Annotated in this window: 38 protein-coding genes and 1 pseudogene; 19 read left to right on the forward strand and 20 right to left on the reverse strand. The window is 69.8% G+C overall.

Annotated features, from left to right (window positions below; genetic code table 11):
- Positions 1–180 precede the first annotated feature (180 nt).
- The 4 genes from ABZ656_RS26035 to ABZ656_RS26050 form a co-directional block, all read right to left on the reverse strand.
- Entirely contained in the window at positions 181–1002 is an 822-nt protein-coding gene (locus tag ABZ656_RS26035; protein WP_101406799.1) for a carbohydrate ABC transporter permease, read from the reverse strand.
- Positions 999–1976, reverse strand: a complete 978-nt coding sequence (locus ABZ656_RS26040) for a sugar ABC transporter permease (protein ID WP_360270827.1) — start codon at positions 1974–1976, stop codon at positions 999–1001. Before ABZ656_RS26040 ends, ABZ656_RS26035 begins: the two co-directional genes overlap by 4 nt.
- A gap of 83 nt (positions 1977–2059) precedes the next feature.
- Positions 2060–3310 (reverse strand): extracellular solute-binding protein, encoded by a 1251-nt coding sequence (locus ABZ656_RS26045; protein WP_360270829.1) that lies wholly within the window; start codon positions 3308–3310, stop codon positions 2060–2062.
- Positions 3311–3412: 102 nt separating this feature from the next.
- Positions 3413–5434 (reverse strand): beta-L-arabinofuranosidase domain-containing protein, encoded by a 2022-nt coding sequence (locus ABZ656_RS26050; RefSeq protein WP_101406796.1) that lies wholly within the window; start codon positions 5432–5434, stop codon positions 3413–3415.
- Positions 5435–5684: 250 nt separating this feature from the next.
- Between ABZ656_RS26050 and ABZ656_RS26055 the strand changes: the two genes are divergently transcribed.
- Positions 5685–6704 (forward strand): LacI family DNA-binding transcriptional regulator, encoded by a 1020-nt coding sequence (locus ABZ656_RS26055; RefSeq protein ID WP_101408355.1) that lies wholly within the window; start codon positions 5685–5687, stop codon positions 6702–6704.
- Positions 6705–7012: 308 nt separating this feature from the next.
- Here ABZ656_RS26055 and ABZ656_RS26060 read toward each other — a convergent pair whose 3' ends face one another.
- From ABZ656_RS26060 to ABZ656_RS26070, 3 genes are all read right to left on the reverse strand, one after another.
- Entirely contained in the window at positions 7013–7603 is a 591-nt protein-coding gene (locus ABZ656_RS26060; protein ID WP_360270832.1) for a histidine phosphatase family protein, read from the reverse strand.
- Complete coding sequence (locus ABZ656_RS26065; RefSeq protein ID WP_101406794.1) at positions 7600–8592, reverse strand: hypothetical protein; 993 nt, start codon at positions 8590–8592, stop codon at positions 7600–7602. Before ABZ656_RS26065 ends, ABZ656_RS26060 begins: the two co-directional genes overlap by 4 nt.
- A gap of 201 nt (positions 8593–8793) precedes the next feature.
- On the reverse strand, positions 8794–9213 hold the full coding sequence (locus ABZ656_RS26070) for an arsenate reductase ArsC (protein WP_101406793.1): 420 nt from the start codon (positions 9211–9213) through the stop codon (positions 8794–8796).
- Positions 9214–9333: 120 nt separating this feature from the next.
- Between ABZ656_RS26070 and ABZ656_RS26075 the strand changes: the two genes are divergently transcribed.
- Positions 9334–9648 (forward strand): metalloregulator ArsR/SmtB family transcription factor, encoded by a 315-nt coding sequence (locus ABZ656_RS26075; RefSeq protein ID WP_101406792.1) that lies wholly within the window; start codon positions 9334–9336, stop codon positions 9646–9648.
- Positions 9649–9699: 51 nt separating this feature from the next.
- Here ABZ656_RS26075 and sbnA read toward each other — a convergent pair whose 3' ends face one another.
- On the reverse strand, positions 9700–10686 hold the full coding sequence (gene sbnA, locus ABZ656_RS26080; protein ID WP_360270835.1) for a 2,3-diaminopropionate biosynthesis protein SbnA: 987 nt from the start codon (positions 10684–10686) through the stop codon (positions 9700–9702).
- A gap of 465 nt (positions 10687–11151) precedes the next feature.
- On the opposite strand from sbnA, the gene ABZ656_RS26085 reads away from it, so the two are divergent.
- The 4 genes and pseudogenes from ABZ656_RS26085 (at position 11152) to sbnB (ending at position 18442) form a co-directional block, all read left to right on the forward strand.
- Complete coding sequence (locus ABZ656_RS26085) at positions 11152–13797, forward strand: Pls/PosA family non-ribosomal peptide synthetase (RefSeq protein ID WP_360270837.1); 2646 nt, start codon at positions 11152–11154, stop codon at positions 13795–13797.
- 36 nt (positions 13798–13833) lie between these two features.
- Positions 13834–16302 (forward strand): annotated as a pseudogene (locus tag ABZ656_RS26090) (amino acid adenylation domain-containing protein); the annotation flags it as partial.
- 68 nt (positions 16303–16370) lie between these two features.
- Complete coding sequence (locus ABZ656_RS26095) at positions 16371–17375, forward strand: TauD/TfdA family dioxygenase (protein ID WP_360270839.1); 1005 nt, start codon at positions 16371–16373, stop codon at positions 17373–17375.
- On the forward strand, positions 17372–18442 hold the full coding sequence (gene sbnB / locus ABZ656_RS26100) for a 2,3-diaminopropionate biosynthesis protein SbnB (protein ID WP_360270841.1): 1071 nt from the start codon (positions 17372–17374) through the stop codon (positions 18440–18442). The genes ABZ656_RS26095 and sbnB overlap by 4 nt, the downstream gene beginning before the upstream one ends.
- A 63-nt stretch (positions 18443–18505) precedes the next feature.
- Here the strand turns inward: sbnB and ABZ656_RS26105 are convergent, their stop codons facing one another.
- Positions 18506–18931 (reverse strand): ATP-binding protein, encoded by a 426-nt coding sequence (locus tag ABZ656_RS26105; RefSeq protein WP_101406789.1) that lies wholly within the window; start codon positions 18929–18931, stop codon positions 18506–18508.
- Positions 18932–19129: 198 nt separating this feature from the next.
- Here ABZ656_RS26105 and ABZ656_RS26110 point away from each other — a divergent pair, with 198 nt between their 5' ends.
- Positions 19130–19894, forward strand: a complete 765-nt coding sequence (locus ABZ656_RS26110; RefSeq protein ID WP_101406788.1) for an IclR family transcriptional regulator — start codon at positions 19130–19132, stop codon at positions 19892–19894.
- Between the two features lie 42 nt (positions 19895–19936).
- Positions 19937–21451: a glycerol kinase GlpK gene (gene glpK / locus ABZ656_RS26115; protein WP_360270843.1), complete on the forward strand. Its 1515-nt coding sequence runs from the start codon at positions 19937–19939 to the stop codon at positions 21449–21451.
- Positions 21452–21578: 127 nt separating this feature from the next.
- Here the strand turns inward: glpK and ABZ656_RS26120 are convergent, their stop codons facing one another.
- The 4 genes from ABZ656_RS26120 to ABZ656_RS26135 all read right to left on the reverse strand — a co-directional run bounded on the left by ABZ656_RS26120 (position 21579) and on the right by ABZ656_RS26135 (position 27030).
- A complete protein-coding gene (locus ABZ656_RS26120; protein ID WP_360270873.1) occupies positions 21579–23654 on the reverse strand; it encodes a DUF1996 domain-containing protein in 2076 nt (691 codons plus the stop codon).
- A 177-nt stretch (positions 23655–23831) separates the two neighbouring features.
- On the reverse strand, positions 23832–25115 hold the full coding sequence (locus tag ABZ656_RS26125; RefSeq protein WP_360270845.1) for a sugar ABC transporter permease: 1284 nt from the start codon (positions 25113–25115) through the stop codon (positions 23832–23834).
- A 5-nt stretch (positions 25116–25120) separates the two neighbouring features.
- Complete coding sequence (locus ABZ656_RS26130; protein ID WP_101406784.1) at positions 25121–25903, reverse strand: ATP-binding cassette domain-containing protein; 783 nt, start codon at positions 25901–25903, stop codon at positions 25121–25123.
- Positions 25904–25941: 38 nt separating this feature from the next.
- A complete protein-coding gene (locus ABZ656_RS26135; protein ID WP_360270847.1) occupies positions 25942–27030 on the reverse strand; it encodes a substrate-binding domain-containing protein in 1089 nt (362 codons plus the stop codon).
- A 371-nt stretch (positions 27031–27401) separates the two neighbouring features.
- Between ABZ656_RS26135 and ABZ656_RS26140 the strand changes: the two genes are divergently transcribed.
- Together ABZ656_RS26140 and ABZ656_RS26145 are read left to right on the forward strand one after the other, a co-directional pair.
- Entirely contained in the window at positions 27402–29936 is a 2535-nt protein-coding gene (locus tag ABZ656_RS26140) for a SpoIIE family protein phosphatase (protein WP_360270849.1), read from the forward strand.
- Entirely contained in the window at positions 29933–31027 is a 1095-nt protein-coding gene (locus ABZ656_RS26145) for a substrate-binding domain-containing protein (RefSeq protein ID WP_360270851.1), read from the forward strand. The genes ABZ656_RS26140 and ABZ656_RS26145 overlap by 4 nt, the downstream gene beginning before the upstream one ends.
- A gap of 7 nt (positions 31028–31034) precedes the next feature.
- Here the strand turns inward: ABZ656_RS26145 and ABZ656_RS26150 are convergent, their stop codons facing one another.
- Positions 31035–31811, reverse strand: coding sequence for a polysaccharide deacetylase family protein (locus ABZ656_RS26150; RefSeq protein WP_360270853.1), 777 nt, complete (start codon positions 31809–31811; stop codon positions 31035–31037).
- 346 nt (positions 31812–32157) lie between these two features.
- Between ABZ656_RS26150 and ABZ656_RS26155 the strand changes: the two genes are divergently transcribed.
- Complete coding sequence (locus ABZ656_RS26155; RefSeq protein WP_360270855.1) at positions 32158–32688, forward strand: GNAT family N-acetyltransferase; 531 nt, start codon at positions 32158–32160, stop codon at positions 32686–32688.
- A 5-nt stretch (positions 32689–32693) separates the two neighbouring features.
- Here ABZ656_RS26155 and ABZ656_RS26160 read toward each other — a convergent pair whose 3' ends face one another.
- Both ABZ656_RS26160 and ABZ656_RS26165 read right to left on the reverse strand, forming a co-directional pair.
- The gene (locus ABZ656_RS26160; RefSeq protein ID WP_360270857.1) at positions 32694–34472 is read right to left on the reverse strand and encodes an MFS transporter; all 1779 of its coding nucleotides are present in this window, start codon (positions 34470–34472) and stop codon (positions 32694–32696) included.
- Complete coding sequence (locus ABZ656_RS26165; protein WP_101406777.1) at positions 34469–34936, reverse strand: MarR family transcriptional regulator; 468 nt, start codon at positions 34934–34936, stop codon at positions 34469–34471. The genes ABZ656_RS26160 and ABZ656_RS26165 overlap by 4 nt, the downstream gene beginning before the upstream one ends.
- 175 nt (positions 34937–35111) lie before the next feature.
- Here ABZ656_RS26165 and ABZ656_RS26170 point away from each other — a divergent pair, with 175 nt between their 5' ends.
- From ABZ656_RS26170 to ABZ656_RS26180, 3 genes are all read left to right on the forward strand, one after another.
- Positions 35112–36668, forward strand: coding sequence for a hypothetical protein (locus ABZ656_RS26170; RefSeq protein ID WP_360270859.1), 1557 nt, complete (start codon positions 35112–35114; stop codon positions 36666–36668).
- Between the two features lie 97 nt (positions 36669–36765).
- The gene (locus ABZ656_RS26175) at positions 36766–37623 is read left to right on the forward strand and encodes a class I SAM-dependent methyltransferase (RefSeq protein ID WP_101406776.1); all 858 of its coding nucleotides are present in this window, start codon (positions 36766–36768) and stop codon (positions 37621–37623) included.
- Positions 37620–38438, forward strand: a complete 819-nt coding sequence (locus ABZ656_RS26180; protein WP_360270875.1) for a class I SAM-dependent methyltransferase — start codon at positions 37620–37622, stop codon at positions 38436–38438. The genes ABZ656_RS26175 and ABZ656_RS26180 overlap by 4 nt, the downstream gene beginning before the upstream one ends.
- Positions 38439–38480: 42 nt before the next feature.
- Here ABZ656_RS26180 and ABZ656_RS26185 read toward each other — a convergent pair whose 3' ends face one another.
- Positions 38481–38912, reverse strand: a complete 432-nt coding sequence (locus ABZ656_RS26185; protein ID WP_360270861.1) for a hypothetical protein — start codon at positions 38910–38912, stop codon at positions 38481–38483.
- A gap of 95 nt (positions 38913–39007) precedes the next feature.
- On the reverse strand, positions 39008–39184 hold the full coding sequence (locus ABZ656_RS26190) for a hypothetical protein (protein ID WP_360270863.1): 177 nt from the start codon (positions 39182–39184) through the stop codon (positions 39008–39010).
- A 205-nt stretch (positions 39185–39389) separates the two neighbouring features.
- Here ABZ656_RS26190 and ABZ656_RS26195 point away from each other — a divergent pair, with 205 nt between their 5' ends.
- The 3 genes from ABZ656_RS26195 (at position 39390) to ABZ656_RS26205 (ending at position 42742) form a co-directional block, all read left to right on the forward strand.
- Positions 39390–40715, forward strand: coding sequence for a hypothetical protein (locus ABZ656_RS26195; protein WP_129592369.1), 1326 nt, complete (start codon positions 39390–39392; stop codon positions 40713–40715).
- 309 nt (positions 40716–41024) lie between these two features.
- Entirely contained in the window at positions 41025–41738 is a 714-nt protein-coding gene (locus tag ABZ656_RS26200) for a DUF3472 domain-containing protein (RefSeq protein ID WP_360270865.1), read from the forward strand.
- A gap of 230 nt (positions 41739–41968) precedes the next feature.
- Positions 41969–42742, forward strand: coding sequence for an aminoglycoside phosphotransferase family protein (locus ABZ656_RS26205; protein WP_360270877.1), 774 nt, complete (start codon positions 41969–41971; stop codon positions 42740–42742).
- A gap of 70 nt (positions 42743–42812) precedes the next feature.
- On the opposite strand, the gene ABZ656_RS26210 is transcribed toward ABZ656_RS26205, so the two are convergent.
- Positions 42813–43349 (reverse strand): sugar phosphate isomerase/epimerase, encoded by a 537-nt coding sequence (locus ABZ656_RS26210; RefSeq protein ID WP_360270879.1) that lies wholly within the window; start codon positions 43347–43349, stop codon positions 42813–42815.
- Positions 43350–43363: 14 nt separating this feature from the next.
- Between ABZ656_RS26210 and ABZ656_RS26215 the strand changes: the two genes are divergently transcribed.
- The gene (locus ABZ656_RS26215; protein ID WP_360270867.1) at positions 43364–43846 is read left to right on the forward strand and encodes a substrate-binding domain-containing protein; all 483 of its coding nucleotides are present in this window, start codon (positions 43364–43366) and stop codon (positions 43844–43846) included.
- A 118-nt stretch (positions 43847–43964) separates the two neighbouring features.
- Here ABZ656_RS26215 and ABZ656_RS26220 read toward each other — a convergent pair whose 3' ends face one another.
- Positions 43965–44663, reverse strand: coding sequence for a response regulator transcription factor (locus ABZ656_RS26220; RefSeq protein WP_360270869.1), 699 nt, complete (start codon positions 44661–44663; stop codon positions 43965–43967).
- A gap of 213 nt (positions 44664–44876) precedes the next feature.
- Here ABZ656_RS26220 and argG point away from each other — a divergent pair, with 213 nt between their 5' ends.
- Positions 44877–46325 (forward strand): argininosuccinate synthase, encoded by a 1449-nt coding sequence (argG, locus tag ABZ656_RS26225; RefSeq protein ID WP_360270871.1) that lies wholly within the window; start codon positions 44877–44879, stop codon positions 46323–46325.
- The last annotated feature ends 123 nt before the right edge of the window (positions 46326–46448 follow it).

The raw sequence follows: 46448 nt of genomic DNA on the forward strand, positions 1-46448 counted from the left end.
TCGTAGGAGGACCCGTAGGTGGCCAGATCGGTCGGGAAGTCACCGCTCCTGCCGTCGCCAGGACTGCGGCGGCCGTGCGGTCGAACGGCCTTCTGGGCGTGCGTGGTCGAGATCTCGGAACAGGCATGGGTGGCGGCTCTCCTGACAGATGAGGAGGTGGATGGGTGACTGACGTCCCGGTCAGTCCTTGACCGCGCCCGCGGTGACCCCGGCGGCCACGTACCGCTGCGCGAGGACGAGCAGGACGGCGGCGGGTACGGACGCGACGACCGCGGTGGCCATGATCGCGTTCCATTCCTGGTTGTTGTTGCCGATGTAGTGGTAGATGCCGAGGGTGATCGGGCGAAGATCGCCGCCGCCGTCGAGGGTGTTGGCGAAGACGAAGTCGGACCAGGCCCACAGGAAGCTGAACAGCGAGACGGTGACCACGGCGTTGCGGCTCACCGGCAGGACGACGGACCAGAAGGTGCGCCAGGTACCCGCGCCGTCGATGCGGGCGGCGGCGGTGAGCTCGTCGGGGATGCCCGACATGAACGCCGTGAAGATCATGACGCCGAAGGGCACGGCGATGGTGGAGTCCGCGATGATCAGGCCCCACCAGGAGTTCAGCAGGCCGAGGTTGAGGAAGATCCCGTAGAACCCCATCGCCATGACGATGCCGGGGATCATCTGGGCGACGAGAAGGGCGAGGCCCATGATGCCGCCGCCGCGGGGACGGAGCTTCGCCAGTGAGTAGCCGGCCGGTGCGGCGAGGACGAGGGTGGCGGCGACCGTGCCGAGGCCGATGAGCAGACTGGTGCCGAGGTAGGGCATCTGGTCGTGCAGCACGGCCCGGTAGCCCTCGAACGTGGGGTGCAGCGGGAGCAGGTCGGGCGGGGACTTGCGCATGTCCTGCTGCGGGGTGAGGGACACGTTCAGCATCCAGTACACCGGGAACAGCATGAGCGCGGTCAGCAGGAGTCCGACAGCGGTGTAACGGCGCGAGCTCGTACGTGACTTCACGCTTCCTGCCTCCTCTGGACGCGGATGTAGAGCAGGCCGAAGACGAGGGCGATGAGGATGAGGATGTTGCCGACGGCGGCACCGGGGCCGAAGTGCGGGAGCAGGGTGCCGAACGCGAGTTGGTACGACCAGGTCGCCAGCGTCGACGAGGAGTCGCCGGGACCTCCCTTGGTCATGATCCAGATCAGGTCGAACACCTTGAGCGTGTAGACCAGTCCGAGCAGCAGCGTGATCGCGGAGACCGGCCGCAGCAGGGGAAAGGTGATGCGCCGGAACTGCTGCCAGCCGCTCGCCCCGTCCAGTGAGGCGGCCTCGTACAGTTCCCCGGGGATGTTCTGCAGACCGCTGTAGAGGATGACGAGGTTGAACGGGATACCGATCCAGACGTTGGCGATGACGACCGAGGCGAGCGCCCAGTGCGGCGAGGTCAGCCAGCCGACGGGCGAGGCGCCGACGAGGTGCAGGGCGTAATTGACCACGCCCGACTCGCTGTTCAGCATCCAGGACCAGGTCGACGCCGACACGATCAGCGGCAGCAGCCACGGGATGAGGAACAGCGCCCGCAAGGTGGTGGAGAGACGGAAGTGCCGGTTGAAGAAGACCGCGAGCGCCAGCCCGGCCGCGTACTGGAGCGCGATCGACACGAAGGTGAACACCATCGTGTTGCGCAGTGCGGGCCCGAAGGTCGGGTCGTTCAGCACCTGGGAGAAGTTGTCCCAGCCCGAGAACGGCGCGTCGCCCGCCACGAACGAGCGGACCGTGTAGTCACGCAGGCTCAGATCGAGGTTGCGGTAGAGCGGATAGAGATAGAAGGCGGCGAGGTAGGCGACGAGCGGGGCGAGAAAACCCAGCGCGGTCAGCCGGTCCCTGCCGCGCCGACGGCGTGGCGGCACGTCACGCCGGTCGGCGCCGCCCGCCGCTCCCGGCGCGGCCGGGGACCGCTGGGGACGGCGGTCGACTCGGGCGATGGTCATGCGAACTCCTGGATGCGGGTGGCGGTGTCCGGGACGCGGCCTGCGGTGCCGCGCGCTGTCAGCCCTCGTGCCGGCCGGCCGCGTCAGCCCTTGCTCTTGCCGGCCGCCGTCTGCGCGGCGTCGAGAGCGGCCTCGGGGCTCTTGCCGCCGGACAGGGCCGCCTGTACGGCGGTCCACATCGGCTGCGAGATGGTGGGGTACTTCGTGCCCAGACCGTCGCTGGTACGGCCACGCGCGGCGGCCACGGCCTCCACCCACGGCTTGAGCTTCGGGTTCGCCTTGACCTGCTGGGCCTGGACCGCCGCGGTGGGCGCCACGTACGTCAGGGCGGTGTCGCTGGCCAGCAGGCTCTCCGAGCTGGTCAGACAGGCGACGATCTTCTTGCTGATGTCGTAGCGCGCGGTGTCCTGCTGCACGGGCACGGTGACGAACTCGCCGCCGGTCGGCACCGGCGCCGAACCTCCGTTCTGTCCGGGGATGCTGACGACCCCGTACGGGAATCCGGCCTTCTCCGCGTTGGCGAGCTGCCAGGTGCCGTTCTCGCCGAAGGCGTAGTCGCCGGTGGCGAACTCCTGCCAGCTGGTGGTCTGGGTGTTGTTCAGGACGTCCTTGGGCGCGAGACCCTCGTCGACCCACTGCTTCCACAGCGACAGCGCGGCCACGCTCTTCGGTGAGTCGAGGTGGGTGAGGTCACCGCCCGCGCCCCAGAACCACGGCAGGAACTGGAAGCTGCCCTCCTCCGTGCCGATCGCCGAGAAGGTGATGCCCTTCTTCCCGGCCGACTTGACCTTCTTCAGGGCGGCCGTCAGCGATGCCCAGTCCTTGATGGAGGCGGGGTCGACGTGGGCGGCGGTCAGGACCTTCTTGTTGTAGTAGAGGGCCAGCGTGTTGGCGCCGATCGGTACGCCGTAGGAGGCGCCGCCGATGGTGCCCGCGCCGATGATGTTCTTCTGGATCGCGGACGTGTCCAGACCGAGGTCGCTCGTCTTGTTGAGGATCCCCGCCTCGACCAGTGTGGAGACGACCGGGTTGTCCACGAGCATCACGTCGGGCGCGTTGCCCTGCTGGGCGGCCAGCAGCGCCTTGTTGCCCAGGTCGGTGGTGTCGTAGCCGGTGCGCTTGATCTTGACGCCCGCCGAGGTGCCGCACTGGGCGACGCGCTTGCCCCAGTCCGAGGAGGCGTCGAACTGCGGGTACGGGTCCCAGAAGGTGTACGTCGCCGACTTGCCGGTGGAGTCGGAGGAACCCGAACCGCCGCCCCCGCAGGCCGTGACGGAGGCGAGGGTGCCGACGGCGACACAGGCGGCGAGGAGAGTTCTGCGGGTGTTTCGCATTGCGGTGACCTCGTTGTCATGAGTGGTCGTGCGGGGTGACGGGGTGACGGGGTGATGGAGTGTGCGCCGGTGCCGGGTGGAGGCTGTGGACGTCGGCGGGTGTCAGGAGGTGGGAAGCCAGACGCGCATGCTGCCGTCCTGCCGGTTGGCCCAGGCGTAGTAGGGGATCGCGGTGAGCTCGACGGCCTCGCCCGAGGGCACGGCGGCGGGGTCGGCGTCGGCGGACCGGTAGGGCCACCAGCCGGTGTCCGGGACCGAGCGGCGATGGCCCGTTGCGACGACGGTGGCGACACCGCCGAGCAGATCCGGACGTGGCTTCACGGCGAGCGGCCGCGCGGTGTCGATGACGACGTCGTCCAGACCGCCCCCGGGGTGGTCCACCTGCTCCAGGCAGTACACGAGCGGGCCCCGCTCGATCGCCACACAGCCGCGGACCGCGTCCACCCGGGGGTCGGCCGCGGTGAGGCGGGGCTCCAGGCCGAGTTCGAGGACGACCCGGTCGCCCGGTGCCCAGGTGCGCTCCAGGCGCAGCCAGCCGTCGGTGACGGGCGCGTCGGTCCGGTCGTACGTCCGGTCGCCGCACCGCACGCGGTACTCCTGGCACCACTGCGGGATGCGCAGGGACAGCGTCCAGGGCCGCTCCCGCGGGGTTTCCTCGACGGTCAGGGACACCGCGCCGTGCCAGGGGTAGTCGGTCTCGGCGGCCACGGTGACGGGCGTGCCGCCGAGGTCACCGCGGTAGCGGCCGGTGACGTACTGGTGGATCTGCAGGCCCTGCCCCTCGGCGTCGGTCGAGGAGAGGTAGTGCTCGAGTCCGGCCAGCAGCCGCATCACGTTCGGAGGGCAGCAGGCGCAGCGGAACCAGCGGGTACGGCGGGCCGACTGGTCGCCGCCGGGGTCCGTGTGGCCGTCGCGGACCTGGAGCGGATTGACGTACAGCCAGCTTTCACCGTCCAGCGAGACACCGGCGAGGAACCCGTTGTAGAGAGTGCGCTCGATCAGGTCGCTGTAGCGGGCCTCGCCGGTGAGCAGGGCCATGCGCCAGCTCCACTGGATCGAGGCGATGGCGGCGCAGGTCTCGCAGTAGGCACGCTCGTTGGGCAGCTCGAACGGGTCGCCGAAGTCCTCCTCGTCGTGGTGCGCCCCGAGCCCACCGGTCAGATGGGTCTTGGCCGTGGTCATCGCCCGCCACAACCGCTCGGCGGCGGAACGCAGTTCGGCGTCGCCCGTCTCGGTGGCCAGGTCCGTCGCACCGGCCAGCAGATACAACTGGCGCACGGCGTGCCCCTCGACGGTGACCGCCTCGCGCAACGGCACGCGGTCCTGGCAGTACGCCTCGCCGCCGAGCAGGCCGTGGCCGTAACGGTCGACGAAGTAGCCGGCGAGATCCAGGTAGCGACGCTCGCCGGTCTCCCGGTACAGCTCGACCAGGGCGGTCTCCACCTCCGGGTGGCCGTCGATGCCGTCGATCGGCCTGCCGCTGCCGGGAAGGCCGAAGACGGAGTCGATGTGGTCGGCGAACCGTCGTGCCACGACGAGGAGTGCGTCGCGACCGGTCGCACGGTGATGGGCCACCGCCGCCTGGATCAGATGGCCCGCGCAGTACAGCTCGTGCCCCCAGCGCAGGTCCTGGTAACGGTCGCCGTTCTTGCGGACCTGGAACCAGGTGTTGAGGTAGCCGTCGGACTGCTGGGCGTCGGCGACCAGGGCGATGATCCGCTCCACCTCGGCGGCGAGCTCACGCAGGTCGGCGCTGTTCTCCTCGCCGTCGGCCGACTGCCCGTTCCGGGCGAGCTGCCAGGAGGCGGCTTCCAGCCACTTGTAGACGTCGGTGTCGACGAAGGGGTAGCTGCCCTGGAACTCGCCCTGGGCCGTGCCGGCCGCCAGGCGCAGGTTGTGCAGGTTTCCCGCGGACTCCAGCAGAGCGGGGCCCTCGGGGATCGAGGTGAGCGCGTTGACCTCGCGGCGGGCGTGCCAGAAGCCGGTGCGCACCTCCGTGGCGGCGGGACGCAGCGCGGCGGGGGTGTCCGGGCCGAGCCGGACCGGGCCCACGGGGGCAGCGCCCTGTTCGGTGGAAGCCGAGACGTCGGTGGGGGAGGACAGGGCGGAGTCTGTGCGCGGCATGGTTCTCCGAGAGCTGGTGGCGGAAGGGGACCGGGCTGCGGGGCAGGGCGCGACGGCCCCCGTGCTCGAGATACGGGAGGTCCTTGGAACTCGTTTGAGCAACCGTTTTTCCTGCCGAGAAGTAGAGGGCAGCGGCGTAGTCGGGTCAAGGGTCGCGGCAAGAGATTTTTCTGTTGCCCGGTGGCTGGCACTCACCCCTGGGAGGCTGCAACGATGGACGGGTCGTTGCCACCCAGGAAAAGGTTTGCTCGTGACCGTTGCTCCAGGATCCCGCTCCGCCGGCCCGGCTAAGCTCGCCGACGTCGCCGCCCTGGCGGGCGTCAGTGTGGGTACGGCGTCGAAGGCACTGAACGGCGGCGGGCGGATGCGTCCCGAAACCCGCCAGCGGGTTCTTGACGCCGTCGACGCACTCGGGTTCCGGCCCAACCAGCACGCGCAGAGCCTGCACACCGGGCGGAGCTGGACGGTCGGGCTGATGACGACCGACGGCATCGGCCGCTTCAGCACCCCCGTACTGCTCGGCGCCGAGGACGCGCTCGGAGCAGGCAAGATCTCCGTCCTGCTGTGCGACACCCGCGGCGACGCGATCCGGGAACACCATCACTTGCGCAACCTCATGGACCGCCGGGTGGACGGCATCATCGTCACCGGCCGCCGTACGGACCCCCGTCCGCCCCTGGACGGCATCGAGGCCGTCCCCATCGTCTACGCGCTCTCGCCGTCCACCGACCCGGCCGACACCTCGGTGGTCTCCGACGACCGGGGCGGGGCCGTACTGGCCGTCGAGCACCTGCTGGCCACGGGCCGCACGCGCATCGCTCACATCACCGGCCCGGAACACCACGCGGCCGCCCGCGACCGGGCCCGGTACGCGATCGAGCACCTGGAGCGGGCCTCCCTCGGCCTCGCGACGGGACGGGTGCACCACGGGGAGTGGAGCGAGGCGTGGGGGCGCCGCGCCGCCGACGCGGTCCTGCGCACGGCACCGGACACGGACGCCTTCTTCTGCGGCAACGACCAGATCGCCCGGGGCGTGGCGGACGCGCTGCGCGAGCGGGGCGTCGACGTGCCCGGTGACGTCGCGGTCGTCGGCTACGACAACTGGGACACCATGGCCCTGGCCAGCAGGCCGCCCCTCACCACGATCGACATGGACCTCACCGAGATCGGCCGGATCGCCGCGCTGCGACTCCTCGAAGCCATCGACGCCGACCCGGCACCGGGGGTGCACACCGTTCCGTGCCGACTGATCGTCCGCGAGTCCAGCTGAAGCGATCCGAGTTCCGGTGGGTCGGGGGTGGGGAAACGGTGGAGCAGCCGGAGTTCAGCGTTGTGCTGGCCGGGACCGGCGAACGGAGGATGGACGTCGGCCAGGCGGTTCGGAAAAACACGGGTCTGCGCCCGACAGCGGACTCCCCCGGGCGGTCACCCGCGCGTCGATGACGGCGTGGCGCGGCGAGACGGGCGTACCGGCCCGTGCGCCCGGCGATCGCCTCGGCGACGGTGAGATCAGATCACGGGGACGGGACGCCGGCGGCGGAGCGCTCCGCCACACAGGCGTCGGTGGCTCGCGCCCGCTCAGCGAGCGGTACTGCCCTCGGCGTGACCGAGCGGTCGCCCGAACGTCGTGTTCCAGCGTCCGGCGCGACCGCTGAACTCGGTGGCGGTCAGCGGCGGTACGTCGATCCGCCAGAACGCCGAATCCGGTGCTCCGAGCGCCCGAACGGCCGCGGCACGTACGATTTCCGGCTCCACCACGGCGACGGTCCGGCCCGAGAACCGCGCGGCCTCGTCCAGCCAGGCCGCGACCCGCTCGCACAACTCGTGCACCGACTCGCCCCCGTGCGGTGCGGACGTCGGGTCCGCCAGCCAGAGAGCGACGGCGTCCGGGACGTCGGCGCTGACGCCGGCGAGCGTACGGCCCCGCCAACCGCCCACGTCGAACCCGGCGGGCGCGGTGTCGACAGCGCCGACGAACCCCAACGCCGACGCGGTCTCCCGGCATCGCGAAGTGGGGGAGACGAGTACCCGCTGTGCTGCCGGAAGAGAGCCCGCGGCCGAACGCGCAAGCGCGGTGCCGGTCGCGTCGAGCGGGCATCCGTCGTCGAAGCGCGCCTCCCGCAGCGACGCACTGATCGCGGGTGAGATCAGCATCACTCGGCTCGTCATTCGCCCACTCCCATGTCCGACTTCCCTGTCCGTCCAGTCCGGTGAGACTCCGGGTCACCGGGTGTGTCGTGGAGGGCGGCGAGGTGCTCGAGCAGCAGGCCTTCGCGGGTCGACCAGGGGCAGACCTCGACCGCCTTGGCCTCGCAGGCCTCCATGAGGGCCTCGGCGACCAGGGCTCCGGCCAGGGACTGCTCGGCGCGGTGGCGGGAGATGCCCGGGAGCTTGGCGCGGCGCGCCGGATTCGCGGCGGCCAGTACCGGGACGGAGGCACGCAACTGGGGCAGGGCCAGCTTCCGTTGTGAGCGTTGTGCCTTGCCCCGGGCGGCGGCGAGCCGGGCGAGCTGCTCGAAGGTCTTGGAGCAGGCCAGCACGCGGGTGCCCGGCTCCGCGCGCGGCAGGTCGGGGACGGCTTCCAGCTTTCGACGCAGATACCGACGGATCTCGCTGAGACCCTGCTTGGACGGGGCGATGCCGCCGGGCAGCCAGTCCCGGGTGATTCTGCGGGCGCCCAGGGGCAGGGAGTGGACGCTGTGCGGCTGGTCTCCGGTACCCGAGGCGATCTCCACGGTGCCGCCGCCGACGTCCAGGACCAGCAGCCGGCCGGCCGCCGGGCCGACCCACTGGCGGGCGGCCACGTAGGCAAGCCGTGCTTCCTCTTCGCCGTCCAGCACGCTCAGTCGGGTGCCGGTTCTGCGCGCCACGCGCCTGATGACCTCGTCGCGGTTGGGTGCGTCCCGGATGACGGAGGTGGCGAACGCGAACATGTCGGTGCCGCGCAGTCGGGGGTCGGAGGCGATCGCCTGGGCGACGGCGCGCTCGACGCTCTCCACCCCGGCGTCGTCAAGGCGCCCCTTGCGGTCGAGCGTCTCGTGCAGTCGCAGCCGCACCTTGTGGGAAAACACCGGCTCCATCACATGGCCCGGCCGCGATCGCACCACCGTGAGCAGAGCGCTGTGGCACCCGACGTCGAGTACACCGGCCTGCCGCATCCCATCGCCTCCCCTGGTCTCGTTTCCTCCATGCCGGAACGGATCGACTGCGTCTCCCCATCCTCCGACGGCCCCGTCACCCGACGCGACGGGACTTCCGGTCCACTGTGTGCACGTTCCCTCACCAACCGTGAACCCTACGTCCCGCTCGAATGAGACGGAGCCTCGGTGGACGCAAACCTGGAGGGAGGGCCGACGGCCTCACGTCTCCTGCTGGGCAGTGATCTCGCTGATCAGCTTCTCGACGCGGGCCTTGATCTCGTCCCGGACGGGGCGCACGGACTGCACACCCTTGCCTGCCGGGTCCTCCAGGGCCCAGTCGAGGTACTTCTTGCCGGGGAAGACCGGGCAGGCGTCGCCGCAGCCCATGGTGATCACGTAATCGGACGCCTGGACGGCCTCGGCGGTGAGGAGCTTGGGCTGCCGGCCGGCGATGTCTACGCCGACCTCCCGCATGGCCTCGACCGCGGCCGGGTTGACCTGCTCGCCCGGGATCGAGCCGGCCGAGCGGACCTCGATCCGGTCGCCCGCGAGATGCGAAAGGAAGCCGGCCGCCATCTGTGAACGCCCGGCGTTGTGCACACAGACGAACAGCACGGAGGCGAGCGGAGTGGCAGACATCGGTACTTCTTTCGCGGTCAACGGGTCGTACGGAGGTGAGCGCGGACCCGGCGGGCGTGAACGCTGGTCGGCGCCGGCCGGAACTCGTATCAGCCTCGAGTGATGTGACAGTATCAGTCCATGCTGACGTCAGCCGATGCTGATCTGATGCGGGTCCTGGCCGACCCGCTCAGGCTCCGGATCGTGACCCTCCTGGCCCGGGAGACGCTCTGCACCACGCACCTGATCGAGGAGACGGGCGCCAAGCAGACCAACCTCTCCAACCATCTGAAGGTGCTGCGCGAGTCCGGGATCGTGGAGACGGAGCCGTGCGGCCGGTTCGTCTACTACCGGCTCAGGCCCGAGGCGCTCGCCGCCCTGGCCGGTCGATTCGCCGACTTCGCCGAAACCGCGCGTGCCACCGCCGAGAACAACACCAAGCGGTCCTGCCCCTGACTCGTCGTCAGTGTTGGTCCCCGGGATGCGGGGCGCTGAACGGACACCGGGTCAGGCCGCCTGGGGCGCGCTGGTCAGCGCCTGGGGGTCGACGGCGTCCTCGCTGTACAGGTCCTGCACCCAGTTGGTCTGGTAGATGGTCTCCAGATACCGCTCACCCAGATCCGGGGCGATGGCCACCGCGGTCAACTCCCGCCCCTCGTGCCGGGCCAGCCAGTCCATCGCGCCGCTGACCACGGTGCCGGTGGACCCTCCGAACAGAAACCCGCGCCCGGCCAGCCGGTGACAGGCCCGGATCGTGTCGGTCTCCGCCACGCGCACCACGTCGTCCACATAGGACTCGTCCAGCATCGGCGGGCGTCTGCTGGCGCCCAGGCCGGGAATCATCCGCCGGCCGGCGCCACCCCCGAACGTCACGGAACCCACGCTGTCCACGGCCACGATGTGTACCGGGCGGTGCCACTCGCGGAAGTAGCGCGCGCAGCCCATCAGGGTCCCGGTGGTGCCGGCCCCGACGAACAGCACGTCCAGGTCCGGGAATTGCCTGGCGATGGCCGGTGCGGTCCTGCGGTAGTGGGCCATGCCGTTATGGGGGTTGGTGTACTGGTTGAGCCACACATGGCGGTCGTCGGAGGCGCACAGCGCGCGGACGTGGTCGATGCGCGCGCCGAGGAAGCCCCCGACGGGGTCGGGTTCGGTGATGACGTGGACCTGGCCTCCCAGGGCCTCCATCATCAGCCGGGTCGCCAGGTTGCAGCGGGAGTCGGTCACGCACAGGAACTGGTAGCCCTTGGCGGCCGCGATCATGCTCAGGGCCACGCCCAGGTTGCCGGAGGACGACTCGACCAGAACCGAGCCCGCCGTCAGCAGGCCGTCGCGTTCGGCGGCCTCGACCATTTCGGCGGCGGCCTTGAGTTTGATCGAACCGGCGAAATTGAAGCCCTCGCACTTGAGGAACAGCGGGTGCCCGAAGATTCCCTCAAGGTCGACGAAGAGGTCGTCCTCGTTGAAGTCCTGGGGGACGGATATGACGGGCATGGTCGTCTCCTTCACTGCGGGGGTGGGGGTTGCCTTCCGGTCTTCCTGCCGTTGATCCGTCCGGGCGCGGCCCGGAGAGGAATTCGGAGCGGCGAGTTGTGCGTCGCCGGAACGCCTCCAGTACGCCCGAATCCGGGCAGCTTTGTCATGCCACCGAAATTCGGGACTTGACACGTGCTCTCTTCGCGTGAAAGCACCCGTGACCGGGCGAGACGGGGCCGTTCGGCGCAATTCCCGGGTGATTTCCCGCGGGTTGGACGGGTGTTTTTGAGACGTGGTCGTAAGCCTGCGCGACGCGCACGGAAAGCAAGGGATCACGGGACGACGACAGGCAAAATGGCCGGACTATCAAGACCGATGTGCTTCGTCAAGCCCCGAAATGCAGGGGCAGGACACGAAGCCCCCGGCCGGGCCTACTGGAGAGGCGCGGACATCTCGAATCCGTCCGTACCCGACCGACGCTGAATGAAATGTCATCGAGGAGCTCACGTGCGAGAGAAATCCGTGGAGGTCTTGACGGCCGAACCGGCTGACGTCCCGACCCTCCCTGCGGGCGGGGACGCCGGTTCGGCGACCGACATCGAAAGGCTGCTGGCCGACGTGCTGGCCGGCGTCGTGCGCGTCGAGCAGGTGCCGGCCGACAGCCACTTCTTCAACGACCTGGGTGCCGATTCCTTGGTGATGGCCCAGTTCTGCGCGCGGGTCAGGAAGCGGGGGGACCTGCCGGCGGTGTCGATGAAGGACATCTACCGGCACCCCACCATCCGGAGCCTGGCCACCGCGCTCGTCGAGGCCGCGCCCGTCCCCGTTCCGTCCCCGTCCGCGGAGGCGCCGTCACCGGCGGGGACAGCGACCGACGTACGGGCGTCGGCCGAGCGGACGGCGCGGGCCGAGGCGCCGGCGGCGGTTCGTACACGGCGCTACATCGTCTGTGGAGTGCTGCAGTTCCTGATCTTCCTGGGCTATTCCTGCCTTGTCGCCCTGGCCGTCGAGGAAGGCCAGCAGTGGATCTCCGCGGGATCAGGCCTGTTCGACCTCTACCTGCGGTCCGTCCTGCTCGCCGGCGCGGGCTTCCTCGGCCTCTGCGCCCTCCCGATCGTGGCGAAGTGGACGCTCGTCGGCCGCTGGCGGTCCGGGGAGTTCCCCCTGTGGGGCATGGCCTATCTGCGTTTCTGGGTCGTCAAGACGCTGATCCGCACCAGCCCCGTGCGTCTGTTCGCCGGTTCACCGCTCTACGTGCTCTACCTCAGGGCGCTCGGCGCACGGATCGGCAAGGGCGTCACGATCCTCTCCCACACGATCCCGGTCTGCACCGACCTGCTCACCGTCGGTGAGGGCACGATCATCCGTAAGGACGTGCTGCTGTCCTGCTACCGCGCCCACGCCGGCGTGATCCAGACCGGCCCGGTCACCCTCGGCAGCGACGTGCTCGTCAGCGAGCACACGGTCCTCGACATCGAGACCTCGATGGGCGACGGCGCTCAGTTGGGCCACGCCTCCTGCCTGCACACCGGCCAGGTGGTGCCCGCCGGCGAACGCCGACACGGCTCTCCGGCGCAGCCGACCGAGGTGGACTACCGGAGGGTCGGCCCCGCCGACTGCCCGACCGCCAAGAGGACCGCGTACGGCGCTGTGCAGCTGCTGAGCCTGCTGGCGGTGTACCTGCCGCTGGCGCTGGGCGGCGTGAGTGCCCTGCTCACCGGTCTCCCGCAGCTTCAGACGCTCCTGAACCCGCAGCCGATGGCCAGCCCGGCGTTCTACGTCGAGGCCCTGATCGCCTCCGTGATCGTCCTCTTCGGATCCCTGCTGGCCGGCCTCCTCGTCGTGGGTACCGTGCCGCGTCTCCTGAGCCGGGCCATCGAACCCGGCAAGGTCTATCCGCTGTACGGCTTCCACTACGGCATCCAGCGGGCGATCGCGTTGATGACCAACAGGAAGTCCCTCACCACGCTCTTCGGCGACAGTTCCGGCATCGTCCACTACCTGCGCTACCTCGGATACGACCTGTCCCGCGTCGAGCAGACCGGGTCGAACTTCGGCACCGAAGTGCAGCACGAGAACCCGTACCTGAGCTCGGTCGGCGCCGGCACCATGATCGCCGACGGGCTGTCCATCATGAACGCCGACTTCTCCAGCACGTCCTTTTGCGTGTCCCGCACGTCGATCGGGCCGCACAGTTTCCTCGGAAACCGCATCGCCTACCCCGCGCAGGGCAGGACCGGAGACAACTGCCTGCTCGCGACGAAGGTCATGGTCCCCATCGACGGACCCGTACGCGAAGGCGTGGGCCTGCTGGGCTCACCCAGCTTCGAGATCCCGCGCACGGTGATGCGCGACAACCGGTTCAACCACCTCGAGACCGGCGACGAACTGCGCCGCCGCCTGGCCGCCAAGAACAAGCACAATGCGGCGACCGCCGGCCTGTACCTGCTCGCGCGGCTGATCCACCTCTTCGTGATCACCCTCATCACCATGGGCGCGGTCGACCTCTACCCCTCGTTCGGCGCCCTGGCGATCGCACTGGCCAGTGTCCTCACCCTCACGTACACCGTCGTGCACTTCGCGCTCGTCGAGCGGGCCTCCACCGGATTCAAGGCCCAGAAGCCGCTGTACTGCTCGATCTACGAACCCTCCTTCTGGCGCCACGAACGCTTCTGGAAGATGGCGTCGGTCCACTACATCCAGGCCTTCGACGGCACCCCGTTCAAGAACGTGATCTGGCGGCTGCTGGGGGCCCGGATCGGCAAGCGGGTCTTCGACGACGGCTGCTTCTTCCCGGAGCGCACCCTCGTCACCGTCGGCGACGACAGCACGCTGAACGCGGGGACCGTGGTCCAGTGCCACTCGCAGGAGGACGGCGCCTTCAAGTCCGACCGCAGTGTCCTCGGCAGCGGCTGCACCCTGGGGGTCGGCGCCTTCGTGCACTACGGCGTGACGATCGCGGACGGCGCCGCGCTGGCCCCCGACTCCTTCCTCATGAAGGGCGAGGAAATCCCCTCGCACGCCCAGTGGGGAGGCAACCCGGCCCGGGAAATGCCGGACCACAACACCCAGGTCGAAGCAGGTCAGGGACAGCACGCCACCCAGGCGGTCCCGGCCCTCGGCCGCTGACACCGCGACACCGCCGACAAGCAGAGGAAAGACCCGATGGCAACGCATGTGAGTCCCACCCGGACCGGCCGCGAGTACTGGCGCGGCGTACTGACAGCCGGCGGCTTCACCCCCGCCCCACGCTGGACCCTTCAGCCGGTGCCCGGCGTGGGGGAGTACGAGACGCCGGTCCCCGACGACACCGTGACCGGGCTGCGCCGACTGACGGCGGAGCTGGCGGTACCACTGTCTTCGCTCCTGCTGACCGCGCACGCCAAGGTGCTCGCTGCACTGTCCGCAGAGCGGGAGATCACCACCGGCTACGTCGCCCGGGGCGGCAGCCCGCTCCCGTGCCGGCTCACCACCGCACCCGCCTCCTGGCGCGAGCTGTTGCACCACACCCACCAGGCCGCCACCGAACTGCTGGCACACCAGGACGTCCAGGCCGAGGACATCGACGCTCTTCAGGGCGAACTGGGCCTGACCGGGCCGTTGTTCGAGACCGTCCTCGACCCCGACGCGATCGACGGAGACCTCACCGAGGACACCGCACTGCGAGTGGGCGTCCGTCACCACGACAGGCGGCTCGTACTGCGACTGCGCTACCGCACCGACGCGCTCGACGCCGGCAGCGCCGCCCGTATCGCCGGCTACCACCTGACCGCGCTCGCGCTGATCACGGCCGACCCCGATGCCGAGCACACACGCCAGAGCCTGCTGTCCGCCGAGGAGTTGCGGTTCCAGCTCGACCAACTGGCCGGCCCGGACCGGGAATTGCCCGACGCGCGGATGCACGAGCTGTTCGAGGACCGGGTGCGGAAGCATCCGGACGCCGTCGCAGCGGTGCACGCCGACCGGCAGTGGACCTACGGGGAGCTCAACGCCCGGGCCAACCGGCTCGCCCGCGCCCTCGTAGCCCGTGGGCTCGGCCGCGAAGGCGTCGTCGCGGTGGTGACCGAACGCAACCTGGACTGGCTGGCCGCCGTCATCGCGGTCTTCAAGGCCGGAGGCGCCTATCTCCCCATCGAGCCGCACTTCCCGGCCGCACGCATCGCCGCCACCCTCTCCCGCGCCGCATGCACGCTGGTGCTCACCGAACCCGGCAGCACCGCCACCCTCGACCAGGCACTCGACTCCCTTCCCGGAACCGAGAGGCTCCTCGTCGACACGGCCTACGCGGAAGACCACCCCGAAGGTGATCTCGGCATCCCGGTCACGCCCGACCAACTCGCCTACATCTACTTCACCTCCGGCTCCACCGGTGAACCCAAGGGCGCGATGTGCGAGCACGCGGGCATGCTCAACCACCTCTACGCCAAGATCGACGACCTCCAGGTCGGCGAGGGACACGTGGTCGCCCAGACCGCGACCCAGTGCTTCGACATCTCCCTGTGGCAGTTGGTCTGCGCGCTGCTGGTCGGCGGGCGGACCCTCCTGGTCGCACAGGACGTCATCCTCGACGTACCCCGCTTCCTCGACACCCTCACCGACGGCGAGGTCACCGTCCTCCAGGTCGTGCCCTCCTACCTCGAAGCCGTCCTGACGGAGCTCGAACAGCGCCCCCGTACGCTGCCCGGCCTGCGGCACGTGTCGGTCACCGGCGAGGCACTGAAGAAGGAGCTCGCCGAGCGATGGTTCGCCGCCCAGCCCCGGATCAAGCTGGTCAACGCCTACGGGCTCACCGAGACCTCGGACGACACCAACCACGAGGTCATGGACCGGGCGCCGGACCGCATCCTGCTCGGCCGCGCGGTCAACAACGTGCGCGTCCACGTCGTCGACGAGCACCTCACGCCGGTGCCCCTGGGCGCCCCGGGCGTGATCGCGTTCTCCGGGGTCTGCGTCGGCCGCGGCTACATCAACGACCCCGAACTCACCCGGGCGGCCTACCTCGTCGACCCGCACCGCGAAGGCACACGGCTCTACCTCGGCGGCGACCACGGCCGCTGGCACCCCTCGGGAAAGCTGGAGTTCCTCGGCCGCCGCGACGCCCAGGTCAAGATCCGCGGGTTCCGGATCGAGATCGGCGAGATCGAGAACACCCTGCTCCGTCTCCCCGGTGTCCGCGACGGCGCGGTGGTGACGGTCGAACGCACCGACCGGAGCATGCACCTGGTCGCCTTCTACTCCGGCCCGAAGCCCCTCGACACCGGGGCCCTCACCGACCGGCTGGGTGCCTCACTGCCCGCCTACATGGTCCCCGCGGCCTTCCACTGGCGCGAAAGCCTGCCGCTGACCGCCAACAGCAAGATCGACAAGAAGGCACTGGCGGCACTCGCCGAGGAATACGCCACCACCGACGACCAACACCAGCCGCCGGCCACCCCGACCGAGCAGCGCCTGGCGGCCGCCTGGGCGAAGGTCCTCGGCGTCCCGCAGGACCGGATCGGACGCCGCGACCACTTCTTCGACCGCGGCGGCACCTCCCTCTCGGCGGTGAAGCTCGCGATCGCCCTGGACCGCGCCGTGTCCCTCAAGGACGTCACCGCGCACCCGGTCCTCACCGACCTCGCCGCTCTGGTCGACAACGGACCCCAACGCCACGCGACCCGACCACTGACCTCCGTCTGACCGACATCGAAAGGAACAGCACCATGCCGTACGCGACCCCGGCGTCCCTCCTCGAGGCGGACCTGCACCCCGGCAAGCCCCCGGTCCTGCACACCGACACCGCCGACGATGCCCCGGCCTGGGCCGCCGAACACCGGCAGGCACTGCGCACCCTCGCCACCGAACACGGCGCGGTCCTCGTCCGCGGCCTGCGGCTGCGCGACGCGGAACAGGCCGGCGCCGTCCTCCATGGCCTGGCTCCGGCCCTGATGACCGACATGGAGGCCTTCGCCCCTCGCCGGGCCTCCAGCCCGGGCGTGTACTCCTCCTCGGCATGGCCGACGAACCAGCCGATGTGCATGCACCACGAACTCAGCTACACCCTTCGGCCCCCCGGCCTCATGCTTTTCGCCTGCCTGGCCGCACCCGCCACCGGCGGAGCCACCGCCGTCGCCGACGCGTCCACCGTCCTCGACGCACTGCCCACCGAGCTGGTGCGCCGCTTCGAAGAGGAGGGCTGGCTGCTCGCCCGCACCTACAGCGACGAGATCGGCGCCCCCTACGCCGAGGCCTTCGGCACCGACGACCGGACCGCCGTGGAGGACTACTGCCGTACCAATGCCATCGAATTCGCCTGGCAACCCGACGGGGGCCTGCGTACCAGACAGCGCCGCTCCGCCGTGACGACCCACCCGGTCACCGGCCGACGTTGCTGGTTCAACCAGATCGCCTTTCTCAACGAATGGACGATCGAACCCGAGATCCGCGAGTACCTCATCGATGTCTACGGCGCCGAAGGACTGCCGTTCAACACCCGCTTCGGAGGCGGCGCCCCCATCGGCCCGGACATCGTCCGACTTCTCAACGACACCTACACCGCCCACACCGCCCGCGAGCCGTGGCAGGCCGGCGACCTCATGCTCGTCGACAACGTGCGCACCGCGCACAGCAGAGAGGCCTTCCAGGGCCCACGCGAGGTCCTCGTCGCCATGGCCGAGCCGCTGCGCCGGGCCGCGTGGCCGCCGACCGGCGAGGTGAGTGACGTATGACCACTGTCCGTTCCCTCGCACTGGAGCCCGTCATGTCCCAGCCGCACCTCGTGCCGACGTTCGCAGTGATCTCCGGCGCCCAGGTCCAGCACGCCCTTCAGGGCCGGGAGAAGCAGATCGTGGGCCTCGTCGAGGCCACCTATCACCTGCACGACGCCGGAGAGTCGGTCAACCCCCCGTCCTACTTCCTGCGCTTTCCCGACCGCCCCTCCTCCCGGATCATCGCGCTGCCCGCCTCGATCGGCGGAGCGGCAAGGGTGGACGGCCTCAAATGGATCTCCAGCTTTCCCGACAACGTCCAGGCGGGCATCCCCAGGGCCTCCGCCGTCCTGATCCTCAACGACCACGACACGGGCTACCCCTTCGCCTGCCTGGAAAGCTCCATCATCAGCGCCACCAGAACCGCCGCGTCCGCGGCCCTGGCCGCCGACCACCTCACCCGCAACCGGCCGGGCCCCACCCGCATCGGGTTCTTCGGGGCGGGCCTGATCGCCCGCTACATCCACACGTTCCTGAGCGCCCTGGGATGGTCCTTCGAGGAGATCGGCGTCCACGACCTGTCCGGCGACAGCGCCGCCGGTTTCCGCGACCACGTCCAACGCAGCGGCACCGCGGGACGGGTCGTCGCGCACGAGAGTGCCGAGGCAGTCATCCGCTCCAGCGACCTCGTCGTCTTCGCCACCATCGCGGGGGAGCCGCACATCAGCGACCCGGCCTGGTTCGACCACAACCCCCTGGTCCTGCATGTGTCCCTGCGTGACCTCGCACCCGAGATCATCCTCGCCTCGGCCAACATCGTCGACGACGTCGACCACTGCCTCAAGGCCGACACGTCCCCGCATCTGGCCGAGCAGATCACCGGCAACCGCGACTTCCTGCACGGAACACTCGCCGACGTCATGACCGGCCGAGTGACACCGCCCACCGACCGCCCGCTGGTGTTCTCACCTTTCGGGCTCGGAGTGCTCGACCTCGCTGTCGGCAAATACGTCTACGACGAGACGGCCCGCTCCGGGCAGCTCCACGTCATCGAGGACTTCTTCCACGACCTGCGCCGACACGGCTGACCGGCCGGCGGAGCCACTTCACATGGAGTGAGGCACGCATTCTCGCCAGCGATATGTGCGTTCTCAGACTCCGACCAGATCGGCCCACCGGGTGATCCCGCCGGAGTGGACACGTATGCCATGCCGAGTCGCCAGCGCGTGGACGATCTCCTGGCCGCGGCCGTGCTCGTCCGGATCGATTCCCGGGGGAGACTGACCGGCTGGAAGCGCGGATCCCGCGTCGGTGACTTCGACGCGCAGAGTGCTGAGCCCCTCGGCCCGTACCCAGGACAGCCGCAGCTCCGCCGGGGGCAGGGCGTGGACGATCGCGTTGGTGAGCAGCTCCGAGACCACCAGGAGGCAGTCCTCGGCGATCTCGCAGGACACGTTCCAGTCTGCGAGGACTGCCTTCACACGCCGGCGTGCGGCCGAGACGACCTCGGCGGCGTGGGGCAGCGGACCGACGTGTTCGACCGCCTCCCGAAGCATCGTATTGAGCTGTGCCGCCATGTCTTCTCCTCCGGAGCGCTGTCGGCGGGTTGCCGAGCCTCAGCGCGCGTTGCCGGGCCTCAGTGAACGTTAGGAAGCGAAGTGAGGCCGGTCAATGAACGGCGGTCGCCATTACCGAACGCTCACCTTCACCCAGTGGTGAACGGGCGGCGGCCTGCACGTGAAGCGAACCCTCGGTGGCGGTACTAGGCTCGCCTCATGGCCGGCCCAGTCCAGTCGATCGAACGGGCGGCGGCGATCTTGCGTCTGCTCGCTGGTGGGCCCCGTCGACTCGGGCTCGGCGAGGTGGCGGCCTCGCTCGGGCTGGCGAAGGGCACGGCGCACGGCATTCTGCGCACCCTCCAGCACGTGGATTTCGTGGAGCAGGACGCGTCGACCGGAAAGTACCAGCTCGGTGCGGCGCTGCTGCACCTCGGCACCAGTTACCTCGACATCAATGAGCTGCGGTCGCGCTCCATCAACTGGGCCGATGCCCTGGCCGCCCGTAGCGGGGAAGCGGTTCGCCTGGGCACCCCCTTCGAGGGCGAGGTCCTTGTGATCCACCACGTGTTCCGGCCGGACGACACCCTCCAGACCCTGGACGTGGGTTCGCTGCTGCCTCTGCACGCCTCCTCGCTGGGCAAGGTGCTGCTGGCTTACGGGACCGCGTCCCTCGAGTCGGCTTCGGAAGCCGGGCTGGAGGCCTACACCCGGCACACCCTGGTCGTACCGGAGAAGCTCACGCGGGCGCTCGCCGGGGTCCGGGAAGTCGGCTGGGCCGCGGAGATCCAGGAAATGAGCATGGGGGAAGCCGGTATCGCCTCGCCGATCCGGGGGCACGGCGGCCTCGTCGTGGGCGCCGTCGGCCTTTCCGGCCCGGTCGAGAGGATCTGCGACAGCCAGGGCCGCCCCCGGCCGAACCTGATCACCCTGCTCCGCGAGGCCGCACGGGCGATCTCCAGGGATCTGGGAGCAGCACGCTAGTCAGGCCCCGCCTCCACGACACATCGGAAGGCAGACCCGATCATGGTTGAACGGTATGTGATGTCCATCGATCAGGGCACCAATTCCACCCGATGCATTCTGTTCGACCACCACGGGCGGCTGGTGTCGGTCGTCCAGCGGGAGCATCAGCAGCACTTCCCCAGGCCCGGCTGGGTCGAGCACGACGCCGTCGAGATCTGGCGCAATCTGCGGCGCATCATGCCCGAGGCGCTCTCCGACGCCGGTGTCGGTGCGGGAGAGGTCGCTGCCATCGGTATCGCCAATCAGCGCGAGACGACGGTGCTGTGGGACCGGCGGACGGGTGCCCCGCTGGGCAGGGCGATCGTCTGGCAGGACACGCGTACGGCACCGCTCGTCGAGGACCTGAGAAACCAGCCCGGGGACGAATTCTTTCTCGAGCGTTGCGGTCTGCCCCCCTCGACCTACTTCTCGGCACCGCGGATCCGCTGGTTGTTCGACCATGTGAACGGACTGGATCAGCGCGCCAGGGACGGCGAGGTGCTGTTCGGCACGATGGAGAGCTGGCTGATCTGGAACCTCACCGGGGGCGCGGACGGTGGCCTGCACATCACCGACGTCACCAACGCCAGTCGCACCATGCTGATGAACATCCGCGCGCTCACCTGGGACGAGGAGCTTCTGGAGTTCTTCGGGGTGCCCCGCCCCATGCTGCCCGAGATCCGGTCCTCGGCCGAGGGCTACGGGGACGCCCGCTCGGTCCTCCCGGGTGTCCGCATCACGGCAGCCCTCGGTGATCAGCAGGCCGCCCTGTTCGGCCAGACCTGCTTCACACCGGGTGAGGCGAAGTGCACGTACGGAACGGGCAGCTTTCTGCTGCTCAACACCGGTACCGATCTCGTGCGGTCCCGGCACGGACTCCTCACCACCGTCGCCTACAAGATCGGGGACCAGCCCCCGGTCTATGCCCTGGAGGGATCGATAGCCGTCACCGGCTCACTGGTCCAGTGGTTCCGTGACCGTCTGGGACTGATCAGCAGCGCGCCGGAGATCGAGACACTCGCGCGGACGGTCGAGGACAACGGCGGTTGCTACATCGTCCCCGCGTTCTCGGGTCTCTTCGCACCCCACTGGCGCAGCGACGCACGCGGTGTCATCGTCGGTCTCACCTCCTACATCACCAAGGGACACCTGGCCCGAGCTGTCCTGGAGGCCACCGGCTGGCAGACGCGCGAGGTCGTCGACGCCATGAACGCCGACTTCTCGGTCGCGCTGAAGGAGCTCAAGGTGGACGGCGGCATGACGGCGGACAACCTGCTCATGCAGTTCGTGGCCGATGTGCTCGATGTGCCCGTGGTGCGGCCCATGGTCGCCGAGACGGTCTCTCTCGGCGCCGCCTACGCCGCGGGGCTCGCCTCCGGCTACTGGCCGGACCTGGAAGTGCTGCGCCGTAACTGGCATCGGGCCGCCCAGTGGCTGCCGGACATGGACCCCGAGCGGCGGGACCGGGAATACGGCGACTGGCAGCGCGCCGTCGAGCGGTCGCTGGGGTGGATCGAACCGCCGAGGTCCAGGTGATCTTGGGCGGCGTGCCCACGCACCAGGTTCAGTGGCAGGTGCGGGTGGCCGGGAACGCCGGACACCGCGCCGCCCGTACCCGCGGCGTGCGGGTACGGGCGGCGCGGTGTGTGCGGCCCGGGGGGTGTCAGACGGAGCTGCGCCGGATGCGGAGAAGGAGCACCAGACCGGCGATCACGAGAACACCTCCGCCCGCGGCCGGCCAGAGGTTCGTGCCGGTGTCGGCCAGATCGCCGGTGACCGCTTGCGGTTCGGTCTGTGACTGCGAACCTGCCTGTGACGTGTCCTGCGCTGTCGGCTGCGCGGACGGAGCGTCCGCGCCCGTGGCCGGCGTCTGCGCAGGGTGGGTCGTTTCGCTGCCGTGGTGCTCGTGTGCGCCGCCCTTCGGTGCGCCGGCCGCGTCGCTCGCCGCGGCGGGCGGTTTCGTGTCCGCCTTGACGACGCCACTGTGGCCGGTGGCCTGGCCGCCGCGCGTCGGTTGGGCGGTTTCCGGCGTACCGGCGGCCGGGGGCTGCGTGGTCTGCGTATCCGTGGGGGTGGCGGAGGCCGTCGCCTCGTTGCCGCCGGACGAGGGGTCAGGACTCAGTGTCGGCTCGCCCGGTGTCGGCTCGCCCTGCGACGGCCCAGCCGTACCGGCACCGCCGCCGTTGCCGCCGTCAGCACCGCCGTTGCCGCCACCAGCACCGCCACCGCCGCCGGCCCCTCCACCGGCACCGTCGCCGCACTGTCGCCCGGCGTTGATGCAGTCCACCATCTCCCGCATGAGGGATGCGTCGAAGACGTTGATGAAGTCGTCGTGGTCGGTGATCGCCTTGTGCACCTGCTCCGGGAACCCGTCCACGGCGTACGGGTTCTTCACCTGTCCGTTCTCGAGGGTCGGCGCCGGAACGTCGTAGACCAGGCGCATCGTCAGCTGCGGGATCGCCTTGAAGCCGCCCGCGCAGTTGCCGTTGGCGTCGGCGAAGGCGACGTGCGTGCGGTGGTTGGCGCTGTCGATGTTCTGACCGTCCCAGCAGCTCTGGAAGGCGAACGACCGCACCACGCTGCTGCCCTGGGGACAGATCGGGTACTTGTCCGTCAGCTGCACCTTGTCCTCGAAGCCGGTGCAGCTCCAGTGGGCGTTGGCGTTCGCGGGGCCGTTGGTGAACGCCTTCGCGTCGCCCGTGATGATGCGCAGGAACGTCGGCATCTCGACGACCTTGCTCTGCGGGTTGCCGATGAACTCGATCTGCGCCTGCTTGGCCTGCAGGACCTTCCCGACGTTGCCCTCCAGGCCGCCGCCGTTCTTGTCGGCGTCGAACTCCTGCGTACCGTCCTGCACTCGGAGCACCGGCCAGTAGTACGTGGACTTGTCGCCCTGGTTCTGGCACGTGGTCGCGGCCTTGGCGAGATCGTCGTTCGTGGCGAACGCGTCGTTCGACTGGTTGCCGACGTAGTCGTGCAGGTGGTGGGCACCGTTGGTGACACCGGGGGCGACGATCACGTTGTCGGTGTTGAACTTCTTGTTGGCGTTCACACCGCACGCGCTGGTGAACGTGCCGGTCGAGGCGTTGCCGCCGCTGCCCGGCTTCTGCGGCACGTTCGGCTGGACCTTGGTGATGTCCACGAAGTCCGCTGCGACGGGACCGCTGACGGTGCTCGCGCCGCCGCCCTGCTGTCCGCCGTTCTGTTGCCCACCGTTCTGGCCGCCGTTGTCGTTCTGCTGCTGACCGTTGCTGTTCTGGCCCCCGGCGTTGTTCTGGGACTGGTCCGCGGGGACCGCGGTGCAGGTGGCCAGAGCGTCGAGCGAGTTCGGGGCCTCGGCGCCCGCGTTCTTGAAGTCGGTCTTGATGCGGTCGATGACCGCGCCCCGCTTCTCCTTCAGCGGACCGAGGATCGCGTTCTGGGCGAAGTTCGCGTCCTGGGCCTGGGCCTGCTGCTCCGAGGTCATTCGTGCGTACGCCTCGGAGACCTGCTGGTCGAGGAGAGCGAGTTCCTTGTCGACGTCCGCCTTCGCCTGCTGTGGCACCTCGGCGAGTTTGCTGCCCACGTCCGGACAGTCGATCGTGGCGGCTCCCGACCAGGTCTGGTTGCTCGGGTTCGCCTGACCGGGCGTACCACCCGAGCCGCTCTCGGTCGCTGAAGCGTAGACATTGACCGCTACCAGCCCTCCTCCGCCCAATATCAGCGCGGCTGCGGCAAAAGTCGCACGCTGTGCCCCCATGGGGCGTCTGCGCGTGTTGCGTCTCACGTGTGTACTCCTACGTCCCGTGGCAGGCCAGGCATGGAAATCCCCTGTCCCATACGCAGGTGAGCCCGGTAGCGTTCAAACACCGCACGAATTCACAGCAGCCTCGTAGCTCGCGGCCAAACCTGCCACGCCGATCCCAGGTCACACCCGTCAAGCCCGCCCGTGTGCCTTCTGTGAGCGGCGCGACAGCGAGTCGATGAGCACCGCGGCGAAGAGCACCCCGCCCGTGATGATGAACTGGACGGCGGCGGGGGTGTCCGTGAGCGCCATGCCCGAGGCGATCGACTGGATGATCAGCATGCCGAGCGCGGCCGACCAGGTCGTGCCGTGTCCTCCGAACAGGCTGGTGCCTCCGATGACGGCTGCCGCGATGGCATTGAGCAGCAGGACGCCCGAGCCAGAGCTCTGGCTCACCGAGGTGATGCGCGAGGCCAGGAACAGACCGCCGATCGCGGCCATGGTGCCCGAGATCGCCAGCACCGCGGTCTGCACCCACGTCACACTGAGGCTGGCGCGACGGGCTGCCTCGACGCTGCCGCCGAGTGCGTAGATCTGCCGCCCGTAGTGCGTGCGGCGCAGCACGATGTCGAGGCCGGCCACCACGACGAGGAAGATCAGGAGGGCGAGCGGCAGGCCCTGGAAACGGTTGAGCAGATACGCGCCGGTGAACGCGATCACCGCGAGTACTCCTGTACGCGCCACGATTCCCCGGAGCGAGCGGTAGGGCATGCCGACGGCCTTGCGCCGCCGCCTGCCCTGGTAGCACACGAGGAAGACCATGGCCGCGGCGATCGCCGCCAGGCCGTAGGCGGCAGCGTCATTGGTGAAGTAGTAGCCGGTCAGCTTGGCGACGAGCCCGTTCTCGTCGAGGTTGACGGTGCCGCTGGTCCCCAGGATGTACAGCATGAAGCCGTTCCAGGTGAGCAGCCCCGCGAGCGTGACGACGAACGCCGGCACCCGGGTTCTCGCGAAGGAGAAGCCCTGGACGGTTCCCGCCGCGGTACCCGTGAGCACCCCGATGATGGCGGCAAGCCATTCGGGCACGCCGTTGTTCACGTTGAGAACGGCGAAGACGGCCGCCGCGAGACCGCTGACCGAGCCGACCGACAGGTCGAGTTCACCGATCAGCAGGACGAAGACGACGCCGACCGCGATGAGACCGGTGCCCGCGACGTCCACGCTGAGATTGGACAGGTTCCGGGGCGAGAGGAAGCTCTGGTTCAGGGACTGGAAGGTGACCCAGACCGCGACGAGGACGAGGACGACGGGCAGCGAGCCCAGTTCGCCGGCGCTCAGCTTGTGCCGGGAGGCGGTGGTCCAGCGATCGACGGCACGGGCGAGGGCACGCACGAAGGCCTGCCCGCGGCGGGGCTGTGGGGCCTCGGCGTCGGGTGCGGTGGGTTCGGCCCGAGCGTCGTCCTCCGTCCTGCGCATCCCTTTCACCACCCCGACTCGGGGGAGGCCATCCGGTGGGGCACGTTCTCCGTGGCGCCGGTGACGGAGGAGATGATCTGTTCCTGAGATGCGGTGTTCACGTCGAAGAAGCCGTTGTTGCGACCGAGCCGCAGCACGGCGGCCCGGTCCGCGAGAGCTTTGACGTCGCCCATGTTGTGACTGATGAGCAGTACTCCCAGGCCGCGGTCGCGCAGCTGGTCGACGAGGTCGAGGACCTCGCGCGTCTGCTCGAATCCCAGAGACGCGGTCGGTTCGTCCAGGAGGAGAACCCGCGGGTTGCCGAGGAGCGAGCGGGCGATGGCGACCGTCTGCCGCTGGCCACTGGAGAGTGAGACGGTGGGGACCCGTAGATCGGGGACACCTTTGGTCAGGCGTTCCAGCAGGTGCCTGGTGCGGCGCTCCATCTCCACCTCGTCGAGGAATCCGAACCTGCGGATCTCGCGCCCGAGGAAGAGATTGCCGACGACATCGAGGTTCCCGCACAGCGCGAGGTCCTGGTAGACGGTGGCGATACCGAGGTCCCTGGCGTCGTGGGGGCGCTTGATGGGGACCGCCCGGCCTTCCCACTCGATGGTGCCCTTGTCCGCGGGGGCGACGCCGGAGATGACATTGACCAGGGTGGACTTGCCGGCCCCGTTGTCCCCCAGGAGAGCGACGACCTGGCCGGCGTAGATCTCCAGCTCGATGTCAGTTAGGACCTCGACGACGCCGTAGCGCTTGCACACGCCGCGCAGCGCCAGCAAGGGGGGAGCCGGCACGGTGACCATCTCCTTCCCGGGGCCCGGACCTGCTCGGAACCTGCCTGTCAGGTGAGCCCCGCCTTGCCGCATGCGGCCGCGAGTTGGGGGGTGCAGATCTGCTGGATCGTGTAGACGCCGTCCTTCACCAGGGTGCTCGTGATGTTGTGGGCGGTCACGGACACGGGGGTGAGCATGACGGCGGGAACCGTCCTCCCGTCGCGGGTCTTCACCCTGCCCGTGGCGACCCGGTCGAGGCTTTGATGGCGGGCCGCGGCCACGGCCATGGCGGCGGCGGCCGAGGCCTCGGGCCCGAAGGGTTTGTAGACGGTCATGTACTGATCGCCGCCGACAATGCGCCGCAGGGCTCCCAGTTCGGCGTCCTGCCCGGTGACGGGAGGCAGCGGGGCGACCTTGTTCGCCTTGAGGGCGGAGATGCTGCCGGCGGCGAGGCTGTCGTTGGCGGCGTAGACCCCGTGGATGGTGGAGGCGCCGAGTGCGGAGATGGCGCCTGACATGTCGAGGTTCGCGGTCTCCGGCCTCCACTGGAGGATGTCGTACGCCTTGCCGATCTTCACTCTCCCGTTGAGTACGGACAGCGCGCCCTTCTTGAACGCCACCGCGTTGGGGTCACTGGGATCGCCGTTCATCATGACGATCGCGCCGGTGCGCGCCTTGGTGCCCATCGCCTTCAGCAGCGCCCTGCCCTGGAGCCTGCCGACCTCCTCGCCGTCGAAGGAGACATAACCCGAGATCGGACCCTCGGCGAGACGGTCGTAGGCGATGACCGGGATACCTGCCGCATGGGCCTTCTTGACCGCGACGCCGAGGGATCTGGCGTCGACGGCCACGAGCACGATGGCATCGACCCCCCTGGTGATCATCGAGTCCATCTGTTCCTGCTGGGTGGCCACGTCGCCCTTGGCGTTGACGTGCTCGACCGTGCAGTCGTGGCACAGCTCCTTGATCTTCTTGGCGAGCAGTGGTGTGTCCTGCATCTCCCAACGAGACGTGGTGGCGTCGGGCAGCAGCACACCGATCGTCAGGGCGTTGCCATCGCCGGAGCTGTTCCCGGCGTCGTGCCCGCAGGCCGTGAGAGCCACGGCCGTCGAGATCGCGGTCATGACGACGGCCGCGCCCCGGATGCAGGCCTTCATGCGAGAGACCTCCCTGTCCTTCACCTCGCGCTTGTTCTTCACCGAACGGCGCGCGGGCAGCGCGGGGTGGCGTCAAGGGCTCCTGCGCGGGACGGCGGGGCGGTACGGGCCTCGTGTGACGCGGCCTGACGGCGCCGATCCCGTCGAACCAGGTGGCTGGTCACGAAGCGTCATGGCCTGTCCCGGTGGCAAGACGACCACGTCGTAAGTGTGACACCGGCCGAGGTGATCTGCGAACGCAGCGGCTCCCGCTTTCGACATGCGCCGCGGTGAGGATATGTCCTGTTAATACCCATATACGATTCTGGTGTGCGGGTGCCTGATTTCCATCCGTCGGCACCTGACGCATCGACGGGAGGTAGGTCGCCGACATGCCTCATGACGGCCGTGCCCGGGCCGGGGTCTCGGAGCCACGGGCATGCGAGGCCGACGCCGCGGACACCGGTTCACCGCCTCCGGTGCCGGAGGCGGTCACGAGCGAGCGGGCCCTGACGTTCGCGGGGGTGGCGCTGACAGCGGTCTATCTGCCCGATGCCGGGAAACAGGAGCTTCGGCTGGTGGAAACGGCCGGACGCGCCCGTTCCGAACACGGGCTGCCGGAGCGTTTGCCGCTGTCCGGTGACTCACCGGCGGCGCACGCCTTCCGCGCCGGCCGGCCACTGTGGCTGACTCCCGCGGCACTCGCCACCTACGCGACGGGCGGGCCCACGCCCCCGCGACCGGAGGTGTCCCTCGCCGTGCTCCCACTCGGGACGGAGGGCGGACGGCTGGGCTGCCTCGTCGTGGTGGGGGCTTCGACGGACGGTTTCGGGGCCGAACAACGGCGCTTCCTGGAGCAGTACGCCGACGCGGTCGTCGTCGTGCTCCGGACGGGAACCGGCCGACCCGTTCCGTCGCCGCTGCTGAGTCCGGCCCTGCGCAGTCTGTGCGTCGGCTCCTTCGTCATCACGCCGGACACCGGCCTGATCGAGGCGGACGAGACGATGCTCGAGCTGGCCGGCATCACTCCCGACGACTTCGACGGCAAGGCGGACACCCTCCTTGCGCACACCCTCCCGGAGGACATGCACGCGCTGATGTCGGTCCTGGAGCCCGCCACCCAGACGGTCGGCCGACGGGAGCTGGAGTTCCGTGTCCGCCGCCCGACCGGTGAAATGCGCTGGCTGAGCCTGAGCTGTCAGGTGGTGGCAGGTTTCGACGACCGGCCGGAGCAGGTACTGGGCGTGGTGACGGCGACCTCGGTCCTGCGGCAGAGCGCCGACGACGTGTCCAGGATCCAGTGGCTGACTGCCGCACTCGACGACGCCGTAACGGTCCGTGACGTCAGCCGGGTGGTGGTCACCGCGCTGGGTGAGCCGCTGGGCGCCGACCGGGTGGCGCTCGCCGAGTTGCAGGACGACCGGCTCGCGGTCACCGTGCTCGATCCGCCCGAGCCCGCAGCCTGGCCGGAGTGGTGGCGTTCCGAGTGGCGCTCGGAATGGCCCGACGCACCGGTCAGCGCCCTGCCCACCCTTCAGATGGCTCTGCGGGACGGACGTATGGATCTGTGGTCCGCCGGCGCGGCTCTCGAACCGGGACTCGCGGGCATCGGCGCCGGAGGTCTGGCCGTCCTGCCGCTCCCCGCGAAGGGGTGGGTCGCCGGCGTGTGCCTGGTCGGCTGGGACCAGCCGCACGAATTCGTCCCCGAGGAGCGGTTCCTGCTGACCGCCACCGCGGCACTGGTGGGACAGGCCCTCAAGCGTGCGCGCGCACACGACGCCGAACAGGAACTCGCGACGATGCTGCAGCGCAGTCTCCTGCCCCGGCGCCTGCCCGAGCTGCCCGGCGGGACAGCAGTCGCCCGCTATCTGCCCGCCAGACGGGGGTTGCAGGTGGGCGGTGACTGGTACGACGTCATAGCCCTCTCCGAGGACCGGGTGGCGCTGGTCATCGGCGACGTGCAGGGACACAGCGCCGGAGCCGCGACGATCATGGGCCAGATGCGCACCGCGATCAGGGCGTACGCCGTGGAGGGCCATCCGCCCGACGTGGTCGTCTCGCACGCCAACCGGCTCCTCGTCGGTATGGAGACCGATCTGTTCGCCACCTGCTGCTATGCCGAGTTGGACATGGAGGAGGGCAACGCCCTGTTCGTACGGGCCGGGCACATCGCACCGCTGGTGCGCCATCCCGACGGCAGGACCGAGGAGGTACAGGTCGCGGGCGGACTCCCGCTGGGCATCCTCGCGGACGCGGAGTTCCCCATGACCACCTGCGCGCTGGCCCCCGGCACGGTGATCGCCATGGTCACCGACGGCCTGGTCGAGGCCGTCGACCTGCCCCTGGACGAGGGCATGGACCGGACCCGCGCCGCGCTCGCCGCGGCTGATCCGGCGGATCCGGGGCAAATGGCCGACGAACTGCTCGGCGAACTCGACCTTCGTGAGGACGACGTGGCGCTGTTGCTGCTGCGCTACGACGGCATGAAGACCCGACCGATACGGGCCGGCTGGGCGGTGTGGCGGCTGCCCGACGCCGTCATGCACGCACGCCGTTTCACCGCACGCGCGCTGCGCCGGTGGAAGGTCGAAGAAGTGACCGACGCGGCATTGCTGGTCGTGTCGGAACTGGTCACCAACGGTCTCATGCACACTCAGGGCCCGGTCCGCGTCGACCTGATGCTCCGCGGAGACCGGGTGCGGGTCAGCGTCAGCGACACCTCGCCGCGTGCCCCCGCCAAGCCGGTGATCGTGGACTGGGACGCGACCGGCGGCCGAGGTCTGCTGCTCGTGGAAGCGATGTCGGAGTCCTTCGGCTCCGTGCCGGTGGCCGGCGGCAAGCAGGTGTGGAGCGAGCTCGTCGTGCCGCGAAAGGAGCAGGCTCGCGTGGACTCAGGGCCCCGGACGGAGCGAGGGGGTCCGCCATGAGGACCCGTACATGGCACGTCGTCGCGGCGCTCGTCGTGGGATTCATGACGACGTCCCTGACCGCCTGCGAAGAAGAAGACGAGACGGGCAAGGACGGCTTCACCGTCGGCCTGCTGCTCCCGAGCCGGACCGTCCCCCGCTGGGAGCGGTCCGACAGGCCGCTGATCGAGAAGCGGCTGAAGCAACTGTGCCCCCACTGCACCTTGGAGTACGCCAATGCCCAGAACGACGCGATGCGGCAGCGGCAACAGATGAGCTCCATGATCACCAAAGGGGTCGGGGTCCTGATCCTCGACGCCACCGACACCAGGGCGCTGCGCTCCTCGATCCAGGAAGCGCACGAGGCGGGTGTCCCGGTCGTCGCCTACGACCGGCTCGCCGAAGGCCCGGTCTCGGGCTACGTCAGTTTCGACGGCGCGCAGGTCGGCAGGCTCCAGGGCGAGGCGCTCCTGAAGGCCATGGGCGACAAGGCGAACGGCGGAAACGTCGTCATGATGAACGGTGATCCGACCAGCCCCAACGCGGCGTGGTTCCGCGGCGGCGCACTGTCCGTCGTCTCCGGCAAGGTGAAGATCGGCAGGTCGTACGACACCCAGGGCTGGAGCACGGACAGCGCTCACGCCAACATGTCCGCTGCGATGGCGGCCCTGGGCCCGGACCGGATCGACGGTGTCCTGGCGGCCAACGACGCCATAGCCGCAGGCGCCATCGCCGCTCTCAAGAGCGCCCGCGTCGGGGAGCTTCCTCCCGTCACCGGCCAGGACGCCGACCTCGACGCCGTGCAGCGCATCGTCAGGGGCGAGCAGTACATGACGGTGTACAAGCCCTTCAGGGCGGAGGCCGACGCGTCCGTCGCCATGGCCGTCGCCCTGGGACGCGGAGAGGACCTCCGCGAGATCGCCACGACGACGACCAATAGCCCCACCACCAGGCACATCCCCTCCGTCCTGCTCACTCCGAAGGCGGTGACGGTGGACAAGATCAAGCCGACACTCCTGAAGGACGGCATTTACAGCGTCGACCAGATCTGTACCGCCGAACTCCGGACCGCCTGCGAAAAGGCCGGACTCATCCGCTTGGAGGACGAGTGACGGGCACTCAGCGCACGGGAGAGCCGAAGGAGTAGCCCTGCTGCTTCAGCCAGGGCAGGACCTCGCGCAGGGCGGCCACGGTCTGGGAGCGGTCCCCGCCGGCGTCGTGGAAGAGGATGGTCGGGCCGTTGGAGATCTCGCTTTTGACAGTGGCGACGATGGCGCCCGTGCCGGGGTGTTCGAAGTCCTTGGAGTCGACGTTCCAACCGAGCGGTCGCATGCCGTGGGAGGCGGCGAGGTGGCGGCTGTAGGGAGTGAAGGCGCCGCCCGGGGCGCGGTAGTACTGCGGCCGGACGCCTCCGGAGGCCTGGGTGATCATGCGTTCGGCGTCCAGGATCTGCTGGGACTGGTAGGCCTGGGACTTGGTGTCCATGGTGGTGTCGTGCGAGACGGTGTGGTCGCACAGCCGGTGCCCGGCGGCCACCACCGCCTTGACCAGGTCCGGGTGGGCCTGGGCCTGGGTGCCCACCATGCAGAAGGTGGCCTTGACGCCGTTGTCCCGCAGCACCTGGAGGACCTGCGGCGTCCACGTGGGGTCCGGTCCGTCGTCGATGGTGATGTTGACACCGCGGGCCCCGCGGTCCGAGGCATGGGCGATGTCCACCGACACCGGCTTCCCGCCCGGAGCCTTGGAGCCGGCGTGCGCCGAGCCGGCCGGCGTGCGCTGCCCCTCGACGGGATTGGCCTGCGCGGTCCACATCGATGTGGCGGCAGCCGCCGCCGTCACCCCGAGCGCCGCCGCGAGAACCCGCCCGTGCCAACCCCGTCCCCCATGCCGCGACATGTCCGCCCCACTCCTCGTCGTCCTTGTTGATCTCGTGCACCCGTGAGGACGGCGATGGGCCGCCTGGGGATGCGTCCGTTACCGATCACGGACAATTCCGCGGGCGTTCGGAGACAGAGCGGCGACACCAGGCAGGGGAAGTCCTCCGAACGAGCGGCGCTGTGCCCGGTGTTGGTGACCCTGACCCCCTCCTCCGGTATGCGGCCTGGGCCACGGCTGACCTCGGTGCAAGAGGGCTCGCTGCCGACCGACTGTCAGCGTGAGTGCCGCCGGTCGCAGTCCGGGTGTGCTCGCGGTGAGTGTGACGCGGCCCGGCCTCCTGACCGTGCCGAGTGAGAGTGCCGCCGTGATTGTTCGCGACGCAGTGGCGAATCTGCCGGTGGACGGCGTCGTGGACGGCATCGCGGTGCGGGAGGTGCTGCCCGTGGCTCGGGTGCTTGGGCCGGCAGCGTTGTCGTACGTGGCTCCAGAGGCTTTCCGCCCGGCGGAGGCCGGTGCGTCGACGGTGGAACAACTGCCGGCCAGCCACCCGGAACTTCGGCTGCTGGAGCAGGCGGCAGGTCGTGAGGACGCCGGCGAGGCCGCGCTGGACGAGATCACGTCGCCCGTGTTCGTGGTCCGAGAGCACGGTCAGGTGGTTGCCGCTGCCGGATATCGGGTCTGGCCGGGCCGGACCGCACACATCGGCGTACTGACGGCGCCGGGAGCGCGCGGACGCGGGCTGGCGAGGGTGACGGGCTCGGCGACGGTCGCGCATGCCCTCGCCGCCGGCCTCCTGCCGCAACGGCGTGCGCGGCCTGCCGCCTCCCGGCGTGTCGCCGCCGTGCCGGGTTTCGAGGAACTGGGCTCCCAACTCAGCGTTGAGATCGCCGGTTGAGATCGCTACGAGGGAGCGTTGTTCCGGCGCTGTGCGGCCTGTGGCGGGCCGGCCGCGGCGGACGGCCGGCTCTGCGGGGGGTTGTCCTGAGCGGGACGGGGCCCGCCGCGCAGGGCCGAGGCGAGGGCGGACACCAGCGCCATGCCCGCGGCGACGCTGAAGACGATGGCCAGTCCGTGGTGGAACGGGCCGGAGACCAGTTGCGGGAAGAAGGTGTGACCGGTCAGGGTGGCGTGTTGGGCCGCGGTGAGGTGGGTGAGGCTTCCGCCGGATCCGAGCAGGTGCTCGATGGGGTTGTTGCCGAGGAACGTGGCGAACAACGTGCTCACCGGGGGCAGCGACGCGGCATGCTCGGCGGAGCCGGCCGGTACGCCGTGCGCCTGGAGTCCGCTGCTGAGCGCCGCGGGCAGGGATGAGGCCAGTCCGGAGACCATCAGGGAGAAGAACACACCGATGGACAGCGCGGTGCCCGAGTTCTGGAACGTGGAGCGCATGCCCGAGGCGACGCCCCGGTACTCGGGCGGCACGCTGCCCATGATCGAGGACGTGTTCGGCGCGGAGAACATGCCCTGGCCCAGCCCGTTGAACAGGAGCAGCGCCGCGAAGAGCGCGTAGTCGAAGTCGATGGGCAGGGCGAGCAGCCCGAGGAAGGAAACCGCGACGACGACCAGGCCGGCCGTCGAGAACATGCGGGCGCCGAACCGGTCCGACAGGTAACCCGACAGGGGACCTGCGATCAGGAAGCCGAGCGTCAGCGGCAGCATGAAGATGCCTGCCCACAACGGGGTGTCCTCGTACGCGTAGCCGTGCAGGGGCAGCCAGATGCCCTGCAGCCAGATGATGAGCATGAACTGCAGCCCGCCGCGTGCGATCGCGGTCAGCAGCGCCGCCAGGTTGCCCGCCGCGAACGCCCGTATCTTGAACAGGGCCAGGGTGAACATGGGGTCGGCGACGCGCGACTCGACATAGCAGAAGAGCAGCAGCAGGACGACGCCGCCGATCAGGCCGCTGAGTACCCACGGGTTTCCCCAGCCGGTGGCGTGGGAGCCGTAGGGCTGGATGCCGTAGGTGATGCCGGCCAGCAGGATTCCGGCGCCCGCGGCGAAGGTGATGTTGCCCAGCCAGTCGATGCGGCCGGGGCGCCCCGCCGCGGTCTCGCGCAGGCTCAGGTACGACCAGACGGTGCCGGTGATACTGATCGGCACACTCACCCAGAACACAGCGCGCCAGTCGACGGCGGCGAGCAGGCCGCCGGCGAGGAGGCCGAGGAACTGGCCGGCGAGTGCGGTGATCTGGTTGATGCCGAGAGCCATGCCGCGCTGCCGGGTGGGGAAGGCGTCGGTGAGGATCGCGGCCGAGTTGGCGGTGAGCATGGAGCCGCCGAATGCCTGAACGATGCGCCAGAGAATCAGCCACATCGCGCCGGCGCCGGCCCGGAAGGGGTCGAGGGACAGTGCGACGGAGGCACAGGCGAAGATGAGGAAACCGAGGTTGTAGATCTTGACCCGGCCGTACATGTCGCCGAGTCGGCCGAGGACGACGACGAGTACGGCCGACACGAGCAGATAGCCGAGGATCATCCAGAGCAGATAGCCGATGTTGCCGGGCGCGAGCGGGTCGAGTCCGATCCCGCGGAAGATCGCGGGCAGCGAGATGATCACGATGGAGGCGTCCATCGTGGCGATCAGTACACCGAGCGTGGTGTTGGACAGGGCGACCCACTTGTAGCCGGGGCCCGCGGGGGTGCCCTTCCGGCGCGTCCAGCGTGAGGTGCGCGCGGTCACAGCCGTTCCGCCAGTCGGTCGAGGAGGGGCAGGGCCGACGCGAGTGTCCCGCGCTCCTGAGGGGTGAACTCGTCGAGGACGGCCGAGAGCCGGTGTACGGACTCGGAGCGCCTCTCCGCCAGCATGGCCCGTCCTTCCCCGGTGATCGCCACGATGATCCGTCGCCCGTCCGCCGCGTCAGGGCCACGACCGACGAGTCCGCGCTGTTCGAGAACGGCGAGCGTGCTGGCCATCGCCTGAGGCCGTACGCGTTCCAGGTCGGCGAGGGATCCCGGGGAGCTGGGGCCGTCGGCGGCGAGCCGCGCGAGCACCGAAACGCCGGAGAGGGACACGTCTCCCACGGCGTGGGCCTGGCGCAGTCGCCGGGTCATGCGGCCTACGGCGAGGCGAAGCTCGGAGGCGAGCCGGACGGTGTCGCCCGGGCCGTGGGCGTGATCGGTGCCTGCTTCTATGTCCGCCTTCATAAGTATTAACAGTAGGTTTATCAGTCTGGACTGATCAATCAAATGTTAGTAATGATCGGACGGGTGATCGCCCACCTGTCCGCGCCGCCGTGGCGCACCCTCTGTCGCGGTCGAACGATTGAACGTACGCTGACAAGTCATAGAACTTCGGGCGTGATTGACTGGGGGAGCCGTCATGTCCTGGGACAACAACGGCCCGCGCGCCGCATTCGTCGTACCGCCGATGCCGACCGCACCGCCGCCCGCTCCGGCCGACGGGCTACGAGCGGCCGCGGTGGCGCTGCTGAACCTGTGCGGACTGGGCCTCGGTTATGCGCTGGTGCGCCGTTGGGGACTCATGGCGCTGTGCTGGGTCGCGACCGCGATTCTGCTCCTGGTGGCCCTCCCCGCGGACCCGGACGGCGTCCCCGGCGGAGCCGTCGTCGTCTACCTGGCGTTCCTCGGTCTCGCGGCCGTCCATGGTGCGGTCGTGGGTCTGCGGACCCGTCTGGTGTGGCCGCCGCGCTCCTGGCTCGCGATCGCGCTCGGGGTCGTCCTGCTGGCTGTGCCGACCGGAGGCGTCGCCCTGTACGACGGCGCGCGTGACGACGCCACCGAGGCGATGCTCATGGACCGGCTGGAGCGGGCGGACAAGCTTGTCCAGACCGCCGGCAAGCAGCCGTTCGCAACGGCGGAGGCCGACTACCGCCGGTCACTGGCCGTGTATCGGGACCTGCGCAGCGACCATCCAGGCTCGCGCGCGGCCGCCCGGGTCCCCGACCGGCTCAAGACGTACTACGCCACAGTCGGTGCGCCCTACGACCAGCAGAGCTACTGCGACGCCATAGCGCCCTTGAAGTACCTGCGCACCGTGCCGAGGACCATGGGCAAGCGGGAACTCGGAGCACTGTCCACCTGGCCCGACGATCGGCTGGCGACCTCGCTCTACGAGTGCGCGTCGAAGTCGCTGAGCGGTGGCGAGGCGGACTGGACCACGTATTTCAGCGATCTCCTGACGACGTTCCCGCGGTCCGAGTCGGCCGCGAAGGTGGAGCCGGCGGTCAAAACGGCGGTCGGCAAGGCCGTGAAACAGGTGGGTGGCGGCGATCCCTGCACGGCCGTCCAGCACCTGAACAGCCTGGGTACCCAGGTCCGCGAGCTGCCCGGAGAAGAGGCGGGCGTGGCCGCGGACCTCGGCAAGGACGCCGACCGGGCCGACAAGACCGCGGATTCGGGCACGTACGCCTGCGGAGTGGACCAGTACAAGGACGGGCACTTCGACGAGGCCGTCACCACGATGAACGAGTTCGTCAAGAACAATCCGCACCACACGAACCGAGCTCGCGCCCAGAAGATCGCCATCGCGGCGGAAATCGCCCAGACGGTGCCCGCCGCGGGCAAGAGACTGCCCACGACGGCATCCGGCGGCAATATCACCGTCACCGTCAAGAACGACAGCCCCGACGACATCACCGTGATGTACACGGGGCCGGTGACGGGAAGCTTCCCTCTCAAGGCTTGCGCGGGCTGCACTTCCTACTCCCTCGCCAGCACGCTGGTGCGGGGCTTCACACCGTGCAACGACAGCGGGAAGAACTACCCGCAACGGACGATCCGACTCCCCGCCGGTACCACGTACTTCGTGCACAAGGCCCGGAGCGGAACCGGCAAGTCCCCGGCCTCGGACACGGCCAAGCTGAGGTCCGGCTACATCTATACCGAGTGCGCCTACACGACGAGCTTCGGCTACTGACGCCCCGGCGTGTCGATGGTCATGTCAGATCGGTGAAGGGGCGTTAGATCGTTGAAGGGGCGTTGACCAAGACACTGACCGCAAGGAGAGGGCCATCGTGGCAGACGAGCAGAGCGAGGTGCCGGACAGTACCGCGGTGCGCGTCGCGCTCTGGCGGGCGATGCACGTGCGGGTCGACTCGCCGCCGCACGTGATCGAGGACGAGATCGGACTGCGACTGGCGGCACCTGATGAGGGATGGGAGCGCCGCCCGGACATGGACCCGCGGGGCACCAGCGGGTTCCGGGCGGCCATCGTGGCCCGAGCCCGATTCATCGAGGACCTGGTGGCCGAGCAGGTCGGCCACGGTGTCGCCCAGTACGTCGTGCTGGGCGCCGGACTCGACACCTTCGCCCAGCGCAGGCCTGAGATCGCCGCCCGACTGAGGGTGTTCGAGATCGACCAGCCGGACACCCAGGCCTGGAAGCGCCGACGCCTGATCGAACTCGGCTACGGGATCCCCGACCGGCTGCGCCTGGTGCCGGTCGACTTCGAGGCGGGTGCGGACTGGTGGGAGCGGCTGTCCGACGCAGGCTTCGATCCCGGCCGGCCGACGGTCGTCGCCTGCACCGGCGTCACCATGTATCTCACCAAAGACGCCACCGCGGCGACCCTGCGTCGGCTCGCCGGTCTCGCCCCCGGCTCGACGCTCGCCATGACGTTCATGCTGCCGGCCGAACTCGTCGATGACGCCGATCGCCCCGCACTCGAGGCGACCAAACCACAGGCGCAGGCGGCCGGAACGCCGTTCATCAGCTTCTACGCCCCGCAGGAGATGCTGGCGCTGGCCCGTGACGCCGGCTTCAAGGACGTTCACCACGTGTCGGGAACCGCCCTCGCCGAACGCTACTTCGCCGATCGGACCGACGGACTTCGCCCGTCGAGCGGAGAGGATCTCCTCTTGGCCACCACCTGACACACTGCGGCCGGGCCGCCACCGGTTCCGAAAACCCAGGCCGTGCCCGCTTTTCCCACTTCGAAGCAGGCTGCCCCGTGCGATGGCTCGCCTTCCCGCTGCGCGACTCGTTCACCGACGTGTGGTGCGTGGACGCCGAACCCGGCATGACCGAAGTGGTCCGCGCCAAGGCGATCGCCGTCGGCGCGGCCCACATTCGTACGGTCACCGTCGGCGCCGAGGAGCTGCCCGCCGGGCCGGACAGCTTCGAGTTGATCGTCATCGGCAATGCCTTCCACCGACTCCGCCGCGCTCCGACCGCCGGGCGCGCCCACACCTTGCTCAGGCCCGGTGGCTGCCCTGCACTGTGCTGGTCGACCTCCCCCTGGGCGGCCTCCCAGAACTGGCAGCGGGCGCTCGCCGGCGTGCTGCGAAAATGGCAGAACGCCCTCGGCGCGGCCGGACGCGTTCCGCCCGGCTGGGACGAGCCGAGGCAGCGGGACCCTGACCACGACGTGTTGTCCCGTGCCGGGTTCGAGCCCGCCGGACGCCACCGGTTCCCGGTCGAGCACCACTGGACGATCCGTGAACTCGCCGGGCACATCCGGTCGACGTCGTTCCTGCCGCCGCCGGTGCTCGCGGACCACGCCGCCGCCTTCGACGCCGAGCGACGCCGAACGACGCCGGGAGCGTACGAGCAGCCGGCCGCGTATTCCTGCTCGTCACCGGCGGCCTCAGCGAGCAGCAGGTCGCGGACGTCGCTGCCGGGGTCGCCGGCCCGGGTCATCAGACGGGCGATCGCGCGGACGATCGAGGAGCGCTCGGCGCCGTCCTGATGCAGGGGCAGTGCCTCGGCCAGCGCGGCCACGCACTGTGCCTCACGGTCCCGCCACCGCTGATCGACCTGTTCGAACCAGGCTGGAGCCCCAGCGGTGGGTGTCACCGGCCGCGATCCATGCGCGCGCGACACGCAGCGCGCCCTCCGGGTCCTCGGTCAGGAGCTCGTTCTCGCGGTCGCGGGGCGCACCGGGATATGGGAAGGGCCGTGGGCGGGCGGCGAAACGGTGTGAGCTCGGGACAGCCGAGCCGTCAGCCGCGACGACCGCCACCAGGGCCGCGGGACAGGGGGGTTCGGCCCGGTCCAGGCCCGACAGCGCGGCAGCCAGGCGGACTTCCCGATCGTGGTCGCCGATTGCCGTGGCCTCACGGTCCCGTACGGTCGCTGGATCAGGATCGAGCAGGGCGAGGGCGGTGAGGGCGTCGGCCCGAGTCGAGGCGGACGGATCGCTCTCGTAAAGGTCCGCGAGCATGCGGACCATGGCAGGGTCGGCCGGACGCGCCCCGACGCACGCCAGCCGGATCGCGGCCTGCCGCACGAAGGGATCCGGTTCTGTCAAACACCCCGTCAGCAGCGGAAGTTCGGCCAGGACCGCCGCGCGCCCCGTCCACCGAGGGACTCCGGCGCAGGCGCCCCCCACACCGCGTACAGGACGCGGATCATCTCCGGAACGTCGCCGGCCGGACCGTAGGCATGCTCAAGGGCCGCCCAGTCCACCTCGTTCAGCTCTTCAGGCGCGCGCACGCCCGCACCCTACCGACCCCGGCTGGACCTCGGGGTCGGCTTGTCGACGGACGGGGCAGGGGACGCAGTAGAGTGGTCGAACGGGCGCGCGGGGCGCCTCCGGGTCCGCGGGAAGGGCAGAGCCCACCTGGTTTGTACGAGCGTCATGACGGCCTACCGTCCTTCGGCCGGTTCGGCGGACCACCGGTTCACCGAAGGAGGCTCCGTGCCGACCGCACCGCAGACCGTGCCCCTGCCCGAGCGCGCCAGTCTGGAACAGCTCAAGAAGCGGGCGAAGGACTTGCAGCGGGCCGTGCGCTCCCAGCAGCCCACCGCCTTGGCCCTCGTCGCGCGACACGCGCCTGAGAGTCGGAATCCGCTGGTCGAATTCAACCTCGACACCGCTCAGTTGGTGATCGCCCGCCTGCATGGATTCCCGAGTTGGCCGCGGCTGCGACAGCACCTCGCCGCGCATCCCGGGGCCCCCGGTGATCAACCACGCTCCGGCACTCGTAGGGTGGAGGACTTCTACCGTCTGCGAACCGGGTGGGTCTCCACGGCGGACGTACGCCGTTGTGCCGCGGCCGTGACCCGTGCGCATCCCGATCCGGCCGACTGGCAGCCGTTGCTCACCGCCCGCCGCAACGGCATCAGGGTGGTCGCATTCGGCTCGCCGGACGGAGTGGTGTTCGCGGAACTCACTCCGAAGCGGGTCACGTTGTCCCGGCCCGCCGTCGGCGCGTCGGCCGGCGAGGGAGCGTCGGTGACGTTCCACACCGAGTTCGGCACCATCGCGGGGGTTGTCGCACCCGAGGTCGGCAGCCTGGTCGTGGAACGGCCCGCGGACCGGCGCCCGCTCGGATGGACGCTGGTCGCCGACGGTGTGTTCGTGGCTCCCAACGCGTTCCTCGTCGACGCCACCGGCCTCGTTCTGCGGACCAACGGCAGCCCGAAAGGCGAGATCGTGCCCGTCGCGGCACTGCCACCGCGCGCAACCGCCGTCGTGGACCGGCCCGTACCGGCCGTCGAGGAGCCCGCCCTCGCCACCGAGGATCTGACCACGGTTCTCGCGGCGGCCGACGCACCTCCGATCGTCGATCCGGAGCAGTGGCGACCCGGTGCTCACGCCGATCTCACACCGCACGAACGAGTCCGGCTCGGCCGCTACGGCAAGCTGCTCGTCCGGCACACCACCGGTGACCGGGCGAGTGCCGAGGACCCGTTCGTGTTCGACTTCACTCCTCAACAGGGCCCGGTTCGGGACTTCGCCGTGGTCGGCAAGAACATCGCGGCCACCCGGATGTACTACGACTTCGCGGACGGTGCCAGCGGCACCATCGCTGTGGTGGGCTTGGTGGAAGACGCCCACGTCGCCTCGGTCGTGCTGCGCCGCGACGGCATGCCCGACCTGGCGGCACGAATAGCCGGAGGAACGTTCCTCATCGCCGGACCCGACCTCACCGACCTGCCCCGGCGAGGCCCCGCCGCGGCCGTCCTGGTCGCCCGGGACCACTCCGGAAACGTACTCGAAGAGCTTCCCTACCAGGAGTAGGCCTGACGCGACCGCGCTGGAAGGAGGTGGACGAGCACGCGCAGGTGCGGGGCGTGGACGTCGTTGCAGGGGGCGTGACGGAGCACTCGGGCAGGGCGCCAGTACATCCATCACGCCCCTTTTGCCTTCTATGCCCCTTCGCCTAGCGTGGTGGCGCACGACCACCGCCGGGTTCGGACAGTCGTCGCGGGGGCGGTCGGCGTGAACAGGGGGGTGGGGACGATCGACAGCGGAACGGCACGTCCACGGGGTCGGCGCTCTCGGGCGCGCGGGGTTCTGGGATTCGTCGCGGCCGTCTGCGCGGTGCTCATGCTGAGCACGGCGCCGGCACAGGCCGCGCAACACCAGGACGCCAACGAGTACGCGATATGGAACTTCCACGGCGCCGACGGGTTCTGGAACATCGACCAGCGGGTGCAGATCACCCAGAAGGCGAACCACTCGTACTGGGCCATGATGTGGGACTTCACGGCCACACCGGGCAACGGCGGGTACATGGGCCTGCAGACCGACGGGACGCGCTTCAATCACACGACCGGTGAGACGGCGATCTTCTCGCTCTGGAACGCCAACGCCGGCAAGGGGAGCTGCGGGACGTTCGGTGGCGAGGGAACGGGGCTCAGCTGCCGGCTCGCTTATGCCATTGACCGGCAGACCGACTACCGGCTCCGGGTGTGGCGCCTGAACGCGGACGCGGGTGGGCAGTGGTGGGGCGCGTGGATCCGGAACATGAAGACAGGCGTCGACACCGCCATCGGAAGTCTCCGGGTGCCGCGCAACCAGACCCTGCTCGGTGTCCCGTCCAACTTCAGCGAGTACTTCGGCACTGCTGTCCACTGCGACAAGGTGCCCCGGTCGGTCGCCTACTTCACACAGCCCGCGGCGAACGCGCAGGGCAACGGCACCTACCGATACGGCTCCACGTACGAAAGGTCGACCCGTGGCCGTTGTACGGGCGGCAACGTGCAGTTGGTCGACCTGGAGTGGACGAAGGCCGCCAAGGTGACGCTCGGCGGACGGTGACATCACACTCGGGCGCCGCCCCCGTGGCTCATCACGGACCGGCCAGACCCTATTGTCGATTCGCGGGAGGGGATCGACCACTTGCGGGGGATGTGTTGAGGGATTTGACCCTTGTCGGACCGGAGGTCCGCGATCGGCTCGTCGTTCGGTTCGGGCCCGAGGTGCTCGGCTGGTGTGATGTGTTGCCGGTCGTGGTCGGCCGGCTCGTCGCTCGCTGGGATCTGGAGCTTGTGGGGGCGGGTGGGGGAGGCACTTCGCGGGTCTTCCGGTGCGTGCGGCGCGAGGATGGCAGCCCTGTGTGGCTGAAACTCACGCCGGATCCCGTGATCGCCGCCGAGGAAGCCGAAGCTCTGCGGGCCTGGGCGGGGACATCGTCGGTTGTGACCCTGTTGGCGCAGGAGCTTGGTGAGGGGGCCTTGCTGCTGGAGAGCGTGGAGCCGGGAGTGCCGGTGAGGGAGCTCGCGTGGCGGTTGCCCGAGGTCGCTGTGCTGCTTCGGGATCTGCGGGCCCCTTCTCCCGCACCGGCGCGGCGTTCGGTGTTGCGGCCGTTGTCACATCGGATCGGATTCCTCTTCGACTTGACCAGCCGCAGGTTGGCCGGGGCCGGGGCCGGGAGGAGCGGACTGTTTGACTCGGCCGTGCTCGGTCGAGCCCGAACGGCGGCCCTGGAACTGGCCACCAGCGGTCCCGTAGGACTTGTGCATGGCGATCTTCATCCGGCCAACGTGCTGTCCGGTCCGGGCGCGGGCATGGTGGCGATCGACCCACGGCCCGCATGGGGCGATCCCGACTTCGACACGGTGGACTGGGTGTTGGAGGGAGTCGTGGAGCGGGCGGGGCTGGAGCGGAGGATCGAAGAGCTGTCGGTACTGGTTCCTGGGCTGTCTCCCGATCGTGTCCTGGGCTGGTGCCGGGCCCTCGCCGTCCTCATCGCGGTCCCCAGGGTCTGTGACCGGCGGCACGACCCGGAGACCGAGTTCCTTGTGAGCCTGGCTCGCAGCTGACCGGGTGAGCCGCGGCAGTCGATGGTCCCGCGCCCGTTCGGTGGGCACGGGACCAAGGGGCGGGGTGGAGTTACAGAGCGGCCGCGGCGCTGTGCAGGTTCTTGGCTGCCAGAGCCAGTCCCTCGGTCTGGGAGTAGGCGGCGTCCTCGTGTTCGATGTTCACGGCCATGTCCGGGTCGATCTCGGCGAGGGCGCGCAGGAACTCGGTCCAGTGGGCGACGTCGTGTCCGACGCCGACGGCGACGAACTTCCACGCCGGGTTCTCGGGCCAGGCGTTGCACCAGAAACCGTAGCCGGTGGGCACCTTGTCCGGCGCGTCGGCGGGCACGCGGGTGAACGAGGTGTCCAGCACGCCACGGATGTCGGCGCCGGGGCAGAGCGTCGCGTCCTTGGCCGCGGCGTGGAACACCAGCGGGCCCAGCCACTTGATGCAGGCGACGACGTCCATGCCCTGCCACATGAGGTGCGAGGGGTCCATCTCCGCGCCCACGTTCGTCGCGCCGGTCTCGTCGACGAGCCGCTTCAGGGTGACCGGCGAGAACACCAGGTTGTGCGGGTGCATCTCGATGGCGACCCGGACGTCGTTCTTGCGGGCCAGAGCGTCGATCTCCTTCCAGACTGGTGCAACTCGGCCACCGTGCGATCACGTACGTCGACGGCGGCAAGGGTGTCATCGCCACCGACCGTCGCCGTGGCTACCGCGCCGCCATGCGCCGTCATGGCCTGGACGCGCACATCGGGGTCCTGCGCGGCGACAACACCGAGGCGGCCGGCGAACGTGCCGCGCGTCAACTGCTCGACGGCGCCGAACTCCCCACCGCCATCGTCGCGTTCAACGACCAGTCCGCCATCGGCGTCCTGGCGGCTCTGTCCCGGGCAGGTGTCGCCGTCCCGGGCGAGGTGTCAGTGGTCGGCTACGACGACGACGCCCTCTCCCGCCTGAGCTGTTTCAATCTGACCACGGTCAGCCAGAACGCCCGTGAACAGGCCCGGCATGCGGTGGTCGCCGCCGTCGAGCGCCTGGACGAGGGCCGCACCGAGTCCCGCGAGGTCGTACTGGCCCCGCGCCTCGTTCTGCGTGGCACCACCGCGGAGCGCGTCTGACAGGCGTTTTGGGGTCGCGGCGGCCTTGGCCGGGGCGCGGCGCGAGGGGGAGGCGTGGCTTACGTGGAGTGGCCCCGCGACGCGGATCTGCTTGCGGAGTCGGCGGCGCGGGCCGGCGTCAGGCGGCCGGTCGCACCAGGCCCGACTCGTAGGCGAAGGCCACCGCCTGTACGCGGGCGCGGGCGCCGATCTTGGCGAGGATGTGGCTGACGTGTGACTTGACGGTGGTCGGCGCGATGGACAGCCGCGCGGCGATCTCGGCGTTGGACCAGCCGGAGGCGACCGAGGTGAGGACGTCGCGTTCCCGCTCGGTGAGCGTGTCGAGCCCTGCTTCCTGCTCGGTGGTGCGGGCCGGGCGCTCCTGGCGGACGGCGTCGATGAGCGCACGGGTGACGCTGGGAGTGGTGACGGCGTCTCCGGCGGCCACGATACGGACGGCCGCGGTCAGTTCCTCGGGAGTGGCGTCCTGGGGGAGGAATCCACCGGCTCCGGCGCGCAGTGCCGCGTAGGCGTACCCCTCGTGGCTGCCGGGGGTCAGGATCAGTACGCGCGGGGGGTGCCCACCGGCTCTGACGGGTTCGGGCGCCGGAAGGGGGGTGAGGGGCCGGGTGATGCGGCGGATGGCCTCGACGCCGCTCGGATCGGCTGCGTGGCCGCCCATCACGACGACGTCGGGACCCAGCGCGGCGCTCATGCGGACCGCCTCGGCGCTGCTCGTCGCCTCGCCGACGACGGACAGGTCGGGCTCGGCCGCCAGGAGCATGCGCAGACCGAGACGGTACAGGGACTGGCTGTGGACGACGAGTACGGAGGTCATGACGGGCGCCCTTCGTGAGGGTGGGGACGACTGCCGACGTGGGCCGGGTGGCCGCCACCGCACTCCCTGTGAACGAAACGGTTTCGTTCACCTCAGTGTCATCACCCTAGTTCCGGCGCTATCGAAACGGCGCCGTTTCCTTTGTGGTCTCGGTCACTTCGCGATGGCATGGTGCGCCTTGCATGATCATGCATCCTGTTGCATAATCTTGCCATGTCCAAGGTCCTCACTTCCCTCCCCACCGGCGAGCGCGTCGGCATTGCCTTCTCCGGCGGGCTCGACACTTCGGTCGCCGTCGCCTGGATGCGTGACAAGGGCGCTGTCCCGTGCACGTACACCGCCGACATCGGTCAGTACGACGAGCCCGACATCGCGACCGTGCCCGGCCGTGCCACCGCGTACGGTGCCGAGATCACCAGGCTCGTCGACTGCCGTGCCGCGCTGGTCGAGGAAGGGCTGGCCGCACTCGCCTGCGGCGCGTTCCACATCAGGTCGGGCGGGCGTCCGTACTTCAACACCACGCCGCTGGGGCGTGCCGTGACCGGCACGCTGCTGGTGCGGGCCATGCTCGAGGACGGGGTGCAGATCTGGGGCGACGGCTCCACGTTCAAGGGCAACGACATCGAGCGGTTCTACCGGTACGGGCTGCTCGCCAACCCGCACCTGCGGATCTACAAGCCCTGGCTGGACGCGGACTTCGTCACGGAGCTCGGCGGCCGCAAGGAGATGTCGGAGTGGCTGCTCGCGCACGGGCTGCCGTACCGGGACTCGACGGAGAAGGCGTACTCCACGGACGCCAACATCTGGGGCGCCACGCACGAGGCCAAGACCCTGGAGCACCTCGACACCGGTATCGAGACGGTCGACCCGATCATGGGCGTGCGGTTCTGGGACCCGTCGGTGGAGATCGCCACGGAGGACGTGACGGTCGGCTTCGACCAGGGCCGTCCGGTCACCATCAACGGCAAGGAGTTCGGCTCCCCGGTCGACCTCGTCATGGAGGCCAACGCGATCGGCGGCCGGCACGGCCTCGGCATGTCCGACCAGATCGAGAACCGGATCATCGAGGCCAAGAGCCGCGGCATCTACGAGGCGCCCGGCATGGCGCTGCTGCACATCGCCTACGAGCGTCTGGTCAACGCGATCCACAACGAGGACACCGTGGCCGCGTACCACAACGAGGGTCGGCGACTGGGCCGGCTGCTCTACGAGGGCCGCTGGCTGGACCCGCAGGCGCTGATGGTGCGCGAGTCGCTGCAGCGCTGGGTCGGCGCGGCGATCACCGGCGAGGTGACCCTGCGGCTGCGGCGCGGCGAGGACTACTCGGTCCTAGACACCCGGGGCCCGGCGCTCAGCTACCACCCGGACAAGCTCTCCATGGAGCGGACCGAGGACTCGGCGTTCGGCCCGGTGGACCGCATCGGCCAGCTCACCATGCGGAACCTGGACATCGCCGACTCCCGTGCCCGTCTCGAGCAGTACGCGGGCCTGGGCCTGGTCGGCGGCGACCACCCGACGCCGATCGGCGCCGCGCAGGCGGCCTCGACCGGACTGATCGGCGCCATGGACGAGGGCGGCGCCGAGGTGATCGCCTCGCGGGGCGAGGCCACGGACGAGGAGACGATGCTGGACCGCGCCGCGATGGAGTCCGGCACGGACTGACGCCGGTCACCGGTCGTACGCACGTGGGCGGCGGGCCCCCCCGGCGAGGGTTAACCCGCCGGCCCCCCCCCCCCCAAAGGGGGGGGGGGGGGGGTGTCCGCCCAGGCGACCCGGACCGCCACA

This window comes from Streptomyces sp. NPDC007095 (genome assembly GCF_040634475.1).
Lineage (GTDB): Bacteria > Actinomycetota > Actinomycetes > Streptomycetales > Streptomycetaceae > Streptomyces.

Excerpts from the sequence above, each read along its gene's own strand:
- ABZ656_RS26040 (WP_360270827.1), bottom strand. The coding sequence starts at position 1,976 with ATGACCATCGCCCGAGTCGACCGCCGTCCCCAGCGGTCCCCGGCCGCG.
- ABZ656_RS26045 (WP_360270829.1), bottom strand. The coding sequence starts at position 3,310 with ATGCGAAACACCCGCAGAACTCTCCTCGCCGCCTGTGTCGCCGTCGGC.
- ABZ656_RS26050 (WP_101406796.1), bottom strand. The coding sequence starts at position 5,434 with ATGCCGCGCACAGACTCCGCCCTGTCCTCCCCCACCGACGTCTCGGCT.
- ABZ656_RS26060 (WP_360270832.1), bottom strand. The coding sequence starts at position 7,603 with ATGACGAGCCGAGTGATGCTGATCTCACCCGCGATCAGTGCGTCGCTG.
- ABZ656_RS26065 (WP_101406794.1), bottom strand. The coding sequence starts at position 8,592 with ATGCGGCAGGCCGGTGTACTCGACGTCGGGTGCCACAGCGCTCTGCTC.
- ABZ656_RS26070 (WP_101406793.1), bottom strand. The coding sequence starts at position 9,213 with ATGTCTGCCACTCCGCTCGCCTCCGTGCTGTTCGTCTGTGTGCACAAC.
- ABZ656_RS26075 (WP_101406792.1), top strand. The coding sequence starts at position 9,334 with ATGCTGACGTCAGCCGATGCTGATCTGATGCGGGTCCTGGCCGACCCG.
- sbnA (WP_360270835.1), bottom strand. The coding sequence starts at position 10,686 with ATGCCCGTCATATCCGTCCCCCAGGACTTCAACGAGGACGACCTCTTC.
- ABZ656_RS26085 (WP_360270837.1), top strand. The coding sequence starts at position 11,152 with ATGAAATGTCATCGAGGAGCTCACGTGCGAGAGAAATCCGTGGAGGTC.
- ABZ656_RS26095 (WP_360270839.1), top strand. The coding sequence starts at position 16,371 with ATGCCGTACGCGACCCCGGCGTCCCTCCTCGAGGCGGACCTGCACCCC.
- sbnB (WP_360270841.1), top strand. The coding sequence starts at position 17,372 with ATGACCACTGTCCGTTCCCTCGCACTGGAGCCCGTCATGTCCCAGCCG.
- ABZ656_RS26105 (WP_101406789.1), bottom strand. The coding sequence starts at position 18,931 with ATGGCGGCACAGCTCAATACGATGCTTCGGGAGGCGGTCGAACACGTC.
- ABZ656_RS26110 (WP_101406788.1), top strand. The coding sequence starts at position 19,130 with ATGGCCGGCCCAGTCCAGTCGATCGAACGGGCGGCGGCGATCTTGCGT.
- glpK (WP_360270843.1), top strand. The coding sequence starts at position 19,937 with ATGGTTGAACGGTATGTGATGTCCATCGATCAGGGCACCAATTCCACC.
- ABZ656_RS26120 (WP_360270873.1), bottom strand. The coding sequence starts at position 23,654 with ATGGGGGCACAGCGTGCGACTTTTGCCGCAGCCGCGCTGATATTGGGC.
- ABZ656_RS26125 (WP_360270845.1), bottom strand. The coding sequence starts at position 25,115 with ATGCGCAGGACGGAGGACGACGCTCGGGCCGAACCCACCGCACCCGAC.
- ABZ656_RS26130 (WP_101406784.1), bottom strand. The coding sequence starts at position 25,903 with ATGGTCACCGTGCCGGCTCCCCCCTTGCTGGCGCTGCGCGGCGTGTGC.
- ABZ656_RS26135 (WP_360270847.1), bottom strand. The coding sequence starts at position 27,030 with ATGAAGGCCTGCATCCGGGGCGCGGCCGTCGTCATGACCGCGATCTCG.
- ABZ656_RS26140 (WP_360270849.1), top strand. The coding sequence starts at position 27,402 with ATGCCTCATGACGGCCGTGCCCGGGCCGGGGTCTCGGAGCCACGGGCA.
- ABZ656_RS26145 (WP_360270851.1), top strand. The coding sequence starts at position 29,933 with ATGAGGACCCGTACATGGCACGTCGTCGCGGCGCTCGTCGTGGGATTC.
- ABZ656_RS26150 (WP_360270853.1), bottom strand. The coding sequence starts at position 31,811 with ATGTCGCGGCATGGGGGACGGGGTTGGCACGGGCGGGTTCTCGCGGCG.
- ABZ656_RS26165 (WP_101406777.1), bottom strand. The coding sequence starts at position 34,936 with ATGAAGGCGGACATAGAAGCAGGCACCGATCACGCCCACGGCCCGGGC.
- ABZ656_RS26170 (WP_360270859.1), top strand. The coding sequence starts at position 35,112 with ATGTCCTGGGACAACAACGGCCCGCGCGCCGCATTCGTCGTACCGCCG.
- ABZ656_RS26185 (WP_360270861.1), bottom strand. The coding sequence starts at position 38,912 with ATGCTCGCGGACCTTTACGAGAGCGATCCGTCCGCCTCGACTCGGGCC.
- ABZ656_RS26200 (WP_360270865.1), top strand. The coding sequence starts at position 41,025 with ATGCTGAGCACGGCGCCGGCACAGGCCGCGCAACACCAGGACGCCAAC.
- ABZ656_RS26220 (WP_360270869.1), bottom strand. The coding sequence starts at position 44,663 with ATGACCTCCGTACTCGTCGTCCACAGCCAGTCCCTGTACCGTCTCGGT.
- argG (WP_360270871.1), top strand. The coding sequence starts at position 44,877 with ATGTCCAAGGTCCTCACTTCCCTCCCCACCGGCGAGCGCGTCGGCATT.